The sequence below is a fragment of the Erwinia sp. PPS120 genome, assembly GCF_047918655.1.
Classification (GTDB): Bacteria; Pseudomonadota; Gammaproteobacteria; order Enterobacterales; family Enterobacteriaceae; genus Erwinia; species Erwinia tasmaniensis_A.
Genome location: NZ_JBLREF010000042.1, coordinates 1 through 57,671 on the forward strand (window position 1 = coordinate 1; position 57,671 = coordinate 57,671).

General features: G+C 53.3%; 43 protein-coding genes and 1 riboswitch (1 of these 44 running past the window's edge). Of the genes, 31 read left to right on the forward strand and 12 right to left on the reverse strand.

What is annotated here, in order from left to right; translation table 11 throughout:
• From ACLRGG_RS19330 to ACLRGG_RS19345, 4 genes are all read left to right on the forward strand, one after another.
• On the forward strand, positions 1–120 hold a 120-nt coding region (locus ACLRGG_RS19330; protein ID WP_416251341.1), incomplete at its 5' end, for an IS3 family transposase.
• A 197-nt stretch (positions 121–317) separates the two neighbouring features.
• Positions 318–420, forward strand: a riboswitch (TPP riboswitch).
• Positions 421–599: 179 nt separating this feature from the next.
• Positions 600–1,400 (forward strand): bifunctional hydroxymethylpyrimidine kinase/phosphomethylpyrimidine kinase, encoded by an 801-nt coding sequence (gene thiD, locus ACLRGG_RS19335; protein WP_416251288.1) that lies wholly within the window; start codon positions 600–602, stop codon positions 1,398–1,400.
• A 152-nt stretch (positions 1,401–1,552) separates the two neighbouring features.
• Positions 1,553–2,605, forward strand: a complete 1,053-nt coding sequence (gene fbaB / locus ACLRGG_RS19340; RefSeq protein ID WP_416251289.1) for a class I fructose-bisphosphate aldolase — start codon at positions 1,553–1,555, stop codon at positions 2,603–2,605.
• Between the two features lie 236 nt (positions 2,606–2,841).
• Positions 2,842–4,905 carry an FUSC family protein gene (locus ACLRGG_RS19345; protein WP_416251290.1) on the forward strand — a complete coding sequence of 688 codons (2,064 nt, stop codon included), beginning with the start codon at positions 2,842–2,844 and terminating at the stop codon, positions 4,903–4,905.
• On the opposite strand, the gene ACLRGG_RS19350 is transcribed toward ACLRGG_RS19345, so the two are convergent.
• From ACLRGG_RS19350 to ACLRGG_RS19385, 8 genes are all read right to left on the reverse strand, one after another.
• Positions 4,906–5,751: an SDR family oxidoreductase gene (locus ACLRGG_RS19350; protein WP_345828228.1), complete on the reverse strand. Its 846-nt coding sequence runs from the start codon at positions 5,749–5,751 to the stop codon at positions 4,906–4,908.
• A 457-nt stretch (positions 5,752–6,208) separates the two neighbouring features.
• Positions 6,209–7,111 (reverse strand): lipid kinase YegS, encoded by a 903-nt coding sequence (yegS, locus tag ACLRGG_RS19355; protein ID WP_416251291.1) that lies wholly within the window; start codon positions 7,109–7,111, stop codon positions 6,209–6,211.
• Between the two features lie 239 nt (positions 7,112–7,350).
• Positions 7,351–8,727, reverse strand: a complete 1,377-nt coding sequence (gene trhP, locus ACLRGG_RS19360; RefSeq protein WP_416251292.1) for a prephenate-dependent tRNA uridine(34) hydroxylase TrhP — start codon at positions 8,725–8,727, stop codon at positions 7,351–7,353.
• A 162-nt stretch (positions 8,728–8,889) separates the two neighbouring features.
• Positions 8,890–9,597 (reverse strand): envelope stress response regulator BaeR, encoded by a 708-nt coding sequence (gene baeR, locus ACLRGG_RS19365; protein WP_416251293.1) that lies wholly within the window; start codon positions 9,595–9,597, stop codon positions 8,890–8,892.
• Between the two features lie 22 nt (positions 9,598–9,619).
• Positions 9,620–11,005 carry an envelope stress sensor histidine kinase BaeS gene (gene baeS, locus ACLRGG_RS19370; protein WP_416251294.1) on the reverse strand — a complete coding sequence of 462 codons (1,386 nt, stop codon included), beginning with the start codon at positions 11,003–11,005 and terminating at the stop codon, positions 9,620–9,622.
• An 80-nt stretch (positions 11,006–11,085) separates the two neighbouring features.
• A complete protein-coding gene (gene mdtC / locus ACLRGG_RS19375; RefSeq protein ID WP_416251295.1) occupies positions 11,086–14,190 on the reverse strand; it encodes a multidrug efflux RND transporter permease subunit MdtC in 3,105 nt (1,034 codons plus the stop codon).
• Entirely contained in the window at positions 14,187–17,306 is a 3,120-nt protein-coding gene (locus tag ACLRGG_RS19380; protein WP_416251296.1) for an MdtB/MuxB family multidrug efflux RND transporter permease subunit, read from the reverse strand. Before ACLRGG_RS19380 ends, mdtC begins: the two co-directional genes overlap by 4 nt.
• A complete protein-coding gene (locus tag ACLRGG_RS19385) occupies positions 17,306–18,550 on the reverse strand; it encodes an MdtA/MuxA family multidrug efflux RND transporter periplasmic adaptor subunit (protein WP_416251297.1) in 1,245 nt (414 codons plus the stop codon). The genes ACLRGG_RS19380 and ACLRGG_RS19385 overlap by 1 nt, the downstream gene beginning before the upstream one ends.
• A gap of 277 nt (positions 18,551–18,827) precedes the next feature.
• Here ACLRGG_RS19385 and ACLRGG_RS19390 point away from each other — a divergent pair, with 277 nt between their 5' ends.
• Entirely contained in the window at positions 18,828–19,799 is a 972-nt protein-coding gene (locus ACLRGG_RS19390; RefSeq protein WP_416251298.1) for an aldo/keto reductase, read from the forward strand.
• A 101-nt stretch (positions 19,800–19,900) separates the two neighbouring features.
• On the opposite strand, the gene yegD is transcribed toward ACLRGG_RS19390, so the two are convergent.
• The 3 genes from yegD to ACLRGG_RS19405 all read right to left on the reverse strand — a co-directional run bounded on the left by yegD (position 19,901) and on the right by ACLRGG_RS19405 (position 24,828).
• Positions 19,901–21,253: a molecular chaperone gene (yegD, locus tag ACLRGG_RS19395; RefSeq protein WP_416251299.1), complete on the reverse strand. Its 1,353-nt coding sequence runs from the start codon at positions 21,251–21,253 to the stop codon at positions 19,901–19,903.
• A 113-nt stretch (positions 21,254–21,366) separates the two neighbouring features.
• The gene (locus ACLRGG_RS19400) at positions 21,367–23,973 is read right to left on the reverse strand and encodes a diguanylate cyclase (protein WP_416251300.1); all 2,607 of its coding nucleotides are present in this window, start codon (positions 23,971–23,973) and stop codon (positions 21,367–21,369) included.
• Between the two features lie 225 nt (positions 23,974–24,198).
• A complete protein-coding gene (locus ACLRGG_RS19405; protein ID WP_416251301.1) occupies positions 24,199–24,828 on the reverse strand; it encodes a phosphatase PAP2 family protein in 630 nt (209 codons plus the stop codon).
• Between the two features lie 287 nt (positions 24,829–25,115).
• Here ACLRGG_RS19405 and udk point away from each other — a divergent pair, with 287 nt between their 5' ends.
• The 3 genes from udk (at position 25,116) to asmA (ending at position 28,323) form a co-directional block, all read left to right on the forward strand.
• Positions 25,116–25,757, forward strand: a complete 642-nt coding sequence (udk, locus tag ACLRGG_RS19410) for a uridine kinase (protein ID WP_416251302.1) — start codon at positions 25,116–25,118, stop codon at positions 25,755–25,757.
• Between the two features lie 119 nt (positions 25,758–25,876).
• Positions 25,877–26,458: a dCTP deaminase gene (gene dcd, locus ACLRGG_RS19415; protein WP_067708487.1), complete on the forward strand. Its 582-nt coding sequence runs from the start codon at positions 25,877–25,879 to the stop codon at positions 26,456–26,458.
• Positions 26,459–26,481: 23 nt separating this feature from the next.
• Positions 26,482–28,323 carry an outer membrane assembly protein AsmA gene (gene asmA / locus ACLRGG_RS19420; protein WP_416251303.1) on the forward strand — a complete coding sequence of 614 codons (1,842 nt, stop codon included), beginning with the start codon at positions 26,482–26,484 and terminating at the stop codon, positions 28,321–28,323.
• Here asmA and ACLRGG_RS19425 read toward each other — a convergent pair.
• Positions 28,310–29,902, reverse strand: a complete 1,593-nt coding sequence (locus ACLRGG_RS19425) for a TerC family protein (protein ID WP_416251304.1) — start codon at positions 29,900–29,902, stop codon at positions 28,310–28,312. The two genes, asmA and ACLRGG_RS19425, sit on opposite strands and share 14 nt — an antisense overlap.
• A 798-nt stretch (positions 29,903–30,700) precedes the next feature.
• Here ACLRGG_RS19425 and wbaP point away from each other — a divergent pair.
• From wbaP to gnd, 23 genes are all read left to right on the forward strand, one after another.
• A complete protein-coding gene (gene wbaP, locus ACLRGG_RS19430) occupies positions 30,701–32,134 on the forward strand; it encodes an undecaprenyl-phosphate galactose phosphotransferase WbaP (RefSeq protein ID WP_416251306.1) in 1,434 nt (477 codons plus the stop codon).
• A 288-nt stretch (positions 32,135–32,422) separates the two neighbouring features.
• Positions 32,423–33,556: a polysaccharide export protein gene (locus tag ACLRGG_RS19435; protein WP_067708480.1), complete on the forward strand. Its 1,134-nt coding sequence runs from the start codon at positions 32,423–32,425 to the stop codon at positions 33,554–33,556.
• 15 nt (positions 33,557–33,571) lie between these two features.
• A complete protein-coding gene (locus tag ACLRGG_RS19440) occupies positions 33,572–34,006 on the forward strand; it encodes an arsenate reductase/protein-tyrosine-phosphatase family protein (protein ID WP_416251307.1) in 435 nt (144 codons plus the stop codon).
• Between the two features lie 12 nt (positions 34,007–34,018).
• Entirely contained in the window at positions 34,019–36,199 is a 2,181-nt protein-coding gene (gene wzc / locus ACLRGG_RS19445; protein ID WP_416251308.1) for a tyrosine-protein kinase Wzc, read from the forward strand.
• Positions 36,200–36,296: 97 nt separating this feature from the next.
• A complete protein-coding gene (locus tag ACLRGG_RS19450) occupies positions 36,297–37,202 on the forward strand; it encodes a glycosyltransferase family 2 protein (protein WP_416251310.1) in 906 nt (301 codons plus the stop codon).
• Between the two features lie 41 nt (positions 37,203–37,243).
• Positions 37,244–38,368 (forward strand): EpsG family protein, encoded by a 1,125-nt coding sequence (locus tag ACLRGG_RS19455; RefSeq protein ID WP_067708466.1) that lies wholly within the window; start codon positions 37,244–37,246, stop codon positions 38,366–38,368.
• A gap of 128 nt (positions 38,369–38,496) precedes the next feature.
• Complete coding sequence (locus ACLRGG_RS19460; RefSeq protein WP_416251311.1) at positions 38,497–39,249, forward strand: glycosyltransferase family 2 protein; 753 nt, start codon at positions 38,497–38,499, stop codon at positions 39,247–39,249.
• 114 nt (positions 39,250–39,363) lie between these two features.
• Positions 39,364–40,398, forward strand: coding sequence for a glycosyltransferase (locus ACLRGG_RS19465; protein ID WP_416251312.1), 1,035 nt, complete (start codon positions 39,364–39,366; stop codon positions 40,396–40,398).
• Between the two features lie 85 nt (positions 40,399–40,483).
• Entirely contained in the window at positions 40,484–42,700 is a 2,217-nt protein-coding gene (locus ACLRGG_RS19470) for a phage tailspike protein (protein ID WP_416251313.1), read from the forward strand.
• A 190-nt stretch (positions 42,701–42,890) separates the two neighbouring features.
• On the forward strand, positions 42,891–44,141 hold the full coding sequence (wcaK, locus tag ACLRGG_RS19475; protein WP_416251314.1) for a colanic acid biosynthesis pyruvyl transferase WcaK: 1,251 nt from the start codon (positions 42,891–42,893) through the stop codon (positions 44,139–44,141).
• A gap of 4 nt (positions 44,142–44,145) precedes the next feature.
• On the forward strand, positions 44,146–45,369 hold the full coding sequence (locus ACLRGG_RS19480; protein WP_416251315.1) for a glycosyltransferase: 1,224 nt from the start codon (positions 44,146–44,148) through the stop codon (positions 45,367–45,369).
• Positions 45,366–46,706, forward strand: a complete 1,341-nt coding sequence (locus ACLRGG_RS19485; protein WP_416251316.1) for a lipopolysaccharide biosynthesis protein — start codon at positions 45,366–45,368, stop codon at positions 46,704–46,706. Before ACLRGG_RS19480 ends, ACLRGG_RS19485 begins: the two co-directional genes overlap by 4 nt.
• 159 nt (positions 46,707–46,865) lie before the next feature.
• Complete coding sequence (galF, locus tag ACLRGG_RS19490) at positions 46,866–47,762, forward strand: UTP--glucose-1-phosphate uridylyltransferase GalF (protein WP_067708439.1); 897 nt, start codon at positions 46,866–46,868, stop codon at positions 47,760–47,762.
• Positions 47,763–47,813: 51 nt separating this feature from the next.
• Entirely contained in the window at positions 47,814–48,827 is a 1,014-nt protein-coding gene (gene galE / locus ACLRGG_RS19495; RefSeq protein ID WP_416251317.1) for a UDP-glucose 4-epimerase GalE, read from the forward strand.
• Positions 48,828–49,395: 568 nt separating this feature from the next.
• Positions 49,396–50,475, forward strand: coding sequence for a dTDP-glucose 4,6-dehydratase (rfbB, locus tag ACLRGG_RS19500; protein WP_416251318.1), 1,080 nt, complete (start codon positions 49,396–49,398; stop codon positions 50,473–50,475).
• Positions 50,475–51,356, forward strand: coding sequence for a dTDP-4-dehydrorhamnose reductase (gene rfbD, locus ACLRGG_RS19505; RefSeq protein WP_416251319.1), 882 nt, complete (start codon positions 50,475–50,477; stop codon positions 51,354–51,356). The genes rfbB and rfbD overlap by 1 nt, the downstream gene beginning before the upstream one ends.
• A 52-nt stretch (positions 51,357–51,408) precedes the next feature.
• Positions 51,409–52,287: a glucose-1-phosphate thymidylyltransferase RfbA gene (rfbA, locus tag ACLRGG_RS19510; RefSeq protein WP_416251320.1), complete on the forward strand. Its 879-nt coding sequence runs from the start codon at positions 51,409–51,411 to the stop codon at positions 52,285–52,287.
• Position 52,288: 1 nt separating this feature from the next.
• Positions 52,289–52,837 (forward strand): dTDP-4-dehydrorhamnose 3,5-epimerase, encoded by a 549-nt coding sequence (gene rfbC / locus ACLRGG_RS19515; RefSeq protein WP_416251321.1) that lies wholly within the window; start codon positions 52,289–52,291, stop codon positions 52,835–52,837.
• Positions 52,838–52,983: 146 nt separating this feature from the next.
• On the forward strand, positions 52,984–53,925 hold the full coding sequence (locus tag ACLRGG_RS19520; RefSeq protein ID WP_416251322.1) for a glycosyltransferase family 2 protein: 942 nt from the start codon (positions 52,984–52,986) through the stop codon (positions 53,923–53,925).
• A 25-nt stretch (positions 53,926–53,950) separates the two neighbouring features.
• On the forward strand, positions 53,951–55,225 hold the full coding sequence (locus ACLRGG_RS19525; protein ID WP_416251323.1) for a rhamnan synthesis F family protein: 1,275 nt from the start codon (positions 53,951–53,953) through the stop codon (positions 55,223–55,225).
• 1 nt (position 55,226) lies between these two features.
• Positions 55,227–56,027 carry an ABC transporter permease gene (locus tag ACLRGG_RS19530; protein WP_416251324.1) on the forward strand — a complete coding sequence of 267 codons (801 nt, stop codon included), beginning with the start codon at positions 55,227–55,229 and terminating at the stop codon, positions 56,025–56,027.
• A gap of 8 nt (positions 56,028–56,035) precedes the next feature.
• Positions 56,036–56,800: an ABC transporter ATP-binding protein gene (locus tag ACLRGG_RS19535; RefSeq protein WP_416251325.1), complete on the forward strand. Its 765-nt coding sequence runs from the start codon at positions 56,036–56,038 to the stop codon at positions 56,798–56,800.
• Between the two features lie 185 nt (positions 56,801–56,985).
• Positions 56,986–57,671 carry the start of an NADP-dependent phosphogluconate dehydrogenase gene (gnd, locus tag ACLRGG_RS19540; protein WP_345828187.1) on the forward strand. The gene runs 721 nt beyond the window's last position, so the window shows 686 of its 1,407 coding nt (coding positions 1–686); its start codon is at positions 56,986–56,988; the stop codon falls past the right edge of the window.

Sequence of the window (57,671 nt, forward strand, 5' to 3'; positions counted from 1 at the left end):
AGCGATATTTTTGATTACATCGAAATGTTTTATAACAGTAAGCGTCGGCATGGTTCTGGCGAGCAGATGCCACCGACTGAATATGAAAACCTATATTATCAACGGCTCAGAAGTGTCTAGATTATCCGTGGCGATTCACGATGAAGCAGTACATAAGCCCCACAAATCGAGTTAGCTTGTATAGGGTGTTTCTGCATCCTGAAATTACGAATTACATGGGATACAAATTGGCATACAAAGTGGTTTACAACGAGGGGTGAACCCTCTTATTCTGTAACAACGTTAGTTAGTGGATTAACGCTAAAATTTATAGATTTATCAATGACTCGGGGTGCCGTTTCTTTCCAAAGAAACAGCTGAGAAAAACCCGTTGAACCTGAACTGGATAATGCCAGCGGAGGGAAGTCAGATGCCTGAGCGCATTCGCCTTTCTGCCTGCTGGCTGGGAGCGCGATAATGAACCAACCTTACACCTGTGTTGCGGGCGAACCCGTCACCTCACTTCTCCTGTTTTCCGCGCGCCTGCCGCGTATTTCATGCTTTAATCCTGATGCCGCATCTGACGCTGTCGCCTGCCCGCCGCCCGCCGGTGAGGCTGCATGAAGCGCATTAATGCACTGACGATTGCCGGAACCGATCCCAGCGGCGGGGCCGGTATTCAGGCCGATCTGAAAACCTTCTCGGCTCTTGGAGCCTATGGCGCCAGCGTGGTTACCGCGCTGGTGGCGCAAAATACCTGTGGCGTACAGTCGGTGATGCGCGTTGATGCGGACTTTGTGGCCGCGCAGCTCAGCTCGGTGCTGACGGATGTGCGCATCGACAGCGTAAAAATCGGCATGCTGGCGGACAGCGATATTGTCGAGGTGGTGGCGAAGGCCCTTCACGCGGCAGATATTCGCTGGACGGTACTGGATACGGTGATGCTGGCGAAAAGCGGTGATGCGCTGCTTTCTCCTCGCGCCGTTGCCACGATGCGTCAGAGCCTGCTGCCGCATGTATCACTGATCACGCCGAATCTGCCCGAGGCTGCCGCGCTGCTTGAATGCGATATCGCCAGCACTGAGAGCGAAATGCGCCAGCAGGGCAGGGCGCTGCTGGCGCTGGGCTGTCAGGCGGTGTTGATAAAGGGTGGCCATCTGCACGGTAGCGAAAGCCCCGACTGGCTGCTGACTTCGCAGGGTGAACAGCGTTTTACCGCGCCTCGGGTACCTGGACGCAATACGCACGGCACGGGCTGTACGCTTTCAGCGGCGCTGGCGGCGCTTCGCCCTCGTTATGATGGCTGGAGTGCCACCATGCAGGAGGCGCGACAGTGGCTCCAGGGCGCGCTGGAGCAGGCTGATACCCTGGAGGTCGGTCACGGCGCAGGCCCGGTACACCACTTTTATCGCTGGTGGTAGAGAGTGGCAATTTATGCGTACTGGGATCGTTCTGAAAAATGGAGTCAGCAATTTGCATTAGCAGACTGAATGGGTCCAGGATGATGGGGGTAAGAAATCCACGCAGAGGGCGAAAGCCGTTCGCCCTTTCACACGAACGATCGGGAGCTAACATGACGGATATTGCACAGTTACTGGGTAAAGAAGCGGACTCTCTGTTACAGCACCGCTGTATGACTATTCCCGCGGAGAGTCTTTACCTGCCGGGCGCGGATTATGTTGATCGCGTGATGATTGATAACAATCGTTCTCCTGCCGTTCTGCGCAATATGCAAACGCTCTACAATACCGGCCGTCTGGCCGGGACCGGTTACCTGTCGATCCTGCCGGTGGACCAGGGCGTGGAGCATTCTGCGGGTGCCTCATTTGCCGCCAATCCACTCTATTTTGATCCGAAAAACATTGTTGAACTGGCCATTGAAGCAGGCTGCAACTGCGTGGCCTCGACCTATGGCGTGCTGGCCTCCGTTTCGCGACGTTATGCGCATCGAATTCCTTTTATGGTGAAACTTAACCATAACGAAACCTTAAGCTATCCTACCCAGTACGATCAGACGCTTTACGCCAGCGTGGATCAGGCGTTTAATCTGGGCGCCGTTGCGGTGGGAGCAACCATCTATTTTGGTTCTGAACAGTCACGTCGCCAGCTGGAGGAGATTTCGGCAGCCTTTGAACGCGCCCATGAGCTGGGCATGGTGACGGTGCTGTGGGCCTATCTGCGTAATAATGACTTTAAGAAAGACGGGGTTGATTACCACGCCAGCGCCGACCTGACCGGGCAGGCCAATCATCTGGCAGCCACTATCGGTGCGGATATTGTTAAGCAGAAAATGGCTGAAAATAACGGTGGCTACACTGCCGTTAAGTTCGGCTCTACCGATGAGCGCGTTTACAGCAAGCTGACCAGCGATAATCCTATCGATCTGGTGCGCTATCAGCTGGCCAACTGCTATATGGGTCGCGCCGGATTGATTAACTCAGGCGGCGCATCGGCAGGCGAAACGGACACCGCTGAGTCGGTGCGCACGGCGGTGATCAATAAACGCGCGGGCGGTATGGGGCTGATTCTGGGACGTAAGGCGTTTAAGAAGTCGATGAAGGATGGCGTCGCGTTGATCAACGCCGTTCAGGATGTTTACCTGGCGAAAGATATCACCATCGCATAACGCTGTTCAGGTGAATGCGCCAGTAAAAAAATGGAGGTAGTCCACCAGACTGTCTCCATTTCGTCAGGTGCATTCCGGCAGTGTCTGGAAGCCCGAACCCACGTTTCTCAGTGCGCAGGTGGAGAAACGTGTCGTTTCATTATTTTGTTACACACTTACGCGCAGCGAACGGCACTACTCTGCATCCGGACAGGATAAGATAGCGTTTTAGCACTTCCCGAGCCGTTGATAAATCGATGAAATGGTTAACAAAAAATGCGCTTTTGTTTGCAGCTAAAACCTGCGCCGCGGCATTTTTAGCGTTATATATCGCACTTGAATTAAACCTGGATAAGCCCGCCTGGGCCATGGTCTCGGTTTATGTTATATCACAGCTCTACTCCGCCTCTACCCTGTCTAAAGCGCTGTTTCGCTTCCTGGGCACCGTGCTGGGCGGCATATTCATCTTTCTCATCTACCCGATCACCGTCACTCATCCGCTGCTGTTCAGCCTCAGCGTATCGCTCTGGGTCGCCTGCTGTCTTTATCTCTCGCTTCATGATCGAACGCCAAAAAGCTATGTCTTTATGCTGGCGGGATACAGTGCCGCCATCATGGGCTTTGCTGATGTCACTACGCCGCTCTCCATTACCTATACCGTTATCTCGCGTATTGAAGAGATTACCGTGGCAATTGTTTGCAGCAGCCTGATACATATGCTGGTTTTCCCGGTGCGCATGCGCGATCTGCTGGAAAATAGCGTCGGTAACTGGTTTGAAAGCGCAAAAGAGCTGTGCAATGAGCTGCTGACGACCGAATCAAAAGAACGTCCGCCGGAAAGGGAACATATTCTGGTACAGATGGCGAACTACCCGCTGGCCGTTGAAACGCTCATTACCCACTGCGTCTATGAGGGAGATTCAGCCCGCAGGCTTATCCGGCTGGTCAGTGCGCAGTATCAGCACCTCTCTTACCTGATCCCCACCCTGACCGCGATTGAAAAACGCCTCAGCCTGCTGGCGGAACAGGGGATTGCCTTTCCTGATTTCGTCAGTGCCTCCTTTAGCCATTTTCTTAGCTGGCTCAACAGCCCGGCGCAGGGCGAAGGCGCCGTGGCGGTACGTGAAAATATTGGCGATTCACAGGAAAAAATTCAGGCGCAGTACGCCGCTGGCGAAATGAGTGCGGAAGAGGCGTTGCTGCTGACGGGTCTGATGGAGCGGCTGCTCAACTTCGTGCGCATTGCTGAATCCTGGTTCGGGGCCAAAGAACGCGTCAGCCAGCTGGGAAATGAGAAAAAACGCGGCAGCGTTAAGCTGATACGCAAGCATGCCGACAAGGGTCTGATCCTGCTCTCCTCATTTACCGCCTTTGCCGCCACCATGACTGGCTGCCTGTTCTGGATAGGTACCGGCTGGAAAGATGGCGCAACCGCGCCGATGATGGCCGCCGTGGTCTGCTCATTTTTCGCCTCGCAGGACAGTCCCATTGCCTCAATGAAGGTCTTTCTTAAAGGTGTGCTGTTCGCCATTGTTATCAGTATCGTCTACGTGGGGATATTTATTCCGATGGCCACCAGCTGGGAGGCGCTGATCATCTGCCTGGCACCCGGCCTGATGGTGCTCGGACTGATCATCGCTAACCCCACCACCAACTTTATCGGGCTGATTATCGCCACCCAGATCCCTGGCTTTATTGGGATGACCCATCATCTTAAGCCGGATCTGCTGTCGATTATTAACGCGTCAATTTCGACCGTAGTGGGTATTATCCTGGCGGTTGTCGTCACGGCGATTATCCGCAATAAAAGACCGGCATGGTCCGCCCGTCGCGTATTGCGCCGGGGAATAAAGGAGCTGCTACAGTTTACGACGGAAATTAAAATTAACGCCTCGTCGCTGCTCTCACGTCAGCAATATGTCGCCAGCATGGTAGATAAAATTAATATTATTTTGCCGCGAAATAAGGTTGATCCGACCCCCGGCGTGGCGCTGGGCGGAAATTTGATCACGGAAATCTGGCTGGGCGTTAACTGCTATGACTTTTATGCTCGCCATCAGCAGCTGCTGAAGGAGAAGGGCGTGGAAGCGGATGGGGTGATGTCAGAAATTAATGACTATTTTAAAAAGCGGCTGCGGAATATTTACCTTGAGCCGCCACAACATTTGCTTAACGAACTGGATCAGCAGCTGATAAAAACTGAGGCACTGTGTCGCGCAGATATCCAGCTATTTAGCCCGCTGTTTTACCTGTTTAATATCCGGCTGGCGCTCTACCCGACGCTCAGGTGGCCGGAAAACCGCCTGAGCGTGGCAGAGTAGCTATTTGCCGTTAGGGGTTTCCGGCGACATCTGGTATGCCGTTTCGACCTCTTCACTGCGTTTGCTATCCGTATGCTGCTGACGGGACCATACCGCATCCATCTGCTGTTTGGTCCCTTCCTCTAATTCAGTGGGGACAACGTTGCGATAGCGGGTAATTTCCTCCTTCACGACTTTGACGGTCAGGGCATAGACATGCTCCGGGTCGTACTGTTCGTGTGGGAAGGCAATTTTTGCATAGTCAAAGACGGCGGGTTCATCTTTCTTCCAGCGCTGCCAGGTTTCAAACATACGGTCATTAAAGCCGGTTAAAATGGGACCCGGGTTAATGGTAGCAACGTTAACATTGAACTCTTTCAGCTCTTTGTTCAGCGCTTCTGCAAAGGCTTCGAGCGCATGCTTGGAGGCAGAATAAGCACCTGCGAAGGGGTCAGTGGTGATACCCGCGACGGATGACATAAAGATTATCCTGCCTGACTTTCTTGCCACAAATTTTCTGGCGAAAAGCTGGGTCAGTAAGATAGTACCGAAGACGTTAACCTCGAACTGCTTACGCAGGTTCTCTTCGGGGATATCGACAACCGCGCCTCCTTCAGAAATACCCGCATTGTTGAGCAGAATATCAATGTCCCAGCGGGAGGCCGCCAGCCTGTCATCGGCATCGGAGATGTCGAGTTTTTCAACGCGTAGCGTCACATTTTTTTTCGCAGCCTCTTGTTTAAGAGTGAAAACCTGGGCTTCGATCTCTACGGCGGCAATCACGTTAAATCCGGAAGCGGCGAGTCTGAATGCCACTTCTTTACCAAAACCGGTGCCCGCGCCTGTGATTAGAATATTCTTACTCATATCCTTCCCCTGTTTTATTGCAAAGGGGTAAGTGTAGGCGATATTTTTTTTCTGCCACCACGCAACTTAAGCCTAAAGCGGTTTTATATAACAATATCTATATTATTACGGTGATAAACTTCCGGCAGATTTATAGATTACGGGGAAGGGAAATCAAATAAAGACGTCAGGATTTAAAATATAGCCGTGGTGTTGAATAATATTATTTCGGGTGTCTGAATGTTCCTGAACAGGGAGTAAATAGCGGTACCAAACAGGATAACGGCTAAAGCTACGGTGATAAGCAGGCTGCCGGCGGTGTGCTGGCGGCACATATTTATGGACAGCCGTTTTACAGCCAGCCGATGATGTAAGCGGACGGCTGTCCATAAGACGTGCAGACTACATCACTGTTCTCGCGCCTGTTGTACGCGCAGCCAGAATACACGACAACGTGGAGCGGTTATCATACCGCGAGTCAGGCCAGCAGCTCGCACGATGGCGGCAGGCGACAGCTAATGACGCCGGGGAGCACCTCAATACGGAAGGCCGTCCCGCTCAGCGGCTCACCGTCCAGGTTAAAGGTCATCTCGTGCGGCGCGGTGATTTCCAGCCACGGCAGCGAGGCGCGGATAATATTCGGGTTTTCATCGTCACCGCCTATAACCGAATTCAGCAGCGTGGGCAGGATCTCTTTCGAAGTGACAATGCTTAACTCCAGCTTGCCATCGTTGATCAGCGCGGCGGGGCACAGCCGCTGGCCTCCACCGGCCTGGCGTCCGTTACCAATGCCAATCACCAGCGCATCGCCCTGCCAGTGAAAATCAGGGCCGCTCAGTTCGCAGCTGTCTGCTTTGAGGGTATCCATTCGCGTCAGGCCGTGAATAAAGTACGAGACGCCGCCAAGGGCCGATTTCAGCCTGGCAGGCGTTTCCGTGGTAATGCGCGCACCAAAGCCGCCAGTGGCCATGTTGATAAAGTAGCGGGACTGATTAACCCGCGCCAGGTCGATTGGCGTTGCCTTGCCAACGATAGCCAGGCGTACGGCATTCTCCATTTCTTCAGGGATCCCGGCGCTGGTGGCGAAATCATTCGCGGTGCCAAGCGGGATAATGCCCAGTACCGGACGCTGCGCGGCATCCAGACCGGCCAGGGCGGTGGCGATTTCATTTATCGTTCCGTCGCCGCCGCCTGCCACTACGGTGGTGGCCTTAAGATCGACTGCCTCTCTGACGTAGCGCTCTCCATCCCCGTACTCCCAGGTCACCCGAACTTCTATCGGCGCACCTTCTTTGCGTAGGGTTTCAATAGCATCGCGGAGAGTAATATTTCCCGCACCTTTGCCGTTGAGAATCATCAGCGTAAGCGAATGTTTATCCATATTTTTTATCTCATCAGTCTGGCCAGAGGCCGCAGTTGCATCAGTTATAGCATATCCGCCGCCGCCGGGATAAGGAGCAGTCCGAAACCTGAAAAAAGAAAAGCCCGCCGGGGGGAGCCAGACGGGCTGAAGAGGTGGTTCCTGGTCAATACTGCTGTTTAGAATTACTCATTTTAAGCAGTCGCTATGATAGCGAGAAATTGCATTTGGGACTGTGACCGGTTTCTAAAAAAGTTACCTCAGGAAACGATATTATCCGCGGAGGCCACGTTTCCCGCCGGGGTTTTGCCCAAATTGCGCATCAGCAGGGCATACGCGAGATCAACCTCTTCCGGCACCGGGATCCAGACAAAGTGGCCGTTCCCCGGCGCAACCTGGATCGGCTGGGCGCTTTTATTTTCCATTTCGGCCAGGCTGAATGTGACGTTACCCTGCGGGGTCATCATCTCCAGACTGTCGCCCACGCTGAAGCGGTTTTTAACATCCACCCGCGCCAGGTTACCACGCCGCTCACCGGTAAACTCACCGACAAACTGCTGGCTGTCAGAGGCCGAATAGCTGCGATCGTAGGTCTGGTAACTGTCATGGCGGTGGCGGCGCAGAAAACCTTCGGTATAGCCCCGATGCGCCAGACACTCCAGCGTTTGCAGCAGCGTCGGGTCGAAGGGCTTGCCGGCGGCGGCGTCATCAATGGCGCGGCGATAGACCTGAGCAGTGCGGGCGCAGTAGTAAAAGGATTTGGTACGACCTTCAATTTTAAGCGAGTGAATGCCCATTTGCGTCAGGCGTTCGACGTGCGCCACCGCGCGCAGATCTTTGGAGTTCATAATGTAGGTACCGTGCTCATCCTCAAAGGCGGTCATATACTCGCCCGGACGCATCGCCTCTTCCAGGGTGAAGACCTTATCGGTTGGCTGCCCCTCGCCCAGCACCGGCTCGACATTGCGCACCGGAATGGGCTGGTGCTGATGCACGATAGCGCCCGTCTCATCTTCTTTGCCCTCCTGCACCTTATACTCCCAGCGACAGGCATTAGTACAGGTCCCCTGGTTAGGGTCGCGCTTATTGATATAGCCGGAGAGCAGGCAGCGGCCGGAGTAGGCCATGCAGAGCGCGCCGTGGACAAATATTTCCAGCTCCATCTCCGGCACCTGCTGGCGAATTTCGGCAATCTCCTCCAGCGACAGCTCGCGCGAAAGGATCACCCGGGTCAGCCCCATCTGCTGCCAGAATTTAACCGTGGCCCAGTTCACCGCATTTGCCTGTACCGACAGGTGGATATCCATCTGTGGAAATGCGTCGCGTACCAGCATGATCAGTCCGGGATCGGACATGATCAGCGCATCCGGGCCCATGTCCACTACCGGTTGCAGATCGCGAATAAAGGTTTTCAGCTTGGCGTTGTGCGGCGCAATATTGACCACTACGTAGAATTTTTTACCCTGTGCGTGCGCTTCGCTGATGCCGATGGCCAGGTTTTCATGGGTAAATTCATTATTGCGCACGCGAAGGCTGTAGCGTGGCTGGCCCGCATACACTGCATCTGCACCGTACGCGAAGGCGTAGCGCATATTTTTCAGCGTACCGGCAGGGGAAAGCAGTTCCGGTTTGAACATGGTTGCATCCAGTCTGTGGTCAAAAATTCGTCGGGAAAGCGGCGTCGGGCCGCCTGTTGGATGGCCGGACAAAATGTGCGGGGATTGTAAAAGCTGGAGGGGGCAATGTAAATGGCGCCAGATCAAAGGTCAGGCCTCAATCTGGCGGCAGAATAAGCGAGGTCAGATCAAGCGGCCTGCATCGGCTTCCCAGCGGTAGCCCATACCGTAAACCGCGCGGATAAACGGCTGATCGGCGTCCAGCGCCTCCAGCTTGCGGCGCAGATTTTTGATATGGCTGTCGATGGTACGGTCGGTCACCACCCTATAGTCGTCATACAGCTGATTAAGCAGCTGCTCGCGCGTGAAAACCTGGCCGGGCGCCTGTGCCAGCGTCTTTAGCAGGCGAAATTCAGCGGGCGTCAGATCCAGCATGCTGCTATTCCAGCTGGCCTGAAAGCGGCCTTCATCAATGACCAGCAGCGAGGCCTGCTGGATCTCCTTCGGCGTACGCTGGCAGCGCCGCAGGATGGTTTTGACCCGCGCCACCACTTCGCGTGGGCTGAAGGGCTTACAGATATAATCATCTGCCCCAATTTCAAGCCCGAGCAGGCGATCAATCTCTTCGGATTTGGCGGTGACCATCATAATCGGCAGGTCGGTGAAGCGGCGCAGCTCACGGCACAGCGTCAGGCCGTCAACGCCAGGCAGCATCAGATCCAGCAGGATCATATCGGGAGGCGTGCGCCTTACCCACTCCAGCACCTCATCACCGCGCAAAATATGATGGGTACGGTAATTGGCTGCCTGCAGATAGTCCACCAGCAGCTGGCCCAGTTTTGGCTCGTCTTCAACCACTAAAATTAGCGGGTCTTGCTGTTCCTGATTCATAGCATCCTGCGGGGAAGAGGGTTTAGTTATCGTGGTAGGGTAAGTGTACCGTAATTTTCACGCCACCCGCATCCGCATGATCGGCCATAATGCTGCCATCATGCGCTTCAACAATGTTTTGACAGATAGCCAGGCCCAGACCCGATCCGCCGCTGGCGCGATTGCGCGAGCTTTCGGCGCGGTAAAAACGCGCGAATATTTGCTGGCGCTGCTCGTCGGTAATGCCGGGAGGGGTGTCCTCAAATTGCACCGTTCGCTGGCCCGGCTGGCTGCTGACGCTGATAGTCAGGCCGCCGCCCGCGTCGGTGTAGCGCAGGCTGTTCTCAATCAGATTGGTCATCAGCTGCATCAGTCGATCGGGATCGCCAAACAGCGGGGCCTGCTCCGGCAGCCTGAGCGTCAGGGTCAGGCCGTGCGCGCTGAAGCGGCTGGTGAAGTTGCTGGCGACTACTTCCAGCAGCGGCACCAGGTCGGTTTTACATTTGCGGTAGGCCAGCGCCCCTTCATCCGAGAGCGAGAGCTGGTGGACATCATCCACCAGCTTGGTGAGGGTTGCCACTTCTCCCTGTAGCGAGACGATGGATGCCGGCGTCAGCTGACGCACGCTGTCCTGTATCGCCTCCAGTTCGCCGCGCAGAATCGCCAGCGGGGTGCGCAGCTCATGTGAGATGTCGGCCATAAAGGCCCGGCGCATGCTTTCGTTTTTTTCCAGCGTACCGGCCAGCCGGTTGAAGTCCTGCCCCAGCCGCCCCAGCTCGTCGCGGCTGCTGGCCTGTACGCGACTGGAAAAATCGCCTGCCGCCAGGCGGTGCGTGCCTTCCACCAGCCGTTTGACCGGGGCCAGCAGGCCGCGCGACATCAGCCAGGTGACCAGCGCCGCCAGCAGCATAGTCAGGCCAACGATAATCCAGCTGGTGCGTTTCTGCTGCTGCTCAAAGTTAATATCGGCGCTGCGGGTCAGCCGCTCCGGCGGCGAACCTATCACCCAGCCGACAATGTGCCCATCGCTGGTGGTGATATTGCGGCGCGTGCCCTCCGGCGGTATCGGCCCGCGTGGGCCAATCATAACGTGATACTGCTGATCGATAACCCAGAACGGCGTTCGCCAGCCGTGCGGGGGCAGGTGAGTGCTGGCATCCGGGTTCTGTTCCAGCGAATGCAGGATCTGGAAGACCAGCTTGTTGTTATGGCGAAGGAAATCCCAGTTGCCGTGCTGCTCATACTGATCGGAGAGCGCATCGCTCAGCATCACCAGCCGCTGCTCGTTACCTTTCTTGATGTAGTCGATAAAGCCATGCTCAAAGCTGAGCCGCACCCCCAGGTGCATGGTTGCCACCACCAGCAGGCAGGTTGAAAATATTGCGGCAAACAGCTTGGCGGTTATGCCGATACGTAACTTAGTGAACATCACGTTCTCCTCCTGCGATGTCGTCGTGCCAACAGACCGATGGCATAAACCGGCTGCGAAAGGTGAAGCGTATCCATCCGCTATGGGCTTCCTGAATCGCGGCTGAGGGCAGAGGCGGCAGCCCCCTGTGCGCCAGGACGCTTAGTGCGACGGAGCTTATTCATATAAAGATAAACCACAGGTGTGGTGTAAAACGTTAGCAGCTGGCTCACCAACAGCCCCCCCACCACGGTAATACCCAGCGGCTGGCGCAGCTCCGCGCCGTCACCCGACGTGAGGACCAGCGGCAGGGCGCCAAACAGCGCGGCAAGGGTAGTCATCAGAATGGGGCGGAAGCGCAGCAGGCTGGCCTGAAAAATCGCCTCACGGGCGCTAAGCTCGCCGCTGCGCTGGGCATCCAGGGCGAAGTCCACCATCATAATGGCATTCTTCTTCACAATCCCAATCAGCAGCAGGATGCCAATCAGCGCAATCAGGCTGAACGGCGCACCAAACAGCTCCAGCCCCAGCAGCGCCCCCACCCCCGCTGAGGGGAGGGCGGAAAGAATGGTCAGCGGATGAACGTAGCTCTCATAGAGGATGCCGAGCACAATATAGACCGTGGCGATGGCTGCCAGGATCAACCATAGCTGGCTGTTCTGCGACTGCTCAAAGACCCTCGCCGTTCCGGCAAAGCTGCCGCGAACGCTGGGTGGGACGCCCAGCGAGGTCATGCTGCGTTCGATGGCGGCAGAGGCCTGAGAAAGGGAGACGCCCTCGGGCAGGTTAAAGGAAATGGTCGAGGCGGCAGACAGCCCCTCATGGTTGACCGACAGCGGCGCGTTGGCCGGAAGCCAGTGGGCAAAGTAGGAGAGAGGGATAGCCTTCCCGCTGCTGTTCACCACATACATTAAATCCAGCGAGCCGATATCCTGGGTGTAGCGCGGATCCACCCCCATTACCACCTTGTACTGATTCAGCGGCTGATAGATAGTGGAAATCTGTCGCTGGCCGAACGCGTTGTTCAGCAGATCGTTAGCCATGGAAACATCGATGCCAAGACGCGCCATGGTTTCCCGGTCATAGGTCAGCGCCATTTCTGCTCCGTTATCCTGTTGATCGGAATTCACATCTGCCAGCTGCGGCAGGGTGCTAAATGCCTGGCGAATTTTCGGCTCCCACAGCCTGAGGTCGCCAAGATCGTCGGAGAGCAACGTATACTGATAGCCGGCGTTAGACTCACGCCCGCCCGCCCGGAGATCCTGCACTGCCATCAGATAGAGGCTGGCCCCCGGCTCTTTCGCCAGCTTAACCCGCAGCCGCGCAATCACCGCCTGGGCGTTTTCGGTGCGCTCGCTGAGCGGCTTAAGCGAAATAAACATCGCCCCGCTGTTGGTCCCGGCGGCCCCGGTAAAGCCCATCACGCTTTCCACCGCCGGATCGGCGTGGACAATGGTCATAAAGTCTGCCAGCTTGCCGCGCATCGCCTGGAATGAAATACTCTGATCGGCCTGTATAAAGCCCAACAGCCGTCCGGTATCCTGCTCGGGCATAAAGGTCTTCGGAATGGTCGCGTAAAGATAAACCGTCAGGCCGATGGTGGCGAGGAATACCAGCAGCGCCCAGCGCGCATGATTCAGCACGACATTCAGTGAGCGACCATAGCCCTGTTGCAGATGCAGCAGCAGGCTGCCGATGCCTGATGTGCGCGGCTGTGGGTCTGCCTTGCGGGCGCGCAGCAGGCGGGCGCACATCATCGGCGTCAGCGTCAGCGATATCACCAGCGAGATGGCAATCGACACCGACAGAGTAACCGCAAACTCTTTGAAGAGGCGGCCTATCATTCCGTCGAGCATCAGCAGCGGCAGGAACACGGCAATCAGCGACAGGCTCATCGCCAGCACGGTAAAGCCGACCTCGCGCACGCCCTGAAGCGCCGCCTGAAGCGGCTTCATTCCTGCTTCAACGTGGCGTGAAATATTTTCCAGCACCACGATGGCGTCATCCACCACAAAACCGGTGGCGATGGTGAGCGCCATCAGCGACAGGTTGTTCAGGCTGAAGCCGCACAGGTACATTGCCGCAAAGGTGCCAATCAGAGAGACCGGTACCGCAACGGCAGGGATCAGCGTGGCGCGGCCGGAACGCAGGAACAGGAATACCACCAGGATCACCAGCCCGACGGAGATAACCAGCGAATGCTCAACCTCCGCCAGCGATGCGCGGATGGTTGGGGAGCGGTCCTGCGCGATATTCAGCTCCACGGAAGCGGGGATCAGGCTGCGCAGTTCGGGGACTTCGGCGCGGATGCGGTCAACAGTAGCGATGATGTTAGCGTCAGGCAGCTTGCGGATCAGCACCAGAATTGCCGGTCGCGCATTGGACATACCGGCATTACGCACGTCCTGTACTGAATCGGTGACGTTTGCCACGTCTTTAAGCTGCACCGCCGCGCCATTGTTATAGTGAATAACCAGCGGGCGGTAGTCTGCGGCGGTTTGCAGCGCGTCGTTGGTTTTTAGCTGCCAGCGTCGTTCCGCATCCTCAACGGCCCCCTGCGGCCTGCGCTGATTGGCGTTAGCGATGGCAGTGCGTACCGCATCCAGCGACACGCCCTGATTGAATAACGCCTGCGGATTGAGGTCCACCCGCACGGCCGGGAGGGAGCTGCCGCCAATCGTGACGTCACCGACGCCCTCAATCTGCGACAGCTTTTGCGCCAGCTGGGTCGAAGCATAGTCATACAGCTTGCCCTGCGACCAGCTGTCCGAGGTTAGCGTCATGATCATAATCGGCGCATCGGAGGGGTTGATCTTACGCCAGCGTGGACGATCCGGCATCCCGGAGGGGAGCAGGCTCTGTGCCGCGTTAATCGCACCCTGTACGTCGCGCGCGGCGCCGTTGATATCGCGGTCGAAATCAAACACCATGATAATTCGCGTCATGCCCAGCGAGCTGGTGGAGGTCATCTCGCTGACGCCCGCGATGCGGCCCAGCGCCCGTTCCAGCGGCGTGGCTACCGACGACGCCATGGTTTCCGGTGAGGCGCCGGGCAGCGAGGCGGAAATCATGATCACCGGGATATCCACCTGCGGCAGCGGGGCGACCGGCAGCAGCCGGAAGCCCAGTACCCCCGCCAGGGTAATGGCAAGGGTCAGCAGTATCGTCGCCACCGGACGGTGGATAAATAGCGCAAAAAACCTCACTCTGCCGCCTCCCGCCGGAAACGGCGACGTGCGGCCTTCGCCAGCCGGTCAAACAGCAGATAGATAACCGGCGTGGTAAACAGGGTCAGCACCTGGCTGACGATGAGTCCCCCTACCATGGCAATACCCAGCGGGCGACGCAGTTCGGCCCCGACGCCGGTGCTGAGCATCAGCGGCAGTGCGGCAAGCAGCGCCGCCAGCGTGGTCATCAGAATCGGTCGAAAGCGCAGCAGGCAGGCCTGATAGATGGCCTCACCCGGCGACATACCCTGCTCACGCTCCGCCGCCAGCGCGAAGTCGATCATCATAATGGCGTTTTTCTTCACGATGCCAATCAGCAAAATAATGCCAATGATGGCGATCACGTCCAGCTCGCTGCCGCTGATCATCAGCGCCAGCAGCGCCCCGACCCCCGCAGTCGGCAGCGTGGAGAGGATGGTGATCGGGTGAATAAAGCTCTCATACAGCACGCCCAGCACGATATACATCGCCACGATGGCGGCGACGATCAGCCAGACGGTTCCCGACAGGGCGGCCTGAAATGCCAGAGTGCTGCCCTGGAAGTGGGTGATGATATCGGACGGCATCGCCAGATTGCGTTCGGCCTGACTGATGGCGTTCACCGCTTCTTCCAGCGAGTAGCCGTCGCTGACGTTAAAGGAGAAGGTGGTGGAGGGGAACTGATCCAGATGGTTAATGCTTAAGGCTCCGTGGCGCTGCTCAACGCGCGCAATGGCGCTCAGCGGCACCGTGCCCCCCGATGGACTCTTCAGGCGGATGCTGTCCAGGCCTGCCAGGCCGGGTGTTTCGGTGGTGTCGTGCTCCAGCACTACCCGGTACTGGCTGGACTGGGTATAAATAGTGGAGATCAGCCGCTGGCCGAACGCGTTATAGAGCGCGTTATCCACATCGGCCATGGTGATGCCAAGGCGGCTGGCGCTGTCGCGATCCACCCGAACATAGGCCTCCAGACCCTGGTCCTGCCAGTCACTGCTGACATCTTTAAGCTGCGGCAAATCGGAGAGCGTTTCCACCAGCTTCGGCACCCACTGGCTTAAGGCCTCCAGCGATCCCGTTTGCAGGCTGAACTGATACTGGGTCCGGCTAAGCTGGGTATCTATGGTCAGGTCCTGTACTGGCTGTAAATAGAGCGTAACGCCTGGCAACCCGGCAATCTCGCGCTGCAAACGCGCAATAACCGCCTGAATACGATCGTCGCGTTCGCTGAGCGGTTTAAGCGTTATTTGCAGTCGACCGCTGTTGAGCGCGGGATTGGTGCCATCAACGCCGACAAAGGAGGTCAGGCTCTGTACCGCCGGATCTTTCATGATAATTGAGGCAACCTGCTGCTGCCGCTGAGCCATATTGCTCCAGGAAACCGACTGCGGTCCCTGCAGTGTCCCCTGAATAATGCCGTTATCCTGTAGCGGGAAGAAACCTTTAGGAATGGCGATCCACAGCACTACGGTGACGGCCAGCGTGCTGAGTGCCACGCCGAGCGTCAGCCAGGGGTGCTGCAATACCCGACGCAGAAAGCAGCCATAAGCCGCAATGATCCGGTCAAACATGGCCTCACTGGCGCGGGAGAAGCGGTTCTGTTTCCGCAGTGACTCTGCGCTGAGCATGCGCGCGCACATCATTGGCGTCAGGGTCAGGGAAACCACCGCCGAGATAAGAATCGAGATCGCCAGGGTGACGGCGAATTCGCGGAACAGCCTGCCGACGATATCCCCCATAAACAGGAGCGGGATCAGTACCGCAATCAGCGAAAAGGTCAGCGAAATGATGGTAAAACCGATCTCACCGGCCCCTTTCAGGGCGGCGTCCAGCGGCTTTTCGCCCTTTTCGAGATAGCGAGAGATGTTTTCAATTACCACGATGGCGTCATCCACCACAAAGCCGGTGGCGATCGTGAGCGCCATCAGCGTCAGGTTGTTGATCGAAAAACCGAGAAACCAGATAACCGCGAAGGTGCCGATGAGCGACAGCGGCACCGCCACGGCGGGGATCAGCGTGGCCGGGACGTTGCGCAGAAACAGATAGATGATCATCACCACCAGCGCAATGGAGAGCATCAGCTCAAACTCGACGTCGTGAACCGAGGCGCGGATATTGGTGGTGCGGTCGGTGAGCACCCTGACCTCCACCGATTTTGGCAGCGAGGCGGTGAGCGCGGGCAGCATCTGACGGATGCTGTCGGCAGTGGAGATAATGTTTGCGCCGGGCTGACGCTGAATATTCAGCACAATGGCGGGCTGGCGGTTGGCCCAGGCACCGAGCCAGCGGTTTTCGGCACTCTGCACGACGCTGGCAACGTCACCGAGACGCACCGGTGCGCCCTTCTGGTAGGCGACCACCAGCTGGCGATAATCTTCGGCTGATTTCATCTGATCGTTGGCGGAAAGGGTTATCGCGCGCTCCGGGCCGTCCAGGCTACCCTTAGCCGAGTTAACATTGGCATTGCTGATGGCGGTACGGATAGTTTCACTGTCCAGCCCCAGCGCCGCCAGGGCCTGTGCATTCAGCTTTACGCGCACGGCGGGGCGCTGCCCGCCCGCCAGGGTCACCAGTCCGACGCCGGATACCTGGGAAATTTTTTGCGCTACGCGGGTTTCCACCATATCTTCGACCTGAGTCATCGCCATGCTGGTGGAGGTGACGGCAAGGGTCATAATGGGCGGATCGGCCGGGTTAACTTTGCTGTAAACCGGTGGATTAGGCAGGTCGTTCGGCAGCAGATTGGTGGCGGCGTTGATCGCCGCCTGCACTTCCTGCTCGGCCACGTCCAGCGGCAGGGTAAGCTGGAACTGAAGCGTGACTACCGATGCCCCTCCGGCGCTCTGAGAAGACATCTGTTTTAAGCCCGACATCTGGCCGAACTGGCGTTCCAGCGGTGCGGTGATCGCTGAGGTCACCACGTCCGGGCTGGCACCGGGGTAGAGCGTGACGACCTGAATGGTCGGATAATCGACCTCTGGCAGGGCTGAAACCGGCAGGGCGCGGTAGCCAAGGATGCCCGCCAGCAGGATAGCCACCATCAGCAGAGTGGTGGCGACGGGGCGCAATATAAACGGGCGCGACGGGCCGCCGCCTGGATTTGGGGACATCACCTGCATCAGACGCCCGCTCCCGCTGCGGGCAGCGCGCTGTGAGTCGGGGTGCCGGGGGTAGACTGCGGTGCGATGACCTCAACCTGCGCGCCCTCTTTCAGACGGTCAATGCCGTCGGTGACCACCCGTTCACCGGCATCCAGTCCGGCCTTTACCACCACGCTGTGGCTGTCCTGCATTCCGACCGAAACCTGCTTTTTACTGACCTTATTCTCCGCGTTTACCACCCAGACGAAATTGCCCTCGTTGCCCATCTGCAGCGCGGCGGTCGGGATAACGATGGCATCCTCCAGCGTATTCACCTTCAGTCGGGCGTTAACAAACTGGTTGGGAAACAGCATGTCATCGCTGTTGCTAAAGCGCGCTTTCAGCTTCACCGTGCCGGTGGTGGCATCGATCTGATTATCCATGCTGAGCAGGCTGCCAGAGGTGAGAAGCCTGCTGTTCGTGCGGTCCCAGGCCTCCACCGGGATCGGCTGGCCGCTTTTCTGCGCGGTAAGCAGGGTAGCGATATCATTTTCCGGTAGGCTAAACACCACGTCGATGGGGTGGGTCTGGGTGATCACGACAATCCCGCTAGCGTCACTGCTGGCGATCATATTGCCCACATCCACCTGTTTCAGGCCAACGCGGCCTGAGATGGGCGCCACCACGCGACTGTAGGTGAGATTAAGCTGGGCGCTGGCGACGCTGGCCTCATCAACCTTTAGCGTGCCCTCGGTTTCGCTGACCAGCGCGCGCTGCGCGTCCATCTCCTGCCGAGAAACCAGGTTAGTTTTGGCCAGTGATTCATAGCGCGCCAGATCGCGGCGGGCGTTGGCCAGCGTCGCCTGGTCCTTTGCCAGCTGTCCCTGCGCCTGCATCAGCGCAATGTGATAGGGCCGTGGGTCGATTTCCGCCAGCAGCTGTCCGGCTTCCACCTGCTGCCCTTCGGTGAAGTGCAGCGCCGTCAGCGTGCCATCCACGCGGCTGCGCAGGGTGACCGTATTGGCCGCGGTAACGGTGCCCAGGCCTGCCAGATACTGCGGCACACTTTGCCTGACGGCTTCTGCCGCCTGCACCGGCGTGGGCGCACCGCTGCGGCCGCGACGGCCACCTTCGCCTTTCCCGCTGGCTCCCGCCTGCCTGGCCTGTTCTGCGTTGGGCGGCGAAGCTGCCTGCTGGCTTTGCCACCAGATGTAGCCACCCACTGCACAGGCTGCGACGATCAGAATAAGCAGTATCCTGCGGGAAGGTCGTTTGGTCTTCATGTTCTTAAGCGCTCTCCGGTAGCAACAGGGTGTCCTCTGGATCGAATGGCGATCCTTAAGCCAGCGAGTTTAACCAGTTTAAAGGGTGTAAAAATGAATGAAATATGAATTAAGGCTATTTTTTCTGCTTTATTGTCAGCGACGTAAAGCCGGATGCCACCTGATAACTTAAGTATTCATAAACTGAAAACCTTATGCCACAAATGTACCACGCGCAGGTGACAATGTTTGCTACGCTAATTAGCACGCGAGAATCATTCACTTCAGGAGAGACATGATGAGTCAGATAGAACACCGATCATTAGGCCGCACCGGCATTCAGGTTCCCACGCTCACCTTCGGCGGCAACGTTTTTGGCTGGACAATCGATCAGAAAACCTCCTTTTCGCTGCTGGACGCGCTGGTTGAGAAAGGGCTGTATTTCATCGATACCGCTGATGTGTATTCGCGCTGGGCACCCGGTAACCAGGGCGGCGAGTCGGAGACCATTATCGGCAACTGGCTCAATCAGAGCGGCAAGCGCGATAAAATCGTGCTGGCTACCAAGGTGGGTATGGATCTGGGTGAAGGAAAAACCGGGCTGGCGCCAGCCCGCATTCGGCAGGCGATTGAAGATTCCCTGAGACGTTTGCAAACCGATACTATCGATCTGTATCAGGCTCACCGTGACGACAGCGACACGCCGCTGCAGGAAACGCTGGCGACCTTTGACGCGCTGATCAAAGAGGGTAAAGTGCGAGCGGTGGGTGCCTCTAACTACAAGGCTGAGCGGCTGGCCGAAGCGTTGAAGGTCAGTGAAGAGCAGGGTCTGGCGCGTTATGAAACGCTTCAGCCGGAGTATAACCTTTACGATCGTGAAGAGTATGAGAGCGGGCTGGAAAAGGTGGCCAGCGAAAACGGGCTGGGCGTCATTAACTACTACTCCCTGGCGAGCGGCTTTCTGAGCGGTAAATACCGCAGGCCGGAAGATGCCAGTAAGAGCCAGCGCGGCGACGACGTGGTGCAGAAATACCTTAATCCGCGCGGGCTGAGCATTCTGAAAGCGCTCGACAGGGTGGCTGAAAGCAATAATGCCACGCCAACGCAGGTCGCGCTGGCATGGCAGATTGCCCGTCCCAGCATTACGGCCCCGATTGTCAGCGTGACTTCGCTGGCCCAGCTTGACGAGCTGGTAAAAGCTGCCGCGCTTAAGCTTAGCGAGGCGGATCTGCGTACGCTCTCCGACGCCAGTGCAGCCGGTCAGGCTTAAGGCTTTGCGGAACCTTGCTGACGCGCAAGCGCTTACCGGTGCGGCACACGGCTTTGCGGAACCTTGCTGACGCGCAAGCGCTTACCGGTGCGGCACAAGGCTTAACGGAACATTACCTGCGCCCAGCGCGCCAGTCCGGCAGTGACCGAGCCGAAGTCATCGCCGCTGGCTAGCGGAATATCAGGCAGCAGTTCACTAAGCGCCTGGCGTAGCACCGGAGAGCGCGCGCTGCCGCCGGTAAGGAACACCACATCAGGGCGGGTGCCGCTGGCAGATAACGCCAGTTTCACCTGCTCCTTTATGCGCTCAACGGGCTGAGAAATAGCCGCCTGAAGCGCATCAACGCTGATAAGCGTCTCCAGGGATGCCTCAATAAAGCGCAGCGGCGCAGCTACCTGCTGACGATCCGACAGGGCGATTTTGCTCTCTTCCGCCGCGCGCACCAGCCGATAGCCCAGCCGCTGCTGCCAGACTTTCAATAACCGCTTCACCTTTTCAGGCTCTGCGGCATCGCGGATCAGATCCTGCAGCTGCCTGCGGCTGGCGGTGGCGTAGAAGTCGCTTTGCGCCGGTACATCGTTGATTGCCACCGCATTCCACCAGGGCAGGGCTGGAAGATTAATGCCTTTAACGGTCGTGCCGCCTAATCCCAGCAGTGGCATTAGCTCTTTGAATGCCAGCATGATATCCAGGTCGTTCCCACCAACGCGACAGCCGCTGTGGCCCAGCAGGCTGCTGCCACGCTCCGCCCTGTCATGCCACTCGGGCCCCATTAACAGCATTGAGCAGTCGGTAGTGCCGCCGCCAATGTCCACCACCAGCACGCGCGTTTCGGCGGTGAGGGTCGCTTCAAAATCCAGCCCGGCCGCTACGGGCTCATACTGAAACTCAACGTCCTTAAAGCCGGCGCGGGACGCCGCGCGCGCCAGTATCCCCTGCGCCTGGCGGTTGGCCTCATCGCCGCCCAGCCCCTGGAAGTTGATCGGGCGCCCAATCACCGCCTGGCTGACGCTGGCATTGAGCTGCTGCTCAGCCTGTTGGCGAATATGCAGCATGGTGGCGCACACCAGATCTTCAAAGAAAGCGACCTGCTGAGGTTTGAGTCCGTTTGCGCCGAGAAACGACTTAGGGGATTTAACAAACCAGACGTCTTCGGGATCTTCCATATACTGCGCCAGCGAGGCGAGGCCGAACTGCACGCTGGCGGGGGTGACGTCGATATCTTCTTCACGGTTTAAAGCTACCGCGCGACGCAGGATCGCCTGATTCTCCGCGTCCGGCGTGGGCACCTGGTGGTGGCGAAATAACCACTCACTGACGGCCTCTCTGGTCGGTGCGCACAGCATAGAGGGCAGTAAGGCTGAGCCCTGCTCAAGAGGCAGCAGTTCGGGCGCGCCCTCGTTCATGATGGCTACCGAGCAGTTTGCCGTACCGTAATCAAAGCCGATAAACATATGTCCCCTCCGCGAGCGGTGAAAAAAGGGGGGGACTTTAGCCCAGGGCCGCGTGGAGAGCAAGAACCCCGCGCGATTAAATCGTCTGGCCTGAGCCGCGCCAGCGCGTCGGGCTACTCGTTTTCACGGCAAGAGAGGAGGGGGTTCAGATGCTTGAGCAAAGCGGAACCGTACATCGAGCACTGCCCGCGGCCGCTGTGCTTGGCGTTATAGCAGGCGAGATCGGCCTGCGCCATCACCTCGCTGTCGTTGGCATTGTTGCGGTTGATCAGGGTAATGCCCGCGCTGGCACCAATTGGGTAGCGCTGCCCCTGCCACATAAAGCGGTATTCGTTCACCGCCAGCACCATGTGTGAAATCCTTTCGCGGGCTTCCTCCAGCGTCACATCAGCCAGCAGTACGCCAAATTCGTCACCGCCCAGCCGCGCCAGCATATCGCTGCTGGCTAATTGCTGGCCCATCACGTCTGCCAGCTCGCGCAGCAGGGCATCACCGGCCGCGTGTCCTGCGCTGTCATTAACCGATTTAAAGCGGTCCAGGTCGATAAACACCAGGACGTGCTGCTGGTTGTTATCCCGTGCCGATTGCAGCAGACGCTGAAGCTGGATCTCGAAATTGACGCGGTTAGGCAGCCGGGTCAGCATATCGTGTGAGGCGCTGTGGCTCAGGCGGCGCATCATTTCCCGTGATTCACTCACGTCCTGAATCACCATCACGCTGCCAATACTTTCCCCTTCCTGAGTTTTCAGCGGCGTGATGGTGTAGTGAATTTCATACTGCGTGCCGGCCGCGTTATGCAGCACCAGCTCCCTGTCGATATCCGGCAGGGTGATTTCGCCCGGCTGTTCACCACCTGGCAGGATCTCCAGTGCGGGGCCGCTATGACCGCGGGTTATGCGTAGAATGTCGCCGACAGGCTTACCCGCCGCGTTCTCCTGTGTCCAGCCGCTCATACTTTCCGCCACCGGGTTCATAAAGGTTACCCGCATCGCTTTATCGGTGCTGATCACCGCTTCGCCAATCGAATCCAGCGTAATATGCATCCGCTCTTTCTCCTGGTAGAGCGCATCGGTCAGCAGGCGCATTGTCGTCATGTCCTGACTGATGCCGAGCATCCTTTCCATCTGGCCCTTTTCGTCCAGCACCATCGTCGACTGGCTGCGAATATGACGAATACCCGATGCGGTGTTGATGCGAAAGTGAATATCCAGCGGCGCGGGGGTCAGGGTGGCCAGGTTGAACGCATCCGTGGCCATTTTACGGTCGGCGGGCAGCAGGGTGTCAGCCCAGCTTTCATAGGTCGGCTGCGCATCTTTCGGCAGTTCATAAATCTCACACATCCGTTTGTCCCAGCTTATCCTGCCGGTTCGCAGGTTCCAGTCCCACACGCCGATACCGCCCGCCTCATTGGCCAGGGTGATCCGCTGCATCAGGCGACGGTTGATCGCCTCGGTTTTTTTCAGCTCAGTGATATCTTCAATCTGCGAAATAAAATAGAGCGGCTGACGTTCGCCATCGCGCACCAGCGAGACGGCGAGCCTTGCCCAGACGATCCTGCCGCTCCGATGGTAATAGCGCTTTTCGAGGCTGTAGCTCTCATCTGCGCCCTCTAACAGCGCGCGGGCGTGGGCAAGATCGGCCTCAACATCGTCGGGATGGGTGATCTGCTGAAAGGTGAGCTGCAACAATTCTTGCGCCTGGTAGCCCAGCAGCGAACAGAGCGATTTATTTACCTGTACCCACTGTCCCTCCGGTGAGAGCAGCGCCATGCCAATTTTTGAAAACTCCATGGCGTGGCGGAAGCGGGTTTCGCTCTCGACAATGTGCTTCTTCTCTTCACGAAAAGAGTGCATCACCAGCGTCATAATATGGCTGGGAATGATGGCCATCAGGAAGGGCAGCCAGGGAGTACGCGTGGTAAACCATCCGCTGTTTGAGCGCAAATCGAGCAGGTGGAGCGTTAGCATCAGGGACATCATCGCCAGCGTTGCCAGGAAAACCACGAAAGCTTCAAAGCGCTGCAGGCGTACCGCGCTGTAAAACAGCACGACAATGACAAAAGTAAACGGCCACGGCAGATAACGTAATGCCAGATAGCTCAACAGGAGCGTTCCGACCAGGGTTAGCAGGGTTTCCAGCAGCACGTGCTGGCTAAAGTTTTTGTGAAAATAGTCACTGCGCCACAGCAGGCAGACCGGCCCCAATACCAGCATGCCGATCATTTCTGAGATAACCCAGGTAGAAAAGAAATGCAGATTCGACCTGTCGCTGACGTTGAGCAGCAGCGTGGCGACCACCCCACCCAGCAGCGGTACCAGCACACCGACGGACACCACGATTGTTACCCAGCTCAGCAAGGTGTCCAGCGGCGCCTTAGGATCGCTCAGACGACGCAGCAGTGCCCCGCCCAGTACGGCCTGAAGCAGATTAAGCAGGGCAAAGGTGACGGCCTGCGGGGAGGGGCCGGTCATCATTGCGTTGGCCCCCGTCAGTCCGACCAGGCAGGCGGAGAGGACCAGCGGCAGTGAGGTTAACGGCAGGCGGAAGACGATGATGGTCATTAGCGCCGTGGGGAACCATAGCGGCGAAACAGGACCACCTAACTTAATCAGCATCAGGCAGAATATCGCCAGGGAAAAGGTGAGTGCGCCAAGCGATATCGCCAGCATCCCGCGGGATAACGCAGTTGGATTAGCCTGTAAAGGAGTCTGATTCGTCATTAACAATTCCAGCGGGGACAGACGGTCATGTCTGCGCACTACGCGTTGCTCAGAACATGCTAGCACAACCTTTTCTGGATACCTGCCTGAATTCAAAACTGTGCGTTATTCGGGCAATTAATGCTCAGGCGAAAAACGCCAGTGCCCGATAACGCGGCCTGCATCGCGGGGGCAATACTGCGCCACATTGTTGTATAGCCCGTTTGCGCCCTGTGGAACAGCGCGTTACTGACGCATTTTTAACAGCTCTTCGCGCGTCCACGCATGATCGATACCGGCAATATGTACCGACATGCGCTGCAGGAACTGCTGCGTGGTGGCCAGTTTTCCGTGGCCCAGCAGCACCAGAGGCAGCAGCAGTGCAATGGTAAGCTGACCGGTCGAAAAGCCCTTCAGCCGGGCATGGCGCTGGCTGATCAGGAAGGCGCTACTTAGCGTAAAGCCGAGGATCAGCCCCGCGAAGACCTCGCTGTGGGAATGGTAGTTGAGGATCAGGCGCGATGCGCCGACCATCAGCGGGATAAGGTAGCCAATGCCGAGGGCAAAGCCGCGCCAGAGTGGGGGCAGACGGCCGCTCAGCAGCCAGAGCATCACCGGCCATAGCGTGGCGGACATGGCGCTGTGGCCGCTGAATCCGGTGAAGTTATAGCGTGCGCTGCCGATGCCAAAGCCGAGAAAAGCGATTTTAGAGAGGCTGACAATCGCGCCAGCAGCGCAAAAAGCCAGCACCCAGTACCCTACCGCACGACGGTCGCTGTTTTTCCAGTTAATCAAAATAGCCATGATCACGGCGGTCGGGATAAGCAACATGCTGTCGCCGAAATAGGTCAAAAAATGCAAAATATGCCAGGACACCTGATTTCCTTTTTATTGTGTTATGGGGCAGACGGGCTTTCAGCCGGGGGCTGTCTGGTACTGATCCATTGATGACGCGTGCTCTGCCAGGCGCAATTGCCGGGCTAAAATTGTGAAGCCTGTCTCACTAATGTCATTCTAACGGTGAACCTGTTTGGCGCATAACGGGAAAGTCTTAAAAGCGCTATATCGCTTTTCGCTGGCATCAACCCCCCGAAATCCCTATAATTACGCGCGAAATCCTCCTCTCCATTGTCTCTGACAATCAGTAACCAGGTCTTTAATTTATGACTGACAAGTCGCACCAGTGCGTCATCGTAGGTATCGCCGGCGCATCTGCCTCCGGGAAAAGTCTTATTGCCAGTACGCTCTATCGCGAAGTCCGCGACCGGGTCGGTGATGAAAATATTGGTGTGATCCCTGAGGACGCTTACTACAAAGACCAGAGCCATCTGACCATGGATGAGCGGGTGAAAACCAACTACGATCACCCCAGCGCCATGGATCACAGCCTGCTGCTGCAGCATTTGCAGATGCTTAAGGCCGGGCAGGCGATCGATTTGCCGGTTTACAGCTACGTTGAGCATACCCGTACCGCGCAGTGCGTCCAGCTTAAGCCGAAGAAGGTCATTATCCTTGAAGGGATACTGCTGCTGACTGACGCCCGACTGCGCCAGGAAATGAACTTCTCTATATTCGTCGATACGCCGCTGGATATCTGTCTGATGCGCCGCATGAAGCGTGATGTTAACGAACGGGGTCGTTCCATGGATTCGGTTATGGCGCAGTACCAGAAAACCGTTCGTCCGATGTTCCTGCAATTTATTGAGCCTTCCAAGCAGTACGCTGACATTATCGTGCCGCGCGGCGGTAAAAACCGTATCGCCATTGATATTCTGAAAGCCAAGATTAATCAGTTTTTCGAATAGCAGGATAAGGGCCCCCGTTCCCAGATGAAGGGCGCGGGTGGCACAGCGCGCAGGAAGCGCACCTGTTACACCGCCTTCCTGCCCGTTTTACCCCATTCAGACCTAGTGGAGACGCCACCATGAGATTATGCGACAGCGACATTGAAGCCTGGCTTGACAGCGGGCAGCTTGACATTGCGCCGCGTCCACCGGTTGAACGCATTAACGGTGCTACCGTGGATGTCCGCCTGGGCAACCAGTTTCGAACCTTTCGGGGACACACCGCCGCCTTTATTGATCTGAGTGGCCCGAAGGATGAGGTGAGTGCCGCGCTGGATCGCGTTATGAGCGATGAGATCGTGCTGCCGGAAGGTGAGGCTTTCTATCTTCATCCCGGCGAGCTGGCGCTGGCGGTTACGCTTGAGTCCGTGACCCTGCCGGATAACCTGGTCGGCTGGCTGGATGGTCGCTCCTCGCTGGCGCGCCTCGGCCTGATGGTACATGTGACGGCGCACCGCATTGATCCCGGCTGGCAGGGACGCATCGTGCTTGAGTTCTATAATTCAGGTAAGCTGCCTCTGGCGCTACGTCCGGGTATGCTGATTGGCGCACTGAGTTTTGAACCGCTTTCAGGACCGGCTGCCCGACCTTATAACCGTCGGCAGGACGCGAAATATAAGGGTCAGCAGGGCGCTGATGCCAGCCGTATCGACAAAGATTAAGTCTCAGGCACTGAGGGGAAGGCATGAAAAGATTCATTACCACGCTGGCCATTTTGCTGGTGGTGATAGTAGCCGGAATGACTGCGCTGGTAGTGCTGATCAATCCTAACGACTTTCGCACCTATATGACCAGCCAGGTGGAACAGCGTAGCGGCTACCGGCTGGCACTGAATGGCGATCTGCGCTGGCACGTCTGGCCACAGCTAAGCATTCTGTCGGGGCCGATGAGCCTGACTGCGCCTGGGGCCGCACAGCCGGTGGTCAGCGCGGAAAATATGCGTCTGGACGTGCACCTTCTCCCTCTCCTCTCTCACCAGCTGTCGGTTAAGCAGGTGATGCTGAAAGGCGCGGTTATCCGTATGACGCCCGACAGCGACAGCCAGCAGCCCGCGAATACGCCGATGGCGCCCAGGGACAGCCGTCCGCCGGAAACCAGCCGGGGATGGAAGTTTGATATTGACGAACTGCGCATGGCGGACAGCCTGCTGATCTGGCAGCAAAGCAATGGCGAGCAAATTAATTTCCGCGATCTGAATTTACAGCTCTCCCAGAACAGGCAAAAACAGGCACATCTGGATCTGAGCAGTCGCATCAGTCGCGATCAGCGCGAACTGCTGGTGCATGTTAACGCGGATACGGATATGAGCCGCTATCCCCGGCAGTTCTCAGCGACCATTAATCAGCTTGACTACCAGCTCACCGGCGCGGATTTACCCACCAGCGGCGTGAAGGGCCAGGCAAATATGCAGCTGAGCTGGCAGGGTGACAGCCAGGCGTTCAGCCTGAAAAACCTTTCGCTGCAGGCGAACGACAGTCAGCTGACGGGAAGCGTCAGCGGCACGCTGGCCGAACGTCCAAAGATCGATATTAATTTACACTCTCCCTCGCTGAATATGGATTCCCTGCTGGGGCTGACGCTTAACGGCAGTAACGGCAGCCAGGGCATACAGGCCCAGCGCGCCGCTCCCGGACCGGTTATTGCCCAGCCCGCCCAGCGGAGTAATGCCGATTCACCGTTAAATGCGCTGGACGGCAGCCTTAAGCTCACCGTCGACAAAATGCGCTGGCGCGGGATGGATCTGGCACAGGTGCAGGTTAATGCGGCCAGTCAGCAGGGCATCCTGAATCTCACTACCCTGCGCGGCAAGGTGGGTCAGGGTGAGTTCTCGCTTCCGGGGCGCATAGATGTATCAAATGCCGTGTCGGCTATAGCCTTTCAGCCGGTATTCAGTGATATTCCCGTGGCGCCACTGTTGCAGGCGTTTGACCTTCCGGCATCGCTGAGTGGAAACCTCAGCCTGACCGGGAATTTCAGCGGAACAGGCCTGTCAGTGCGTTCGTTCCGGCACGACTGGCAGGGCAGGGCGGACGTCAGCCTGTCGGATGCGCAGATGGCGGGGCTTAATTTTCAGCAGATGATCCAGCGTGCGGTAGAGCGCAGCAGCGATCGCGTGCGCGGGCCGTCGGACCATCCGACCGGTAGCGCACTGCAGCATATCACCGCCGGTGCCACGCTCAACAAGGGCCTGTTGGCCTTTGATTCGCTAAAGGGCACCTCGTCAATGCTGAACTACAGCGGCGAGGGGGGGGTGAACCTGGCAAACCAGCAGGCGGATATGACGTTTGGTATCACAGTGACGCAGGGCTGGCAGGGTGATGACGAGATCGTTCGGCGCCTGCAACAAACCCCCGTGCCGCTACGCGTTTACGGGCCCTGGTCGGCGCTGAATTACTCATTGCAGATTGATCAGGTGCTGCGACAGCAGCTACAGGACGAGGCGAAAAAACGTTTGCAGCAGTGGGCCGATCGTAATCAGAACAGCGATAAGCGCGGATCCGTGCAAAAGCTGATTAAGGATTTATAAACGAGGCGTAATCCTCTTCGTTGACTGCCAGCGGAACAATCTGCACCTTCTGCACCCGATGGCTGTCAACCTGAAGGATACGGAACAGCGTGTCGCCGATCTGAATCTCCTCTCCTGCCTGCGGCACCCGCTGCATATGCTCCATCAGTAATCCTGCCAGGGTATGGTACTCGCGCTTCTCATCGATCGGCAGCGCCATATACATGACCAAATCGTCCAGCGGCATATGACCATTTGCCGTCCAGCTGCCATCGACGTTTTGCTGAATGTCGTAGCGGGGATCGCTGTTCTCCCCCTCATTGGGTAAATTCCCGGCTATGGTCTCCATTACGTCGCTCAGCGTCACGACGCCTTCTATCGAACCGAACTCATCCGCAACAAAGGCGAAGTGGGTTCGCGCGTTGCGAAACTGCTCCAGCGCGGGCAGCAGGGTAAGCTGTTCCGGAAACACCAGCGGCTGACGTATCAGCGCGCGGATATCCAGACTGATGCCGTGCAGCGCCTGCTGCAACAGGTCGATAACATGCACCACGCCCAGGGGATCGTCACTGTTATCGGTCACCACCAGCCGCGTATGCTGATTACTGTCCAGCAGCGCCATTATCTTCTCCGGCGATTCGCTGAGGTCGACGTGCTCCACGTCGTGGCGTGAGGTCATGATACTGCTGACGGTGCGCTGCCCCATCCCCAGCACGCGGGCAATCATCATCCGCTCCTGCTTATTAAAGATGGCCTGGCTTTCAACGGCGTCGGGTGCCAGAGACGCGGTTTCGCTGTCCAGCTCGCTGCGGTCAGGGTCGCCCCGCAGCAGGCGAAGCACCGCTTCTGCCGTACGCTTACGCAGCGGAGATTTCGCAGACAGGAAACGCCGCCGGTTAAACTGCGCCAGCTGATTGAGCGCCTCAATAATGATTGAAAAGCCAATGGCCGCGTAGAGATAGCCTTTCGGTATGGCATAACCAAAGCCGTCCGCCACCAGACTGAAGCCAATCATCAGCAGAAAGCTCAGGCACAGAATCACGATGGTGGGGTGGGCATTAACGAAACGCGTCAGCGGCTTACTGGCCAGCAACATCAGGAAAATGGCAATGATCACCGCCGCCATCATCACGGCCAGGCTATCGACCATGCCCACAGCGGTAATGACCGAATCCAGCGAGAACACCGCATCCAGTACGACGATCTGCGCCACTACCGGCCAGAATTTAGCGCCACGCTTTTGTGGATTTTCGTCTGCATCCTTCCCCTCCAGACGCTCGTTCAGCTCCATGGTGGCTTTGAACAGCAGAAAAACCCCGCCCGTCAGCATAATCAGGTCCCGTGCACTAAACGGATGACCGGCAAGGGTAAACAGCGGCGTAATTAAAGACGAAAGCCATGAAATGGATGCCAGCAGCAGCAAACGCATTATCAGCGCCAGCAACAGCCCGGTTATTCGGGCTTTATCGCGCAGGGCAGGGGGGAGCTTCTCAGCAAGAATGGCAATAAAAACAAGGTTATCGATGCCCAGTACCAGTTCCAGGACAATAAGCGTAACCAGCCCGGCCCACACAGACGGATCGACGATCCATTCCAACATTAGCGACTCACCCGTTCGGAGTTAAGAAATTTTTATGATGATAGTGAATCCTGATCAATACCACAAATAAACCCGCCAGCAGCGGAAGCTGGCTCTGTTAAATAACCACGGCAGGGATAATCATCAAATGAAATCACTCTGGTGCGCCATTACTAATTAGCGTACGTACGCTTTTCAAGATTATTCGTATAGGTGGGTAAAGCAATCTGGTAGATACTTAACGGGTGGAGAGAAAGTGTTCAGGATTAATCTTAGTCTCACAGGGAGTAAAGCTGAATTTCAACCACCGGGGAAACAGGATATGTGCGCGACAGTCTGGCAGCAAAGGTAGTCTTAATCCTAAAAGACAGTGCGGGCGGGGAGAGGCTCTTGTAAACAGGCCATTTATAACTAGTATAGCAACGTGTTAGGAAATGTCTGTGGTTATGTGGCAAAACGGCATTTCGATGTTCTTTTTTGCGAACACACGCACATTAGACGAAACACGTTAGCCTGCCGCTCAGAGAGGACAGGATAAAACCAACAAAGTATGAGCGTTACAGCGCATTGGCAGCTACAAGCCAGGGGCGGTAGCGTGTCCGAAGAGGGGTTTTAGCCCCGATCAATTCTCTTCTGACCCGTCATCTGTTGTTGATTTTACATGTCAATTCTCTGCTGCAACGTCAGTTAAGATGACCTTTTACACGACTCCCAAATACGTTTTCTGTGTAATAAATGACGTGATTAAAAAACACGCAATCATTTCCAGTGATGGAATTAATAAAGCACAGGCTTTCGAAAAATAATTAAGAGTTAACTATGCGCGATATTGAATACACCTTCAAAGGGTTATTGATAAAACTGTCACTGGCTCTCTCAGATCTCATTTTATTTAATGCCTCTTTATTTATTGCTATCCTGCTGATTAAAGCGTTTCCAGGCCATATGCTGGAAGATATTTCTTCACAGGATCTCCATTTAAAAATTGCCACACATATCATCCTCTCAATAGTTTGTATTGGCTGGTTTTGGGTGCGTCTGCGACACTACACCTATCGCAAGCCATTCTGGTTTGAATTGAAAGAGATCTTCAAAAGCATTTTGATTTTCTCTGTGATTGACCTTTCCATTACTGCCCTCTCAAAGTGGGATATGTCACGCTGGATTTGGGTGATGACCTGGTTATTAGCACTGGTACTGATCCCGATTGGTCGTGCGCTGGTTAAGCGCGTACTCAATCACTACGGGCTATGGAAAAAACAGTCGATCATCATCGGCAGCGGCAAGAACGCTGAGGAAGCCTGGCTGGCGCTGCAAAGCGAGGAAGTGATGGGCTTTGACGTGGTCGCGTTCTACGATGTTGATAACACCACTCCCGCACTCGCGCTGTTTGGCGTACCCGTAATTCGTGATGAAGAGTCGCTGTGGCAACGCGTGAACAGCGAAACGCAGTTCATCGTCGCGGTGGAGTACGAGCAGAGTCAGTATCGCGACCTCTGGCTGAAGAATCTCGCCAAACACAACTGCCGTTCCGTTTCGGTTATCCCCTCCCTGCGCGGCGTTCCCCTTTATGGTACGGACATGGCCTACATTTTCAGCCATGAAGTGATGATCCTGCGCGTCAGCAATAATCTGGCTAAGCGCACATCCCGCATCCTTAAGCGTGCGTTCGACCTGGTCGGGGCGCTGGGGATTATTACCATGCTGATGCCTGCGCTGGCCGTTCTGATCTTTATGGTGGCGCGCGACGGCGGTAAACCTATCTATGGTCATGAGCGGGTCGGGATGAATGGGCGCAAGTTCAAGTGCCTTAAATTCCGCTCGATGGTGGTGAATTCGAAGGAAGTGCTGGAAGAAGTGCTGCGCACCGATCCGGTGGCCCGTGCCGAATGGGATAAAGACTTTAAGCTGAAAAACGATCCACGCATTACGCGTATCGGCCACTTTATCCGCAAAACCAGCCTGGATGAGCTGCCGCAGCTGTGGAACGTGGTGCGCGGAGATATGAGTCTGGTCGGGCCGCGTCCGGTTATCGAAGATGAGCTGGAGCGCTACGCGGGTGACGTTGACTACTACTTCATGGCAAAACCGGGTATGACCGGCCTCTGGCAGGTCAGCGGGCGTAACGATGTTGATTACGAAACGCGCGTTTATTTTGACTCCTGGTACGTTAAAAACTGGTCGTTATGGAACGACATCGCCATTCTTTTCAAAACCGTCGGCGTGGTTTTAAAACGCGATGGTGCCTATTGATTCACGGGGTTACCCGTCAATCGGGAGCAGGTCGCAAGGCCTGTTCCTGTATTACCAGCGTCTTTTGACTGTTAACTGTCATTGACTTGCTAGCTAAACAAACTTTTTTATTGACGAATGTTAAGCGTCGGTTTTACTCAAACCGGCAAGGCATAAAAGGATAGGGAGTTAATTAAAATGACTGACAGTTACAGTGCCTGATGTGAGACTCACTTTATAACTTTTGCATGACGCTACACAGCGGCGGATTCGCCACTATCAATCAAATTACTGATAGCGATGAGATAGATGATTACAATCAAAACGAAATTGATACCCCTGATGGTATCAGCAGCTCTTCTGTCCGGATGTACCATTGCACCGGGCTCTGGTCTTTCCACCAGCGGAAAAGACGTTATTAAGCAACAAGACAGTGATTTTGATATTGATAAGTACGTTAACGTCTTCCCTCTGACGCCGGGCCTGGTAGAGCAGATGCGTCCGCAGCCCGTCGTCGCCCAGCCGAACAGCGGCCTGCAAAATGAGTTGCAGAACTATGAGTACCGGATCGGCATTGGCGATGTTCTGACCGTCACCGTCTGGGATCACCCAGAGCTGACTACCCCTGCCGGCCAGTACCGCAGCGCCAGCGACACCGGCAACTGGGTACACTCTGATGGCACCATCTTCTATCCTTATATCGGTCGCGTACGCGTAGCGGGTCGTACCGTACAGCAGGTGCGCGATGAAATCTCGAACCGCCTGGCACAGTATATTGAAAGCCCGCAGGTTGACGTCAGCGTGGCCTCGTTTAAATCGCAGAAAGCCTATGTGACGGGTGAAGTCACCACATCCGGGCAGCAGGCGATTACCAACGTCCCTTTAACTATCCTTGATGCCGTTAACGCAGCAGGGGGGCTGACGCAGAATGCCGACTGGCGTAACGTCGTCCTCACCCACAATGGCAAAGAGATCCCCGTTTCTCTCCAGGCGCTGATGCAAAACGGCGATCTGTCGCAGAACCATCTGCTCTATCCCGGCGACATTCTTTACATTCCGCGCAATGACGATCTGAAAGTCTTTGTAATGGGTGAAGTGAAACAGCAGGCCACGCTGAAAATGGACCGCAGCGGCATGACGCTGGCTGAAGCGCTGGGCAGTGCGCAGGGCATGGACCAGACGACGGCTAATGCGACCGGTGTATTCGTTATTCGCGCCATCAAAGGGCAGAACCGCAGCAAGATCGCCAATATTTATCAGCTGAATACTAAAGACGCCTCGGCGATGGTGATGGGTTCCGAATTCCAGCTCCAGCCTTATGACATCGTCTATGTGACCGCGACGCCTCTGGCGAATTGGAACCGCGTTATTTCACAGCTGGTCCCAACCATCAGCGGCCTCTACGATGCGACGCGCAACGTACAGACTATTCATAACTGGTAATTTTCCGGGAACATTATGATTAATTCGATCTTAGTGGTCTGCGTCGGCAATATCTGCCGCTCTCCAACCGGGGAGCGGCTGCTGAAAGCGTCGCTGCCCGATAAAAAGATTGCCTCTGCGGGCCTTAGCGCAATGACGGGCTATGCGGCTGACGGCACGGCAAGCAGCGTTGCCAGCGAACATGGCCTGTCGCTGGATGGCCACGTGGCTCAGCAGCTCACCTCGGGCATGTGCCGGGATTACGACCTGATTCTGGTAATGGAAAAGAGACAGGTGGATCAGGTCAATCGTATTAACCCCTCCGTACGCGGCAAGACCATGCTGTTTGGTCACTGGCTTAACCAGCAGGAGATAGCGGATCCCTACAAGAAAAGCCGCGAAGCCTTTGAAGCCGTGTACGGATTACTCGAAAACGCTGCCCAGAAATGGGTCAACGCATTAAGCCGATAGTTGGGATTATCCATGAATATAAAAAGTAAGGTACCGTCTGCGCCAAAAGAGGAATCTAACGGATGGGATTTGGCGCATCTGGTGGGGCAGCTGATTGACCATCGTTGGGTAATTGTGGCCGTCACAGCGCTGTTTATGCTGCTGGGTACGCTGTACAGCCTGTTTGCTACGCCAATCTATAGCGCCGACGCGATGGTGCAGGTGGAAGACAAAAATTCCAATACCGTGCTGAACGACCTGACGCAGATGATGCCGAACGCGCAGCCGATGTCCGCCACGGAAGTGGAGATCGTCACCTCACGTATGGTGGTGGGTAAAACCGTTCACGATCTGGGGCTGGACGTGCTGGTTCAGCAAAACTACCTGCCGGTGATTGGTAAAGGCCTGTCCCGCATTATGGGTAATAAGCCGGGGCAGCTTGAGATCCCCCAGCTTACCGTACCAACCGACTGGGAAAAGCGTGAACTCGAGGTTGAGGTTAACGGCCCGGACAGCTACACCGTCAGCAAAGAGGGTAAAGAGCTGTTCAAAGGTAAAGTGGGTCAGCTGGAAAATCATAACGGCGTGAGTATGCTGGTCAGCGGCATCCAGCAGGTAGATAAAGGAACCGATTTCACGGTCACCAAACTGTCTGACCTGCAGGCGATTAAACTGGTAACCGATAATCTGGCGGTAGCGGATAAAGGTAAAGACACCGGCGTGCTGGGTCTGACCTACACCGGTGAAGACCCGGTACTGATCAGTAAAGTTCTGAATCAGCTGATTGATAACTATGTGGGTCAGAACATTGACCGCAAATCCGCCGAAGCGCAGAAGAGCCTTGAGTTCCTGAAGGTGCAGCTACCGGACGTGCGTGAAAAACTTGATGCCGCGGAAGATAAGCTTAACAGCTATCGTCGCCAGAATGATTCAGTCGATATGTCGCTTGAAGCGAAATCTGCGCTGGATTCTTCCGTCAGCATCCAGAGCCAGCTCAACGAGCTGACCTTTAAGGAAGCTGAAGTATCTCAGCTCTTTACCAAGGATCACCCAACCTATCGCGCGCTGCTGGAGAAACGCCAGACGCTGGAAAATCAGCAGAAGCAGCTGAACCAGAAAATTGGTCAGATGCCGCAGACCCAGCAGGAAATTGTGCGTCTGACGCGTGACGTTCAGTCCGGTCAGGAGATCTACATGCAGCTGCTTAACCGTCAGCAGGAGCTGAACATCAGCAAAGCCAGCACCGTCGGCGATGTTCGCGTGGTTGACCATGCGGAAACGGCAGGTAGTCCGGTTGCACCGAAGAAGATGCTGCTGATCCTTGCCAGCATGATCCTGGGTCTGGTGGTTTCCGTCGGCTATATCCTGCTGAAAGCGCTGTTCCACCACGGCATCGACAGCCCGGATCAGCTGGAAGAGCAGGGCATGAACGTTTATGCGAGCGTCCCGCTGTCCGAATGGCAGCGTAAGAAGGACACGGAAGCGCTGACCAGGCGCGGCCTGGGCAAAGCCGACCCGCATAACACGCTGCTGGCGCTGGGTAACCCGACCGACCTGTCAATCGAAGCGATTCGCAGCCTGCGTACCAGCCTGCACTTTGCGATGATGGAAGCGAAAAACAATATTCTGATGATTACCGGCGCCAGCCCGGGTATTGGTAAAACCTTTATCTGTTCAAACCTGGCAACGCTGGTGGCGAAAGCCGGTCAGAAAGTGCTGTTTATCGATGGTGATATGCGCCGTGGCTACACCCACGAACTGTTAGGGGCAAGCAGCAAAACCGGTCTGTCCAATATTCTGTCGGGTAAAACGCCGTTCACCACCGAACTGATCCAGCAGGGCGCTTACGGATTTGATTTCCTGCCGCGTGGGCAGGTGCCGCCTAACCCGTCCGAGCTGCTGATGCATAACCGTATGCAGGAGCTGCTGGAGTGGGCGAGCAAAAACTACGATCTGGTGCTGATTGATACGCCACCGATTCTGGCGGTGACCGATGCTTCCGTTATCGGCAAAATGGCCGGCACCTCGCTGATGGTGGCGCGTTTTGAAACCAATACCCTGAAAGAGCTGGACATCAGCTATAAGCGCTTTGCCCAGAACGGCATTGAGATTAAAGGCGTGATCCTTAATGCCGTGGTGCGTAAAGCGGCTAACGCCTATGGATACGGCTACGACTATTACGATTACAGCTACAAGCAGGATGCGAAAAGCTAGCGGATTGCGCTGACCTTCCCTTCTGAGGGAGGGTCACCCTACCGGCGATAGCGTGGCGAATAAGGCCGTTTCTTTTAGACGTATAAAGGTGCCTGCAATGAAGGATATTTTCTTTTCGATAGTTATTCCTGCATACAATGCATCCGAATCTATCGTAACCACATTAGATTGCGTGGCTGCGCAGACCTGGCAAAACTTTGAGGTCATCATTGTTGATGACAAATCCAGCGACGCGGATAAGTTAGCCGCGGTAGTGCAGTCGGAAAAATACAGTAAGCTGAAAATCAATCTCGTGCTGTCGCAGGAAAAACTGAATGGCTCGGGCGCCCGTAATAAAGGCATTGAGCTGGCGACCGGAGATTACATCAGTTTCCTGGATGCGGATGACGAGTGGCATCATGATAAGCTGCTCGAGTCGGTGAAAACCATTCAGCGACTGGAGTCAGAGGGTCGTCAGAAAACCATCATTTTCAGCCAGGTCAACATTATCCAGGATGGCAGCTTCCTGAAGGTGATGCCGATGCAGCGACCAGGCCGCAACGAGACAGTGGCGGAATATCTGTTTGGCTGTTACGGCTTTATCCAGACCAGTACCCTGGTGATGAAGCGCGAATATGCCGAAGATATTCGCTTCGACACCCGCTACATTCGCCATCAGGATTATGATTTCTGCATTCGTGCAGACAAAAAAGGCTATGAGTTCGTGATGATTGAGCAGCCGCTGGCTAACTATCATCTGATCACTAAATTTGGGTCTAAGCATAAGGGCGAGTCGGTTAACTACTCACTTTTCTGGCTGGACACCATGAAGCCTTATCTCACCCAGCGCGATATTAATACTTATAAAGCGTATAAGCTGCCGCTGAGATACAAAATGGATGGCAAGTCTCTCCAGGCCAGCGTGAGTTTTATTCGCTACTTTTTCTTAACAAATAAAGACAACCGTACCTACTTTATCAATCGTCTGAAGGATAAAGTCAGCCAGCGGTTAGGTAGAAAATAGCGTTATCTTCCGCCAGGAAAGATAGCGCGGTGGGGAAAAGAATGGCGATATACTGGATAATAAGCTACACACTGCTCATTTTTTGTCTTTTTGAGCTGGCAACCATTGGCCAGCTGACGCAGCCTAAAATGCAAAGGGTAGTGACCTATTTCTTCTTTATCGGTGCGGTTGGCCTGATCCTTTTCGCCGGGATGAGGGGACCCGGTTCCGGGATTGATGACTGGCAGTATCTGGGCTTTTTCCACGACTTTTCCCGTCAGACGGAAATGAGTGGTTATCAGACCGTAGCCAACGTTTATCGGTACGAAAATCTGTTTATGCTGCTGGCGTGGGTGCTGTCATGGTTTACCCAGCAGAGCTACTACTTTCTGTTATTTATCGCGTTTATCGCGGTATCGACTAACGCCTGGATCTATAAAAAATATTCGCCGCTGATCCTGTGTTCGCTCTGTCTCTATTCGGCGCACCTGTTTATCAACAAGGATATGAACCAGATCCGCTTCGGTCTTTCCAGCGCTTTCGCGGTGGCCTGCATCTGCTCCGCCGCGGGACGGAAATACCTGCTGGCGATTATTTTTCTGGTACTCAGTTCGCAGTCGCACTCAACCGGCTATGCCGTGCTAATGGTGACGCCGTTCCTGTTCCTGAAAGAGCGTAAATATTTTGGCCTGGCGATGGTGATTGCTGCCATTCCACTGGGGATAGTCGGCGGTAAAAGGCTGTTTCTTGACTCGCTGGGGATCGTACCGGTGATCGGTGACAGGGCCATGGGCTACAGCGGGACCAACTTTGACGTCGCCTCGCCGGTTTTCGGTCTGGCGAACTTAAAGAACATCGCTTTTATTGCCTTCTTTACGATGGTCTACTTCCGCAAAGCTATTACGGAAAAAGATCGCCTGGCCTACCTGCTGTTTATCGCTTATTCCGCGGGTGCGGCCGTCCGTATCGTCTTCTCAGACTTCTCGATTCTGGGAGGCAGGGTGGGGAACCTGTTCCTGCACTGTGAGCCACTGCTGCTGGCCTTCCTGATGCTGCGTATCAGGAACGTGATCCTCAACTTCGCGCTGCTGTTTGCCATGACGTCCTACTATCTGGCTTATAACACCATCCTGTCCGTACAGTCGATCGACGGCTACAGCGTTGCACCACTCTTCAGGCTTTTCTGATTAACTGGCCAGGGTTCCCCTGGCCGTCTTACGTATAACCCTTTTAATCGTTCAGTTTGCAGCGATGCTGACTGCCGTCCCTTGCCCCGGCAGGGCTGGCTTTTAACGATTCAGATTCAGGATATCAGATGAACAATCAAATCGGCACGGTGGGCATCATCATCCCCATGTACAATGCGCACAGCACGGTCCTGCGGGCGGTACAATCGGTACTTGATCAAACCTGGACGGACTGGCGCATCTATCTGATTAATGATAAATCGACCGATGACTCGCTGGCGCTGGTGCAGGAGCACTGCCGGGATCCGCGTATTACCCTGCTCAATAATGAGGTCAATCTCGGTGCGGCCGAAACCCGTAACGTGGGCCTCCGCGCCGCAAAAGAGGAGTTTATCGCTTTTCTTGACAGCGACGATGAATGGCAGCGCGATAAACTGATGCTACAGGTTCAGGCCCTGGCAGCGGGTGACGATCTGGTTATCTCGCACTATGGCTACAACTCCCGCACCAAATCCTACAGCGTCACTTACAACAAGCCCTGGCTGATGAAAGACAGCTTTGTGAAAAAGCAGTTTCGTATCTGTTTTTCCTCCGTCTGCTACCGACGACCCGCGCGCAGTATCTATTTTCAGAAAAAGGGTCATGAGGACTTTTTGTTCCTGTATGAGCTCTTTGAACAGTACCGCCAGGCTCGCGTAATTAATAAGGAACTGGTTGTTTACTATGAGCTGGGTGATTCACTTTCGCGTAATAAAAACAAAGCGGCGAAGTGGCACCTCGACTTATTAAGATTTATCTATAAAAACAATCCACTAAAAGTGTATTACTATTACGTCTGGTACATGGTTAACGGGGTTTTGTTCGCGCTGAAGCACAGATAGCGTTGCAGACTGAAACGTTTCAGTTACGCACAGGCTAACGCCCTTGCCCTGGTGCGACGATCCTCTGTAGCACCAGGGATTTAACATTGATGTGATTAAGGTGATGACTTCGCGATGAAAAAAATAGTGCTGGTGATTAAAGACGCCTACTCCTATGCCGGAACGGAAAACATTTGCAACTTTATGTCCGAATGTCTGGGCGACGCGCATCAGGTGACCGTCTATTCGCTGGAAGGATCCGGTCAGCCCTTTTATCCGTTTGAAAAAGTGAAAGCGATCGTCAGCTTTGCGGGGGTGAAGAATCCTATTCGCAGCGCGGTGCAGCGCATCAATCAGGAAGGGTTTGATGCGGTATTCCTGATCAGTATGGGGCGCCTGAGCGTGATGTTTGCTCTCTACAGCCTGCTGGCGGGCAAAAAGAAAACGGCAAAGGCCTACGCCTGCGAGCATATTGCGATTAACTCCTTCGGCAAGCCGATCAAATTCCTTAAGTACCTCTTTTTACGCTATTACGACCGCGTCATCGTGCTGACCGACAAAGACCGCAGCGTCTTTACCCGCTGGGGCATCGCCAGCCAGACTATCCCTAACCCCGTGGTGTATAAAAATCATCAGCGCAGCGTGCGACACCGTCAGGCGCTGGCGGTGGGCCGTCTCGATCATCAGAAAGGTTTTGATCTGCTGCTGGACGTCTGGCAGGGCTTTGCGGCCACCAATCCTGACTGGAAACTGGTGATTGCGGGCGACGGTGAGCTGAAAAGCGAACTGTTGGCCAAAGCGGCAACGCTTAAGATCACCGACAGCGTTAACTTCGTCGGCAAGGTATCTAACATTAACGACTACTATCGCGACAGCGATATGGCGTTGATGACTTCGCGCTATGAGGGGTTACCGCTGGTGCTGCTCGAGGCCAAATCCTGGGCGCTGCCGGTTGTCGCCTATGACTGCCCGACGGGTCCGCAGGAAATTATTAACGACAGTCAGGACGGGTTTCTGGTCGCGATGAACGACCGGGCCGCATTTATTGAAAAAATGAACCAGCTTGCACATAACGATGCGCTGTTTTTCGCCATGAGCGCGAAAACAGCCGAAACCTCGCTGAAATTCGACGGCAAGGTGATTAAAGAGAGCTGGCTTTCACTGGTGTAACGTCACCGGTTTCTGGTATGCCGGGCAATGCCTTTGGGACACACATTCACGCCTCCAGGGGCACATTGACTATGGGATTCCATCAATGAAAAGAAGAGAAGTAATTACCGCATTCTCATCCATTTTCGCCGCCCTTTCTGTAAGCTCGTTCTCAAGCCAGGCTGCCAGAAAAGAGCCCGGCGTGTCGCTGAAAGAGGTACCGGTAAGCGATCTGCCTAAAGAAGACGTCCCGATCCTGACGCCGGAAAATATCTACACCATGCCTGACCGCTTCTGGAAAAACTTCAGCGGCAGGCTGTACATTGGTAAAGTCGGCACCGATCCAACTCAGTCAGCTAACCTGACGGATGTCTTTCTGCGCAACGCCAGCGGTAAGCTCTCCAAGATTGAACAGCCCATTGCGCTCAACGAAGGGACCTTTCAGAAGTTTATCGCCGATAACGGCGCGCTGATTGCCACGCCTGCGCACTCCATGGCGGTGGTGGATGACGGCGGAAACGTCCTGTTTAATATTCCTGACGTCAGCCATCCGGGGGCGAATACTTTCAGCAAGCGCCTGTCGCAGCCCGCCGGTTATCAGCTGATTGGCGAAATTGCCTCCGTTGACGATCTGCGCAAAACGCGCCCGCTGTTTGAAGGGGCAAAGGTTAAGCTCAGCAGCTGGCATAACGGGCTGGAGCAGGGCGGCGGCGAGTTCGTCGGCAGCCTGAGCGCCGCGCCGGATGACGGCGGGGTAATTTTCTCCGGCCCCGACTTTCACTGGCGGCGCGTGGTGGACGACTTCAACCGCCTGACGCTGTTTGATTTTGGTGCCATCGACGACGGTAAAACCGACGCGGCACCGGCCATCAAAGCCATGTATGCCTGGTCGCAAAAGGCCAACCAGCAGATCTGCATTCAGTTTCCCGCCGGGGACTTCTTCGTCAGCGCCTGTGATTTCTCCGGCGAGCAGACGCGTTTTTTCCGCGTTTGCGGGGCGATGGTTAACTTCGGCTATTTCCCGGCCACCAATATCGTCTCCGACGGCAAACCCGGATTCGTTTTCCAGGTTAATGCCCGCTGGGTGGAAGTCAGCAACCTGAACTTTAACGGTCGCACCGACGTGAAGGACAACGGACAGGGCTTCTTTAACAACGTCTGTAAAGGTGGACAGTTCTTCCGCGGTGCCTGCCTGCGTTTTGTTCAGGTCGGCGGCACCTCACTCAGCCTGATGGATACGCTCGATTGTAAAATCGACCAGTGGTACGCCCTGCGATGTACCGGCGATGTGATCAAGTCCGTCTGGTCAAACCTGCCAAAAGGCAAGTGGGACCACAGTACGGCGATTGAGCTTTCAAACTTCAATGCTCAATACTGTACCAAAGGGATGGTGCTTAACCTTGAGCGCTGCGGTCAGTCACTGATCCATAACGGCTGGATTGAGCACTCCGAACATCCGGGCAACATTTCCAATGGCCAGTGGATCATCGATGCCCTGAGCCTGGAAACCTGCCCGAATCCGCTGATAGCCCACAATTCCCGCCTGAATATGCGCCAGACCAATTTGCAGGCCGGAAGCTGGATAGATAACTCGCTGGGCGATCACGAATGGCTGAGCGCCTATGAGCGAGGCTCAACGCGCGTGGAGTCCTACGGCATCGCCGTTGACGGCAGCATGAAGTACAACTACCTGACGTCGCGCTATCGCATCATCAACAATACCAATCAGGAAAAGTGGTACGAGCTGGGCAACATCTTTACGCCCGACGTCGGCGACAACTGGGAGATCGAAATTTTTGGCCAGTCTTCCTACAGCAACGGCACCGATAAGAGCCTGCTGAACCAGGTGGTGGACGGCAAAACCACCGGCGGCAAGGCAATAATCAGCCTGCAGCGCAAGGCGCATAAATTTGAAGCCAGCTGGCATGCAGAAGGTGCCAGCCCGATCCTCGACGTGATGTACGAAACGCCTTACGACACCGATACCCGCGTTTACGTCAAGCTGGCCGGCTGGCTGGCGTCCGCTGGCGTACTGATGAAGTCAACCGCCCGGGACCGGTTTATGACCGGCAAATGCGCGCGGTTCGACAGCAAAATGGCCTTTGCAGATAAGCCTTCAGGCGGAAATGCTCATCAGGCGCTCCAGCGCTTCACTCTGCACAACGGAAAAGCCGGAATTGGCGCTAACGAGCAGGGCGATGTGCTGCTGGAATCACGACTGTTAAAAGCGGAAGAGGTGAATACCTCGCAGGCCGAAGGCTATGTGTCGATGGTGATTAACGGCAAACAGGTTGCCGTGCCTTATTTTGCATTGAAAGGGTAACAAAAAAGGGCGGCCTGAGTGCCGCCCGGCATCAGCGAGTCAGTCGGCAGATTGCGGATCGCGGATGGATTAAGTGGCGAGGCAGTATTGATGGGTGTTCTGGCAGGTATTTTGAACAATTATACTTATTAATTAACCACTTATGGTTAGTGACGGTTTTTAAAATTACAAAAATTTTTCTGGAGTTGTTATGAAGATTTTATTAGTTGGCAATCATACATGCGGAAACCGTGGTGATGGCGCAATTTTACGCGGTCTTATTGACTCGCTTAACCTCGCAAGGAACGATCTGGACATTGATATCATCAGTCGCTATCCAACCAGCTCTGGCTACCTGCTACAGCAGACGGTTATGCCGGATGCGCTCTTTCTTGAAACTAAGAAGGGGAAAAATAGCCTGATCGATAAAATCAAACGCCGCCTGATGCCAAAAATTATGATGGCGCACATCAGCGGCAGCGGACTGTTTAAATCCTTCGCCGTGCCAAAATACCTCCAGGAATTTACCAACCGTCTTAAGCAGTACGATGCGATTATCCAGGTCGGCGGCTCATTTTTCGTTGATCTCTATGGGCCGCTCCAGTTTGAACATTCGCTCTGCGCGCTGCTGGCAAAGAAGCCGATTTATATGATCGGCCACAGCGTTGGGCCATTCCAGAAAGAGCGATTTAACGAGATTGCCAACTTCGTCTTCTCACGCGTTAACAGCCTGGTTCTGCGTGAAAGCGTCAGTCTTGAAATGATGAAAAAGGGCAATATCACCACGGAAAAAGTGGTCGCTGGTGCGGATACCGCTTTCCTGGTTCGCGCCCGTAGCGTCGAAAACCCCAGCCATAACCTGCAGCACTGGCAGAACCTGATTGCCGCGAAAAAAACCGTCGCCATAACCGTGCGTGAACTGGCTCCGTTTGATAAGCGTCTGGGCGTCACGCAGCAGGAGTACGAAGAAGCGTTTGCTAAGGTGATTAATGCGGTAATTGACCGGGGCTATCAGGTCGTTGCCCTCTCCACCTGCACCGGCATTGACAGCTATAACAAAGATGATCGTATGGTAGCGATGACGCTGCGCGACCATATTGTTCAGAAAGATCAGTATCACGTCATCATGGATGAGTTTAACGACCTGGAACTGGGAATACTGCTTGGCGAATCGCATCTGACCATTGGCACCCGACTGCACTCGGCCATTATCTCCATGAACTTTGGCACCCCCGCCGTGGCGATCAACTATGAGCACAAATCTCTGGGTGTGATGAACCAGCTGGGTCTGCCAGAGATGGCAACGGATGTGAAAAGCCTGATGGATGGCAGCATCATCACCCGGGTTAACAGCATTCTGGACAATTACGACGCCGTAAAACAGCAGGTTGACCTCGCGGTTGAGCAGGAGAGAGTTCTGGGTAACAACATTACCGCAGACGTCGTCAGACATTTAGGGTGAACCGATGAAACTTACATTCTTCACAATGCGATTTCCGGTCTCGTCAGAGACCTTCGTGCTCAATCAGGTCATCCATTTTATCGACAGCGGCTATGACGTGGAGATTATCTCCGTCTTCCCTGGCGATCTGGTGAACCGCCATGGGGCATTTGATCGTTACAACCTGGCAGAAAAAACGCACTATCTGCTGCCGGAAGAGAAGGTGAGCAACGCGGACAAGCTGAAGCAGCGCCTGCAGATTGTGCTGCCGAAAATCCTCAGCCTGACCACACTGAAATCCTTCAATATCGGGCGCTATGGCGCGCAGTCCAGCAAGCTTCTGCTGCCTGCCATCGTTGCCCATGCGAAGAAGACCTTTACCGCCGATGTTTTCCTGGTGCATTTCGGCTACGCCGGAGCGCTGGCGAATAAGCTGCGGGAACTGAATGTGCTGCGGGGCAAACAAGCGACCGTATTCCACGGTGCGGATATTTCCCGTCGGCATATCCTTGAAGAGCATAAGCAGGATTATGCCAACCTGTTCCGTCAGTCCGAACTGATGCTGCCAATCAGCCATCTGTGGGAAAACAAACTGATTGCCATGGGCTGTCCGCCTGAAAAAATTCACGTGACGCGTATGGGCATTGAGCCTGAGAAATTCAACCTGAAAGAGCGTGAGTCGCTGCACTCGCCGCTGCGCATCGTCTCCGTCGCACGCCTGACCGAGAAAAAGGGGCTGGGCGTCGCCGTTGAGGCCTGTAAATACCTGAAGGCCCAGGGAGCGAATTTTGAATATACCATCATCGGTAACGGTGACCTGGAAGAGACTCTGCGTGACACCATTCGTACAGCGCAGCTGGAAGAGTGCGTGAAAATGGTCGGATTCAAGCCTCAGGAGGAGATCAAGCGCTACCTGGACGAAGCCGACATCTTCCTGCTGCCTTCCCTGACCGCGGCGGATGGCGATATGGAGGGTATCCCGGTCGCCCTGATGGAAGCCATGGCCGTCGGCTTGCCGGTGGTCTCAACCGATCACAGCGGCATTCCTGAGCTCATTGAAAATAACGTCTCAGGCTGGCTGGCGCCGGAGGGCGATGCGAGAGCGCTGGGCGATATCCTGTTAAAACTGGCAAAAAGCGATATTGACGTGGCACCGGTCGTCGCGGCCGCGCGCGCCAGGGTAGAAACCGAGTTTAATCAGCATATTGCTTATCGCCAGCTGGCACAGCTTTTGGAGCAACTTGCGTGAGTAGTTTAAAAAATCAGGCCGCCTGGCTGTTTGGCGGCACCTGCTTTGCCGCCGTATTACAGGTCGTGCAGCTGGGCGTGCTGGCCCGCAGGCTGGAAGCCCATGAACTGGGCGTTCTGGCCATTATCAACGCTATTCTGGCGGTAGCGATGGTGTTGCAGGATATGGGAATGAGCAGCTATATCGTGCATCGCCAGAACATCACCCGGAAAGAGCAGAGCACCATCTACTGGGTGAACGTCCTGCTGAGCCTGATAACCGGGCTGCTGCTGATCGCCATCGCCTGGCCTATCGCGCATTTCTATCATATTCCTCAGCTGACCGGACTGATTATGCTAACCAGTCTGAACTTTCTGGTGCTGGGTTCGCTGTCGCAATATCAGGCTCATTTTATTAAAGCCAAAAAGATGGTGCTGCTGGCGAAAATAGAGATGGTCACCAAATTCCTGGCATTTATATTTACCGTTGCCATGCTCTGGTTTACCTCCCTCAACGTTGCCGCCGTTATTTTGGGGCTGTTTTCAAATGCCGCCATGCGTATTCTGTGCATGATTTGGTTTGGCGATAAAGCCTGGCGACCCACCTTTGAATTTGATAAAGCCACTTTTTTCAGCTCGATTAAATATGGTGTCTATCAGCTCGGTTCCCAGACGATAAATCAGCTGCGTACTCAGGCCGACTCCCTGATTGTGGGTAAGGTGATGGGCGCCGATATGCTCGGGGTTTATTCTCTGGCAAAAGAGCTGGTGCTTCAGCCACTTAAGCTGGTTACGCCGGTGATTAACCGCCTGGCGCTGCCGCGCTTTGCTGAAAAGCAGCATGAACCGGCGCAGCTGCAGCAACTGTTCCTGAAAGGCACGCTGGCCATTATGTTGTTTAGCAGCCTGATGTATCTGGCGATCGGCATCCTTTCACCGGTGATCGTGCGGGTGCTTTATGGCAGCGCACATGAAGCCGTCGGTCACCTGATACCGCTGATGCTTCTCTTTGGCATGCTGCGTCCAATGGGCGGACTGACTGGCGCAATTTCGCAGGCAAACGGACGGACTAACGTCGAGTTTTACTGGAATATTGTGGCAAGCATCATTGTGGTGCTGGTGCTGGCAACCACCTGGATCTACCCCAACGTCTGGTATGTGGCCCTGACGCTGTCAATTTCTCAGGTGCTCATTTCGGCCTTTGCCCATCCATTCTTTATTAAGCCGGTGATTGGCATCCCCTTTATCCCGTATGCCCGACAGTGGGTTTCGGTTTCGGCGGTGTTTGTCGGCATAATGGCGCTGGTCAGCTACTACAATTTATTTATTATGCCGGAATGGTTTAGCGGCTGGTTTTAATAAATTTGAGTCGAATAATAATAAAAAGGCGATCGCTCAGGCGGTTGCCTTTTTTTTAGTACCAGCGGGGGAAAATTTTCAGATTAAGATTATACTTCCACAGCATCTCTTTAATGCATAATGACCGAACGCTTTTTACTTCATTTATATGGAAAAATTATGACCAAGCTTAAAGCAGTTATCCCCGTTGCGGGTCTGGGTATGCACATGCTCCCTGCTACAAAAGCCATTCCTAAAGAGATGCTGCCGATTGTAGATAAGCCGATGATCCAGTACATCGTCGACGAATGCGTGGCAGCAGGGATCAAGGAAATTGTTCTGGTCACCCACGCTTCCAAAAATGCGGTTGAAAACCATTTTGATACTTCCTATGAACTGGAAGCCCTGCTTGAAGCGCGCGTTAAGCGTTCACTGCTGAGCGAAGTTCAGTCCATCTGCCCACCGGGCGTTACCATTATGAACGTTCGCCAGCCTCAGCCGCTGGGCCTGGCAAACTCCATCCTGTGCGCGCGCCCGATGCTGCATGACGAAGCGTTTGTGGTCGTGCTGCCTGACGTGCTGCTGGATGATTCTACCGCTGACCCGCTGCGTTACAACCTGGCCGCCATGGTTGCACGTTTTGAAGAGACTGGCCGCAGCCAGGTGCTGGCGCATCATATGCCGGAAGCCGACCTGTCTGAATACTCGGTCATCAAAACGCGCGACGTGATGGACAACCCAGGCCAGGTCAGCCAAATCGTCGATTTCGTGGAGAAGCCTGAGAACCCGCAGACGCTGAACTCCGATCTGGCCGCCGTAGGTCGCTACGTTCTGTCTGCCGATATCTGGGCTGAACTGGAAAACCTGGAGCCGGGGGCATGGGATCGTTATCAGCTGACCGATGCCATTGCCAGCCTTGCGAAGAAACAGCCGGTTGACGCTCACCAGCTTTCAGGCGCAAGCTTCGACTGCGGACGCAAACTGGGCTATATGAAAGCTTTTGTTTCCTGGGGCTTACGCAACAATGCTCAGGGCCGTGAATTCCGTGAGGCCGTCCAGACCATTCTGGCAAAATAATCCGATATTCGAATATGGCCGCGCCGGTGCGCGCGGTTGCAAGGAGTCAACATGGCTATTTTAGTCACGGGCGGGGCGGGCTACATCGGTTCCCATACGGTTTTGACGCTGCTTAAGCGCGGCGACGACGTGGTCGTACTGGACAACCTGGTCAACGCATCGCGCGAATCCCTCAGCCGGGTAGAAAAGCTGGCGGATAAGAAAGCCACTTTCATTGAAGGTGACATCCTCGACCGCGCCTGCCTGCGCACGCTTTTTACCCAGCATGATATCTCTGCGGTGATCCACTTCGCCGGCCTTAAGGCCGTGGGCGAATCGACCCGTATGCCGCTGGAGTACTATCAAAATAACGTGACGGGCACTCTTATCCTGCTGGAAGAGATGCGCGCCGCGGGCGTCAATCAGTTTATATTCAGCTCTTCCGCCACGGTGTACGGCGCGGATGCGCCCGTTCCCTATGTGGAAACCACGCCAATCGGCGGCACAACCAGCCCGTACGGCACCTCGAAACTGATGGTCGAATTCATCCTGCGCGACTTTGCGAAGTCCAACCCGGAATTCAAAACCATTGCGCTGCGCTACTTCAACCCGGTTGGCGCACATGAGTCTGGTCAGATTGGGGAAGATCCCAACGGCATCCCAAACAACCTGCTGCCCTATATCGCCCAGGTGGCCATTGGCCGACTGGAAAAGGTGAATATCTTTGGCGGTGACTATCCCACCAAAGATGGCACCGGTGAGCGTGACTACATCCACGTGATGGATCTTGCCGAAGGTCACCTTAAAGCGCTGGACCACATTGCATCCATCAGCGGCTATAAAGCCTATAACCTTGGGGCGGGCGTAGGATATTCGGTCCTGGAAATGGTTAAGGCCTTCGAGAAAGCCAGCGGTCGTACCATTCCTTATCAGATTTCCCCTCGCCGCGACGGCGATCTCGCCGCCTTCTGGGCCGACGCCTCCCTGGCAGACAAAGAGCTCAACTGGCGCGTTTCGCGCGGTATCGACCAGATGATGCGTGATACCTGGAAATGGCAGAGTTCGAATCCGCAGGGATATAAGTAAACCCGCTCAGGTTTATCTGTTTAAAATTCAACCCGGCCTTTGCCGGGTTTTGCGTATTTAACTATCATGAAGGGGTTACCGCGATTATAGAAATCGTGCAAGCAGGGCGTTCAGGGTGTTATTGGACTCGACCCAGGACAAAAATAAATCTTCAATATTGGATGTTATTTGAACAAAATAGAACCCTAAAAGGGTATACATCCTGTGAATGAGCGACTTTCCACGCTAGTGTGAATGCATCGTTATTCGAGCCGGATAAATCTTATTTTGTTAGTTTTCATATTTGCTGAATGATACAATTATGCTTCTGCTGATGATGCGACGGAGGTGATTTTTCCTCTGTTAAACGTATAGGATTACAGTCACTTAGTTTTAGCACATAAGCTGACCGCATAGGGCGACCTGCAGAATTGAGCATCTACAACATACCGGCAAGCCATGCTCTGGGATAGCGTACCCAGGGGCGGTAGCGTGGCTAAATTCTGTTCTATGATGTTTATGTTCAATAATCCAATAATCCAATAATCTAAGGTTATTGTTCCAAATCACTCCCGTTTAGAGACGAGCTATGAAGATTTTGATTACTGGTGGTGCTGGATTTATCGGTTCGGCGGTTGTAAGACATATCATTAAAAATACGCATGATTCTGTCATCAATGTTGATAAATTAACCTATGCGGGTAATCTGGAATCGATCAAGGATGTCAGCAGGAGTGAGCGTTATCAGTTCGTTCAACTTGATATTTGTGACACCGATGGTTTAATCAAGGTGATCAACGAGACAAAGCCAGACGCCATCATGCATCTGGCCGCTGAGAGTCATGTAGACCGATCGATAACTGGCCCGGCAGATTTCGTACAGACAAACGTGGTTGGAACCTATAGTTTACTTGAAGCAACTCGCCAGTATTGGAACGTGCTTAGTAATGATAAAAAACAGGCTTTTCGCTTCCATCACATTTCCACCGATGAAGTCTACGGTGATCTGCCTCATCCTGATGAAATGAGTGGTGAACTCCCGCTGTTTACCGAAACGACGGCTTACGCGCCAAGCAGCCCGTACTCATCGACTAAAGCTGCCAGCGATCATCTGGTCCGGGCATGGGGGAGAACCTACAAGTTACCCGTTATTATTACCAATTGCTCAAATAATTACGGCCCTTATCATTTCCCCGAGAAATTGATCCCGTTAATTATTATTAATGCCCTCGAACTAAAACCGCTCCCCATCTATGGGAAGGGTGACCAGATCCGCGACTGGCTATACGTCGAAGATCATGCGAAAGCATTGTATAAGGTTGTCACAGAAGCAAAACCCGGTACGACCTATAATATCGGTGGTCATAACGAGAAAAAGAATATTGATGTTGTAATGACGGTATGTGCACTGCTGGACGAGTTAAAACCGGCTAAAACGAAATATGCTGAGTTGATTACTTATGTGAACGACAGGCCCGGGCACGATCGTCGTTATGCTATAGATTCCAGCAAAATGCAGAATGAGCTGGGATGGAAACCACAGGAAACTTTTGAAACAGGTATGCGTAAGACTGTGGAATGGTACCTGGCAAACACGCAATGGGTAGAAAACGTCAAGAGCGGTGCTTACCAGAGCTGGATTGAACAGAACTACGAGAAACGTAGCTAATGAATATTCTTTTATTTGGTAAAAATGGCCAGGTTGGTTGGGAGCTTCAGAGGGCGCTGGCACCTTTGGGCAACCTGATTGCTCTCGATCGTCATTCAGTAGAATACTGTGGGGACCTATCAGACCCTGGTGGTATTACAGCAACCATTCTGGCAATAAAACCTGATGTCATTATTAATGCTGCTGCGCATACTGCCGTTGATAAGGCGGAATCCGAACCAGAACTTGCTGCGCTTTTAAATACAACATCGGTAGCTGCGATGGCTAAAGCCGCAGAAACTGTCGGTGCGCTCTTGGTGCATTACTCTACTGACTATGTGTTTAATGGAGAAGGTTCCGAAGCCTGGGTAGAGACAGATACCACCGCGCCCTTGAGCGTTTATGGTAAGACCAAGTGTGATGGTGAAAAGGCCATTGTCGCCAGCTGCAGTTACTACCTTATCTTCCGTACCAGCTGGGTTTATGCCGCAAAAGGGAATAATTTTGCGAAGACAATGCTCAAACTGGCTGCCGAAAGGGATGAGCTTTCTGTCATCGACGATCAGTTTGGCGCGCCGACCGGGGCTGAGCTAATTGCAGATTGTACTGCACACGCTATTCGTAAAGCTAAAAAAGATATTAGCCTCTCGGGTATTTATCATCTAATAGCCAGTGGAGAGACGACCTGGCATCAGTATGCCGGGTATGTGATTAATGCAGGGAGGCTGAAGGGAATGGAGCTCAGAGTTAAGAGTATCAACCCGGTTCCTACCAGTGCGTTCCCGACTGCGGCCACAAGACCCACTAACTCCAGACTTAGTACGACGAAGTTTCAGGACGCTTTTGAGCTGACTCTGCCAGACTGGCGAGTGGGCGTGCAGCGTATGCTGAACGAGATTTAATCAAAATTTTAAAACAGCATTGATTAGTGCTGTTAACCTGGAATGAATTACCATGAAGAATAAAGGCATTATACTCGCAGGTGGTTCCGGTACTCGGCTGTATCCGGTGACAATGGCTGTAAGTAAACAGCTCCTGCCAATATATGATAAACCCATGATTTACTATCCCTTAAGCACGCTGATGATGGCAGGTATTCGCGATATCCTGATCATCAGTACTCCTCAGGATACACCGAGATTTGAAAGCCTGTTAGGGGATGGCTCTCAGTGGGGGATTTCCATTTCATATAAAGTGCAGGAAAGCCCAGATGGACTCGCTCAGGCTTTTATACTTGGCGAAGAATTTATTGGGGATGATGCCTGTACGCTTATTCTTGGCGATAATATTTTCTATGGGCACGATCTTAATAAGCAGCTTGAAGAAGCCTGTAATAAAAAACAGGGGGCTACCGTGTTTGCTTATCACGTGCAGGATCCTGAACGCTATGGCGTAGTCGAATTTGACGAGAATGGTAAAGCTATTTCTCTTGTTGAAAAGCCTGAAAATCCGAAAAGTAATTATGCAGTGACAGGTCTTTATTTCTATGACAACAGTGTCGTAAAAATAGCAAAATCCCTAAAGCCTTCTGCCCGCGGCGAACTCGAAATTACCGATGTCAATCGTATCTATCTTGAAAAAGGTCAACTTTCCGTCTCAATAATGGGGCGCGGTCATGCCTGGCTGGATACTGGCACGCACCAAAGTATGAATGAAGCTAATAACTTTATTCAAACGATAGAAACGCGTCAGGGCCTCAAAGTTTGCTGTCCTGAAGAGATTGCTTACCGAATGGAATTTATTTCTTCAGCACAATTAAAAGAACTCGCAAAGCCTTTAAGTAAAAATAATTATGGCAAATATTTATTAGCGCTGGCTGAAGGTAAGTTGTGAAATGAAAATTATCGATACATCAATCCCTGAAGTAAAAATTATTGAAGCCTCAGTCTTTGGTGATGAGCGCGGCTTTTTCATGGAAACCTGGCAGCAGAAAAAGTTTGATGAACTTGTTACGGCTCGTCAATTTGTTCAGGATAACCATTCGAAATCCACTCAAGGGATTCTACGAGGACTCCATTACCAGACTGTAAACACTCAGGGGAAACTGGTACGCGTTGTTGCGGGGGAAGTATACGATGTTGCGGTTGATATGCGTAAATCTTCACCCACCTTCGGTCAATGGGTGGGCGTTTATCTATCAGCTGAAAATAAGCGGCAGCTATGGGTGCCTGAGGGTTTTGCCCATGGGTTTTATGTGACTTCGGACAACGCTGAATTTGTCTACAAGTGCACCGATTACTATAATCCAGCAAATGAACATACACTTCTCTGGAATGATCCGGAAATAGGTATAAAATGGCCTGTTATTGAAAATAGTGCGCCGCTACTCTCTGCTAAAGATCAGATTGGTAAACCATTCAGGAAAGCAGTGTATTTTCAGTAAAGTATCATTATTGATGGTGGCTCTTTTAACAGGGCTATCGTTGAAAACATATGTAGTTCCAATTTTTTCTATCCAGGCAAAATTCAAGGTGTTCAGAATGGATATTGAGACCTTAGTAACGCCCAAAATGATAATGCGACTCGAAAATGATAAATGAAGATCATATTAGTATACTATTCTGTAGCTATAACGGCGAAAAGTATCTTAGAGAACAGATTGATTCTATTATTTCGCAGACGCACAGTAACTGGACAATTTATATTTCAGATGATGGTTCTTCAGACTCGACATTAAAAATCATTGAAGAGTATATAAAAAAGTTACCTAAAAATAAAATCTATTTGCTGAAAGGACCCTCGAAAGGATTCGCGGCTAATTTCCTGTCACTGCTTAGAAATAAGGATATACACTCACCTTATTATGCTTTTAGCGATCAGGATGACATATGGTTTGATACCAGGCTTGAACGCGCACTGAAGTTAGTTAAACAAGCGGAACAGACTACTCGAGACACATGTGTCTTATATGGTGGCCGTACAAAGCTTATCGATGCGGAAAGAAGAGTAATAGGCCTATCCCCTCTCTTTATTCGTGATTTTAAATTAGAAAATGCACTCCTCCAAAGTTATTCCGGAGGAAACACTATGCTCTTCAATCATGCGATCAAAAATAAGATTGAAATGCTGCCAGAAAAAATACCTATTGTGTCACATGATTGGTATCTTTATCTCGTTTGTGCAGCTTTTTCTGGTGAAATTATCTATGATCGCGAACCACAGGTGCTTTACCGACAACATGGAGATAATATAGTCGGTAGTAATCTCGGTCTCCTTTCAAAACTGTCACGTTTGAAACGCCTTTATAATGGTGAGTTTGCACAATGGAATAACATTAATAAATTAAGTATAGAATACTTTTATCCTTTTCTTCCAAAAAAACAGAAGGAAATTATCGATCACTTCAATTCATGTGGAGATGAAAGTATTTTCATCAGATTTCGGGGTTTTTTGTCAGCTAAGGTTTACCGTCAAAAAAAATCTGAAAGCCTGTTGTTTATGTTAATGAATGTTCTCGGAAAGATAAATTGAATAAGAAACATATGATGGTGGTTAAATGAAAAGGATAGTTAGGTACTTCTACAAATTATTTATTAAAGTGATTCTTTTTAGTTATTACTCGCTGCTTTCCTATCGTGACAGTATAAAAACTAAAAGATTTACTAATATCATTCAGGATAAAGAATTTGTTGGCGGGAAGGTTATGCTTCTGGCGCTTTATGAAAAAACAGCCTTAAGAAATGACACGATAGAATTACTTAAGGAAGCAAAAAGACAAAATGTCTTCATCATAGGCGTAAACACACTTAAGTTGAGTAATGAAAATTATCCTGAAGAGTTAATCGATGTTTATATTGAAAGGGATAACTTCGGGCGTGATTTTGGCAGCTATCAGGCAGGGATGCAATATATTTATAGAAAAAAAGTTGACGAAAGATGCAGTAGATTGTTAATTATAAATGATAGTGTGTTCTTCTCAAAAAAAGGGTTACCAGAATTTATTAAAGACCTGTTTGAAACAAAAACCGAAGTATTAGGTGCAACTGAAAATAAAGAGATCTCTCATCATCTTGGCTCTTTTTGTATTTCTGTTTTAGGCCGAATAGTATCCCATGAAAAATTCGAAAATTATTGGAAAAACTACAAGTTAACTAACGTGCGTCCACTTGTAATCAAAAGGGGTGAGTTTACTTTAAGTACGATATTGAAGTCTCTTGTGAGTTCTGAAAATAACTTTAAAGCTATTTATGATGTTGCTTTTTTTGAATCCGCTTTAGCTCGTGATAAAGAATTATTTCATAATTATTATTATTTCCGTCGCGAGGGTTCGCGCAGGTTTTGGACTAATACTAACCTGATAGACTACTTCAAGCATGACTTTATTCTTAAGTCTTTTTACGATAAATATATAGAAGGGATAAAATTAAATTCAGAAGTCCTCAAAAATTCTCGCTATGAAACTAAACCCTCGGAAGAGGATCAAAAGGTTGACTTTGTCAACTTCGCAACGTTCATGTCAACGGTTGACTTTGAAACTCTGCCTCATGGGAAGCTTCTTAAGCAACGGTTGATGAGTATCTACCTTGACGACTTTACCCGAGGTTCACAGATACACAACAATTGTATCTCGCTACATCGTTTAGGCTTACCAATAATTAAGTTAGACTTGTTATATCGCACTGTTTGTAATTTTAATGATCTTATTAAGATAAAAGAGCAACTGGATGAGTCTCAGCAGGAAGATTTTATGACACTGATGACCAACAGATTGTCTGGAGAGAAATTCCTTTTTGGACTGAACAGACAAGCATTTGAATGTGGGATTATGTAAAATGAGTTATATCAAAAATTCACCCGGACTCGATGATCTCGTAAACGCGCTAAAATCATTCCATGTTATCCGCGTCATGGGTGGGCAGGACATCCGCCAACGTTATAAACGCTCACGCCTTGGTCCATTTTGGATAACAATCAGTATGCTCGTCATGATCACTACTATGGGGCTGGTTTTTGGTAACCTTTTCAAAACACCACTGCATGACTTTCTGCCTTACCTGACTCTCGGATTAATCATCTGGGGCTTTCTGCTAGGTAGTATCACCGAGGGCTGCGATGCTCTTATTTCGGCTGAAGGCATTATCAAACAACTTCCCGTTCCGCTACATGTACATGTCCTGCGTGTCGTCTGGAAGAATTTTATTATTTTTTTACACAATATTGTTATTTTTCCGCTTGTACTTATAGCCGTGGGTAAGGGTGTCAACTGGTATATTTTATTAGCCATCCCCGGATTTATACTTCTTGCTCTTAACGTTTCGTGGCTGCTAATGGTTATGTCATTAATTTGCGCCCGCTTTAGAGATATGACGCAGATTATTCTCAGCATTATGCAGGTTATCTTCTATCTGACACCGGTCATTTGGATGCCCCAGCTGCTGACACACCGTATCGGTACTTTTTTACTCGATATGAATCCGTTTTATCATTTAATAGATGTGGTCAGGTCCCCTTTACTGGGTCAGGTGCCCTCTGCAACAACATACTGGGTGACGATAATTATGGCGGTTGTAGGTATTGTATTCTCAACACTTATGACCAGTAAGTTTAAATATCGTGTACCTTACTGGGTTTAGGGAACGTTATGACTATTATTAAATTTGAAAATGTTGGTATTGATTTTCCTATTTTCGATGCGGCATCGCGCTCTATTAAAAAGAATTTTATGAGCTTCGCCACAGGCGGTAAAGTGGGAGAGGCAAATGGTAAGGTCGTTGTTTCAGCGCTGAATAATCTTAATTTCGAAATTAATGATGGAGAAAGGGTTGGTTTAATAGGCCACAATGGTTCTGGCAAAACTACACTTTTACGCATGTTTAGTCGCGTCTATCATCCTACTTCCGGAAAAGCCACTATTGAAGGTGATATTGGGTCATTAATATCTATTTCACTTGGGATTAATCCTGAATTTACCGGGCGTGAAAATATTTATATCCGTGGCGCTCTCTTAGGACTCAGAAGAAGAGAAATAAACAGTAAGATTGATGAGATTATTGATTTTACTGACCTTGGGGATTTTATCGATATGCCGGTCAGAACCTACTCATCCGGTATGCAGATGCGCCTGGGCTTTAGTGTTTCGACAATTTTTACCCCGGAAATATTACTTATGGATGAGTGGCTGTCAGTAGGCGATGAGAGTTTTAAAGAGAAAGCTGAAACACGTTTGAGCAATATTATTAATGCAACAAAAATTTTGATCCTTGCAAGCCATAGTCAGGAGCTGATGGCAAAGGTATGCACGAGGATCCTGTGGCTGGAACATGGTACCGTCAAGATGGATGGCAAGCCGCAGGACATTTTGCCACTATACTTCAAAAGCAGTATCAGGAAAGCTGATCTTGTGTAGTCGGTAGCTAAACAAATGCGTATTCTTTAGAGGGACTTATTACCTGCGTTGTTATTATGCAACAAATAATGCCAATCGCACCAATCACTACCTTTAATCAGCTATCCTGAGTTAACATGTTTGACACTTTTTACACATGGTGCACCAGACTTGCGCCATGAGCGACCTTCAGACAGGAGTATGTAATGTCCAAGCAACAGATCGGCGTTGTAGGTATGGCTGTTATGGGCCGTAACCTGGCTCTCAACATTGAAAGCCGCGGCTATACCGTATCCATCTTTAACCGCTCTCGCGAAAAGACTGATGAAGTTATCGCTGAGAACGAAGGTAAAAAGCTGGCTCCATACTACAGTATCGAAGAGTTTGTTGACTCCCTTGAGAAGCCCCGTCGTATCCTGCTGATGGTTCAGGCAGGCGAAGCAACTGACAAAACTATCGCTTCCCTGACCCCACACCTTGATAAAGGCGATATCCTGATCGACGGCGGTAACACCTTCTACAAAGACACCATTCGCCGTAACCGCGAGCTATCCGAGCAGGGCTTTAACTTCATTGGTACCGGCGTATCAGGTGGGGAAGAAGGGGCGCTGAAAGGTCCATCGATTATGCCTGGCGGTCAGAAAGAAGCTTATGAGCTGGTTGCCCCTATCCTGGATAAGATTGCTGCCCGCGCTGAAGGTGAAGCCTGCGTTGCCTATATCGGTCCGGACGGTGCGGGTCACTACGTTAAGATGGTTCATAATGGGATTGAGTATGGTGATATGCAGCTTATCGCAGAAGCCTACTCATTGCTGAAAAATGCCCTGAACCTGAGCAATGAAGATTTGGCTAAGACCTTCAGCCAGTGGAATGAAGGCGAACTGAATAGCTA

What these genes read in the sequence shown, in the direction of transcription:
- thiD (WP_416251288.1), top strand. Translation starts at nt 600, where the DNA reads ATGAAGCGCATTAATGCACTGACGATTGCCGGAACCGATCCCAGCGGC.
- fbaB (WP_416251289.1), top strand. Translation starts at nt 1,553, where the DNA reads ATGACGGATATTGCACAGTTACTGGGTAAAGAAGCGGACTCTCTGTTA.
- ACLRGG_RS19345 (WP_416251290.1), top strand. Translation starts at nt 2,842, where the DNA reads ATGAAATGGTTAACAAAAAATGCGCTTTTGTTTGCAGCTAAAACCTGC.
- ACLRGG_RS19350 (WP_345828228.1), bottom strand. Translation starts at nt 5,751, where the DNA reads ATGAGTAAGAATATTCTAATCACAGGCGCGGGCACCGGTTTTGGTAAA.
- yegS (WP_416251291.1), bottom strand. Translation starts at nt 7,111, where the DNA reads ATGGATAAACATTCGCTTACGCTGATGATTCTCAACGGCAAAGGTGCG.
- trhP (WP_416251292.1), bottom strand. Translation starts at nt 8,727, where the DNA reads ATGTTCAAACCGGAACTGCTTTCCCCTGCCGGTACGCTGAAAAATATG.
- baeR (WP_416251293.1), bottom strand. Translation starts at nt 9,597, where the DNA reads ATGAATCAGGAACAGCAAGACCCGCTAATTTTAGTGGTTGAAGACGAG.
- baeS (WP_416251294.1), bottom strand. Translation starts at nt 11,005, where the DNA reads ATGTTCACTAAGTTACGTATCGGCATAACCGCCAAGCTGTTTGCCGCA.
- ACLRGG_RS19380 (WP_416251296.1), bottom strand. Translation starts at nt 17,306, where the DNA reads ATGCAGGTGATGTCCCCAAATCCAGGCGGCGGCCCGTCGCGCCCGTTT.
- ACLRGG_RS19385 (WP_416251297.1), bottom strand. Translation starts at nt 18,550, where the DNA reads ATGAAGACCAAACGACCTTCCCGCAGGATACTGCTTATTCTGATCGTC.
- ACLRGG_RS19390 (WP_416251298.1), top strand. Translation starts at nt 18,828, where the DNA reads ATGAGTCAGATAGAACACCGATCATTAGGCCGCACCGGCATTCAGGTT.
- yegD (WP_416251299.1), bottom strand. Translation starts at nt 21,253, where the DNA reads ATGTTTATCGGCTTTGATTACGGTACGGCAAACTGCTCGGTAGCCATC.
- ACLRGG_RS19400 (WP_416251300.1), bottom strand. Translation starts at nt 23,973, where the DNA reads ATGACGAATCAGACTCCTTTACAGGCTAATCCAACTGCGTTATCCCGC.
- udk (WP_416251302.1), top strand. Translation starts at nt 25,116, where the DNA reads ATGACTGACAAGTCGCACCAGTGCGTCATCGTAGGTATCGCCGGCGCA.
- dcd (WP_067708487.1), top strand. Translation starts at nt 25,877, where the DNA reads ATGAGATTATGCGACAGCGACATTGAAGCCTGGCTTGACAGCGGGCAG.
- asmA (WP_416251303.1), top strand. Translation starts at nt 26,482, where the DNA reads ATGAAAAGATTCATTACCACGCTGGCCATTTTGCTGGTGGTGATAGTA.
- ACLRGG_RS19425 (WP_416251304.1), bottom strand. Translation starts at nt 29,902, where the DNA reads ATGTTGGAATGGATCGTCGATCCGTCTGTGTGGGCCGGGCTGGTTACG.
- wbaP (WP_416251306.1), top strand. Translation starts at nt 30,701, where the DNA reads ATGCGCGATATTGAATACACCTTCAAAGGGTTATTGATAAAACTGTCA.
- ACLRGG_RS19435 (WP_067708480.1), top strand. Translation starts at nt 32,423, where the DNA reads ATGATTACAATCAAAACGAAATTGATACCCCTGATGGTATCAGCAGCT.
- ACLRGG_RS19440 (WP_416251307.1), top strand. Translation starts at nt 33,572, where the DNA reads ATGATTAATTCGATCTTAGTGGTCTGCGTCGGCAATATCTGCCGCTCT.
- wzc (WP_416251308.1), top strand. Translation starts at nt 34,019, where the DNA reads ATGAATATAAAAAGTAAGGTACCGTCTGCGCCAAAAGAGGAATCTAAC.
- ACLRGG_RS19450 (WP_416251310.1), top strand. Translation starts at nt 36,297, where the DNA reads ATGAAGGATATTTTCTTTTCGATAGTTATTCCTGCATACAATGCATCC.
- ACLRGG_RS19455 (WP_067708466.1), top strand. Translation starts at nt 37,244, where the DNA reads ATGGCGATATACTGGATAATAAGCTACACACTGCTCATTTTTTGTCTT.
- ACLRGG_RS19460 (WP_416251311.1), top strand. Translation starts at nt 38,497, where the DNA reads ATGAACAATCAAATCGGCACGGTGGGCATCATCATCCCCATGTACAAT.
- ACLRGG_RS19465 (WP_416251312.1), top strand. Translation starts at nt 39,364, where the DNA reads ATGAAAAAAATAGTGCTGGTGATTAAAGACGCCTACTCCTATGCCGGA.
- ACLRGG_RS19470 (WP_416251313.1), top strand. Translation starts at nt 40,484, where the DNA reads ATGAAAAGAAGAGAAGTAATTACCGCATTCTCATCCATTTTCGCCGCC.
- wcaK (WP_416251314.1), top strand. Translation starts at nt 42,891, where the DNA reads ATGAAGATTTTATTAGTTGGCAATCATACATGCGGAAACCGTGGTGAT.
- ACLRGG_RS19480 (WP_416251315.1), top strand. Translation starts at nt 44,146, where the DNA reads ATGAAACTTACATTCTTCACAATGCGATTTCCGGTCTCGTCAGAGACC.
- galF (WP_067708439.1), top strand. Translation starts at nt 46,866, where the DNA reads ATGACCAAGCTTAAAGCAGTTATCCCCGTTGCGGGTCTGGGTATGCAC.
- galE (WP_416251317.1), top strand. Translation starts at nt 47,814, where the DNA reads ATGGCTATTTTAGTCACGGGCGGGGCGGGCTACATCGGTTCCCATACG.
- rfbB (WP_416251318.1), top strand. Translation starts at nt 49,396, where the DNA reads ATGAAGATTTTGATTACTGGTGGTGCTGGATTTATCGGTTCGGCGGTT.
- rfbD (WP_416251319.1), top strand. Translation starts at nt 50,475, where the DNA reads ATGAATATTCTTTTATTTGGTAAAAATGGCCAGGTTGGTTGGGAGCTT.
- rfbA (WP_416251320.1), top strand. Translation starts at nt 51,409, where the DNA reads ATGAAGAATAAAGGCATTATACTCGCAGGTGGTTCCGGTACTCGGCTG.
- rfbC (WP_416251321.1), top strand. Translation starts at nt 52,289, where the DNA reads ATGAAAATTATCGATACATCAATCCCTGAAGTAAAAATTATTGAAGCC.
- ACLRGG_RS19520 (WP_416251322.1), top strand. Translation starts at nt 52,984, where the DNA reads ATGATAAATGAAGATCATATTAGTATACTATTCTGTAGCTATAACGGC.
- ACLRGG_RS19525 (WP_416251323.1), top strand. Translation starts at nt 53,951, where the DNA reads ATGAAAAGGATAGTTAGGTACTTCTACAAATTATTTATTAAAGTGATT.
- ACLRGG_RS19530 (WP_416251324.1), top strand. Translation starts at nt 55,227, where the DNA reads ATGAGTTATATCAAAAATTCACCCGGACTCGATGATCTCGTAAACGCG.
- ACLRGG_RS19535 (WP_416251325.1), top strand. Translation starts at nt 56,036, where the DNA reads ATGACTATTATTAAATTTGAAAATGTTGGTATTGATTTTCCTATTTTC.